Raw genomic sequence first — 56,979 nt, 5'->3', positions numbered from 1 at the left:
CCGCGTCGCCCGAGGTGTCGCCGAGGCCGAGCCGCCCGAATTGCGCGCATCGGTCGAAGCGCTGTTCATCGACAACTTGCGGCATGGCGCGCTCGGCGCGGGCCGCATCATGAGCGCGGCGGGCAGCGGTATCGCCGCGACGCTGATCAACTGCTTCGTGCAGCCGGTCGGCGATTCGATTCAGGGCGTCGACGATCAAGGGTTGCCCGGCATCTACGTCGCCCTGCTGCAGGCGGCCGAAACCATGCGCCGCGGCGGCGGCGTCGGCTACAACTTCTCCGCGATCCGGCCCAAGGGTGCGCGGGTTCATACCACCAGCTCGGCCGCCTCCGGTCCGTGCAGCTACATGGACGTGTTCGACGCGTCGTGCCGCACCGTCGAAAGCGCGGGCTCGCGACGCGGCGCGCAGATGGCGGTGCTCGACTGCAACCACCCTGACCTGCTCGAATTCATCGAGGCCAAGCATTCGAAGGGACGCTGGAACAACTTCAACGTGTCGGTCGGCGTCACCGACGAATTCATGCGCGCGGTCGAAAACGACGAGCCGTGGCAGTTGGTCCATCGCGCGGAGCCGTCGCCGGCGCTGCGCGCGGCCGGCGACGTCCGGCAGCGCGACGATGGCCTATGGGTCTATAGCGAACACCCGGCCCGCGCGATCTGGGAGCGCATCATGCGCTCGACGTACGACGTCGCCGAGCCCGGCATCGTGTTCATCTCGCGCATGAACGAGGACAACAATCTGCGCGCCGTCGAAACGATCCGCGCGACCAATCCGTGCGGCGAGCAGCCACTGCCCGCCTATGGCTGCTGCAACCTCGGGCCGCTCAATCTGACGCGCTTCGTCGTCGATCCGTTCGCGCAACTGCAAGGCCGCCAGCCGTCGTTCGACTGGGACGGCCTCGCGTGGCGCACCCGCACGCAGGTGCGTTTTCTCGACGACGTGCTCGATGTCACGCTGTGGCCCCTGCCGCAGCAATACGACGAATCGCGCGCGAAGCGGCGCATCGGCGTCGGCTTCACCGGCCTCGGCGATACGCTCGTGATGCTGGGTCTGCGCTACGACTCGCAGGCAGGCCGCGACTTTGCAGTGCGCATCGCGCGGCTGATGCGCGACGAGGCGTATCGCGCGTCAGTCGAGCTCGCGAAGGAGCGCGGCGCGTTCGAGCTCTTCGACGCCGCGCGCTATCTGGAAGCCGGCACGTTCGCGTCGCGCCTGCCCGACGACATCCAGCAGGCGATCCGCCGCGACGGCATCCGCAATAGCCATCTGCTGTCGGTCGCGCCGACCGGCACCGTCAGCCTCGCGTTCGCGGACAACGCGTCGAACGGCATCGAGCCGGCGTTCTCGTGGACCTACACGCGCATGAAGGTGATGGCCGACGGCGGCCGCGAATCGTTCGATGTCGAGGACTACGCGTACCGGCTCTATCGCGAACTCGGCGGCGACGTGACCCGGCTGCCGGACTATTTCGTCAGCGCATTGGAGATGTCGGCGCGCGACCATCTCGACATGATGGCGGCCGTGCAGCCGTACGTCGACACGTCGATCTCGAAGACCGTCAACGTGCCCGCCGACTATCCGTTCGATGCGTTCGAAAGCCTCTATTTCGATGCATGGAAAGGCGGCCTGAAGGGACTTGCCACCTATCGCCCGAACGACACGCTCGGCGCGGTGCTGAGCGTGACGCCCGCGCAGACTGAGGACGCGCTCGCCGAGATGGATCAGGACCCGCTGCGCATCGCGATCGACCATCGGCCCAAAGGCGAGTTGCCGGCGATCATCGAGAAGGTCGAGTATCTGACCCAGGCGGGCAAGAAATCGCTGTATGTCGCGGTGTCGTTCATCGAGGTGACGGGCCGCATCGGCGGCGAGGACGTGACGATCGAGCGGCCGATCGAATTCTTCATTCCGGCCGGTCAGCGCGACGAGTCGCAGCAGTGGATCACCGCGACGATGCGTTCACTATCGCTGGCCGCACGCGGCGGGTTTGTCGCGCGCAATCTGCAGGATATGCGCAAGGTGTCGTGGGATCGCGGTCAGGTGCGGCTTGGCGACGTGCAGCGTCTCGACGGTCATCGTGCGCCGCGCTGGCACGATTCGGAAGTGGCCGCGCTCGCGTTCGCGATCCAGCAGATTCTGTATCGACGCGGCTTTCTCGACGCCGAGGGCAATCAGGTGCCGTCACGAATGCTGGCGCGTCTGCCGCGTGGGCAAATGAAAACCGACGCCGCGCTGTCCGCCGATTTCGGCATTCGTCCGGATCCTGCCGACAGCACGGACACGTTGCTGCAGCCGAACGGCACGCGGGGCCTGCACACGATGCTCGGACGCAAATGCGCTTCGTGCGGCGCGAATGCGGTGATTCGCAAGGACGGGTGCGATTTCTGTACCGCGTGTGGGGAAGTGGGGGCCTGCGGGTAGGGTGAAGTGGCGGGCCGCGGGCGAAGTTCTCCGGGCTCGCCACTGAGCTTCCCGATACGTCCGAAATGCTCGACGCCGCCGCTCAGCACGACGTCGGCGCGACGTTGCAGCCTTAGACGGCGGTGACGTATCGCGGCGCCGGTTTCCGCAGGCGTGGCGGCGGCGCATCGTGAGCCACACGCATGCGTTTGACTTCATCGACGGGACTCAGGCCGAACAGCCGCTTGAACTCGCGGCTGAACTGCGACGCGCTTTCGTAACCGACGCGCGCGGCGGCCGCGCCCGCGTTCAAACCGTCCTGCACCATCAACAGACGCGCGTGATGCAGACGCGTGGTCTTCACGTACTGCATCGGCGAGGTCGCGGTGACGGCCTTGAATTGCGCGTGAAACACCGCGAGGCTCATGCCGGCTTCGGCCGCGAGCGTATCGACGTCGAGCGACGCGTGATAGTCCGCATGAATGCGCCGCAGCGCCTTCGCGATGCGGCCGAAGTGATTCTGATGCGTGAGCGCCGCGCGAATCGCGCCGCCCTGCTCGCCGGTCAACACGCGATAGCAGATCTCCCGCACGATTGCGGGTGCAAGAATGCTCGCATCGAGCGGCACCGCGAGCGTTTCCATCAGCCGCTGCACTGCGCTGCTCAGCGCGGGATCGAGCGGCGTCGAGTAGATGCCGGCCGGCTCGTGATGCGCAATGCCCTGGGTTTCGTTGAGCGCCATCAGCAGCTCGGCGACCATCGTCAGATCGACGCGCACGGAGATGCCGAGAAACGGCTCCTGCTCGCTTGCCTCGGTCTCGCATTCGAACGGCAACGGCACCGACAATACCAGGTACTGCTGCGCGTCGTACTGGAACACCTGATCGCCGAGATAGCCGCGCTTGCGTCCCTGGCAGACGATCACGATGCTCGGCTCGTACATCACCGGCATGCGCGGCATCGGGCGATTCGCGCGCAACAGGTTGACGCCTTCGAGGCTCGAGCGCGTCATGCCGGCATTCGGCGCGAGCAGATCGAACAGTTCACGCACGCGGCGTTGCGCGGGATGGTCCGTAACGGAACTGGCAGCTTGAGTGGACATGACGATATGGTGACACCCAGGAGAATAATGCTCGGAATCTAGCACCAAACAGTCTATCGCGCTGCCCTTCCAGAGTTTTAGGCAAATCTTCAAGACGATCAGGTATTCCGCGAGGGGCGTCGGACTCCTAAGATGGGAACCCTGCAGGATGCCGCACCGGCAACCGGTGTTGCGCATCACCGGCGCGTCGCATATTGCGCCGTCACCCTCTTTGCTGGAGCTACCCATGAGCACGACATATGCCTATGCAGCGACGGACGCCACGGCGCCGCTCGCCCCGTTCGAATTCCAGCGCCGCGCACCGCGCGCCCATGACGTGCAGATGGACGTGCTGTACTGCGGCGTATGCCATTCCGACTTGCATCAGGCACGCAACGAATGGAAGAACACGATGTACCCGGTCGTGCCGGGCCACGAAATCGTGGGCCGCGTGACCGCGGTCGGCGCGAGCGTGACGAAGTACAAGGTCGGCGAGCTCGTCGCGGTCGGCTGTCTGGTCGATTCGTGCCGCACTTGCGCGAGTTGCGCGGAAGGCCTCGAGCAGTATTGCGAGAATGGTTGGGTAGGCACGTACAACGGTGTCGATCGCGTCGACGGACAGGTCACGTACGGTGGCTATTCGACGCAACTGGTCGTCGACGAGGCCTTTACGCTGCGCGTGCCGGAGAATCTCGACCCTGCGGGTGTCGCGCCGCTGCTGTGCGCCGGCATTACCACGTATTCGCCGCTGCGCACGTGGGGCGTGGGACCGGGCAAGAAGGTCGGGATTGTGGGCCTCGGCGGTCTCGGCCATATGGGCGTGAAGCTGGCGCGGGCGATGGGCGCACATGTCGTGCTGTTTACGACGTCGCCGTCGAAGATCGAAGATGCGAAGCGGCTTGGTGCGCATGAAGTCGTGGTTTCGAAGAATCCGCACGAGATGGAAGCGCATGTGAATAGCTTCGATTTCATTCTCAATACCGTGGCTGCGCAGCATGATCTGAATCCGTTTTTGAATCTGCTCAAACGGGATGCGACGATGACGCTAGTTGGGGCGCCGGAGCATGATCATCCGTCGCCGCAGGTGTTCAATTTGATCTTCAAGCGGCGACGGCTGGCGGGGTCGCTGATTGGCGGTATTGCCGAGACGCAGGAGATGCTCGATTTTTGCAGTGAGCATGGAATCACTTCTGATATTGAAGTGATTCCGATGCAGAAGATTAATGAGGCTTATGAGCGAATGCTCAAGAGTGATGTCAAATATCGGTTTGTGATTGATATGGATTCGTTGAGGAAGTAATTGCGATTTTTGGCCGCGCGGCGGGTGGTTTTTTTCGCCTGCGGCGCGGGGTTCTGTTTGTTGTTGTTTTTTTTGCCTTCGCTTTTTTCTCTGTTCTTAGGGCGTTGGCCTTTCCGTTTTGTCTTGTCGGTCTATTAGCGTTGCCCCTGTGCGGGGCGGCACCTACTTTCTTTGCTGCTGCAAAGAAAGTAGGCAAAGAAGACAGCTCAAACCGCTAATTCTTAAGCGGGTTCCTCGGTTAATCGCGGGTAGTGGTGCATCTGGAATTCGTGTTCCCGCACACTCCGCGTAAGTGACAAAGCAGTCATACCTCCGGCGGCGCTGCGCGCGCCGAAACCCCGGTCATAACCATCGGTCGTTCTGGCGCGCTGCCGAGGCGGAGCCGATGGCCCGCTAACAAAAAACACACCTGGTTTCCCTTGCATACCTGTCCGCGACGCACGTAGTGCGGAGTGGGAGCGGATGACGGCTTTGTCGCTCACGCGGAATGCGCGGGAACACAGGTTCCAGATGCACCACTACCTCGTGCGGACCGAGGTGCCCGCTTATGAGCTGGCGGTTTTAGCTGTCTTCTTTGCCTACTTTCTTTGCAGCAGCAAAGAAAGTAGGTGCCGCCCCGCACAGGGGCAACGCTAATAGACCGATAAGACAAGAAGGAAAGGCCAACACCACAAGAACAACGCCCCCAACGCCGCAGGCAAAAAAGAACCATTTGGAGCAAACAAGTGATCGACAGAATAACTGCAATGCGCACATTCATCCGAATTGTGGATACCAACAGCTTCACCCGCGCAGCGGAGTCATTAAACATCCCGCGTGCAACGGCAACGACGATCGTCCAGAACCTGGAAGCCCTGCTAGGCACAGCGCTACTGATCCGCACGACCCGCCGCCTGAGCATCACCCCGGAAGGCGCAGCCTATTACGAACGCTGTGCGCAAATCCTCGCCGACATCGACGAAATGGAAGCCAGCCTCCGTAATTCGACCGACAACCTGACCGGACGCCTGCGCATAGAAATGCCAAGCGCGGTCGCCACCGCAATCGTGCTTCCGTCGCTGGACGACTTTCACACCCGCTACCCAAACCTCGATCTCGCGATCGGCGTCAGCAACCGTACCGTCGATATGGTCTCCGAAGCGATCGACTGCAGCATCCAGCTCGGTGAATTGCCCGACTCCAATCTCATCGCGCGGCAACTCGGCACGCTGGATCAGATCACCTGCGCAAGTCCTGCCTATCTGGCGCGCTACGGCTCGCCCGCCGACCTTGACGAGCTGCGCGCGCACGTCGCGGTCAACTGCGTGTCGCCGCATAGCGGCCGCGAATGCGATTTCGATTTCGAAGTAGATGGCATAGCGCGCAAGGTCAAGCTCAACGGCTTCGTGCAGGTCAGCGACGAACAGGCGTACCTGACCTGCGGGCTGCAAGGCCTGGGCATGATCCAGCCGGCGCGGATCGCCGCACAGCCTTACCTCGATTCGGGCCTGCTGCGCGAAGTGCTGCCGCAATGGAAACCCGTGCCGATGCCGGTCTCGGTCGCGTATGTGAAGAACCGCCGCGTGTCGCCGCGCGTGCGCGCGTTCGTCGATTGGCTTGCGGAGCTGTTCGAAAAGGCCGGGCACGTCGAGCAGGATCTGTCGCGCGTGCGTCAGTTGCTGCGCGGCCTGCATCCCGCGTGAAGCGGGTGCGCTCGCGCGCTCACCGGTTGGACGGCCGCACCGGCACCGGCCGTGTCAACAGATCGACGCAGAAACCAAAAAACGCCGCATTATCAAATCGCTTGGCGACCGTCATTTTCTGCAACCCCGGCGGCGGCGAACGCGTGTAGCCCTTCGCTTTGCCATCATCGGCACCGAAGCCCGTGTCGTCGCCGAGCGTGTTGTAGTCGCTGTCGATGATGACCTTCGGCGGATCGCTCCGGGCATTGAGACCACAACCCACGGCGCATGCAAAAACGGCTCGCGACGCCACTGCAACGTCACGAGCCGCGTCAATCGCGCGATCTGTCGAAAGCCCGTTACTGCGACTCCTCCGCCCACACCGCATTTTCCCGCGTCATCAACGCGGTCGATGCAGCGGGCCCGAACGTGCCAGCCGAATAGGAGCGCGGCCGCTCGCCGGACTTCGCCCAGCCGTCGAGAATCGGCTCGGCCCATGCCCATGCCGCTTCGAGTTCGTCGCGGCGCATGAAGTGCGTCAGACGTCCGCGGATCACATCGATCAGCAGCCGCTCGTAGGCTTCCGCGCGACGTTCGGTGAAGGCCTGCTGGAGGTCCAGGTTCAGGTTCACCGGCAGCATGTGCATGCCGCTGCCCGGCTCTTTCGCGAGCACCTGCAACTGGATCGACTCTTCGGGCTGCAACTGGATCACGAGACGATTGCCATAGGTGCGGCCACTGGCCGGGATGATCGAGAACGGCAGCTCGGAGAACTCGATGACGATTTCCGACAGCTTCTTCTGCATCCGCTTGCCGGTGCGCAGGAAGAACGGCACGTTGGCCCAGCGCCAATTGTTGATCCGCGCCCGCAACGCGACGAAGGTTTCGGCGCGGCTGCCCGCCGGCACGTTGTCTTCCTCGAGGTAGCCCTTGACCGCCTCGCCGTCGACGGCGCCGGCCGTGTACTGGCCGCGCACCGTGTCGCGCGCGATGTCTTCGGGTGTCATCGGCCGCAGCGAGCGCAGCACTTTCAGCTTTTCGTCGCGCACCGCGTCGGGATCGAGCGACACCGGCGGCTCCATGGCGACGATGCACAGCAGTTGCAGCAGGTGGTTCTGCACCATGTCGCGCAGCGCGCCGGTCTTGTCGTAGAACCCCGCGCGGCTGCCGACGCCGACCGTTTCCGCAACCGTGATCTGCACGCTCTTGATGTACGGCGCCTGCCACAGCGGCCCGAAAATCGGATTGCCGAAGCGCAGCACCATCAGGTTCTGGACGGTTTCCTTGCCGAGGTAATGGTCGATCCGGTAGATCTGCGCTTCGTCGAAATGCTTGCCGACCGCGATGTTGATCTCCCGTGCGGAGGCCAGATCGTGACCGAGCGGCTTTTCGAGCACGACCCGCGAGTTGGCATCGACGAGCCCGGCCGACGACAGGTTGTCGCAAATATGGGTGAACAGATCCGGCGACGTCGCCAGATAGAACACGCGGTGCACGCCCTCGCGCGACGCTTCCTTCAGGCGCTGGTAGTCCTCCGACGAATCGACATCCATGCGCACGTATTCGAACAGAGCGAGGAATTTGTCCCACGCGGACGCATCGAACGCCTTCTTGTCGATGAAGGGCTTCGCCTTCTGCTCCATGAATTCGCGAATGTATTCGTCGCGGGACCAGGGTTTGCGGCCGATCGTCAGAATACGGGTGTCGGGCGGGAGGTTGCAGTGCAGATGCGCCATGTAAAGCGCAGGCAGCAGCTTGCGGAACGACAGATCGCCGGTGCCGCCGAAGATGATCATGTCGAGCGGCTGGTCGGGGGTGGCGGAAGCTTGTTGGGTCGTCATGGCACGGTGGCAGCGTCTAGGGAGAAGGCGTCGATCAGGAATCGGCGGCCGGCGGACGGGCTACGGCTCCTGTCCGCGATGGCGCTTTTTCCGGCGAACGCCTATGGTGCAACGTTTCAGGATAGTTTGCACGGCAACATCTGCCTCAGGTTAGCGCAAAGTGCCAACCTTGCGCGACAGACGATTGTTTTTTAGGGATATTATTGTGCGATTTTTTGCGGGTTGGGCCGAAGCCGGTCAGCCCCGTTCCAGAGCGCCACGCGCGACCCGGCAAGCGGCCAGATCCCACGCCGCGCAGCCGACGCTCTTGAACACCACCGGGCCCGCCGGCACCGGCAGCGTCTGATCCAGCACCGCGGCGATCCCGCCCACGCGGGCCCAGTCGATACCCGCCTGAATGAAATCACCGGCCTCGTGCCTCGCGCCGGCCAGATCGTCGACGAATAGCGCGCTGCCGGCAAGCGTGGTCGCGCCAATCTCGGCCATCTGCGGCGTGAAAGCACCGACGCCGATCACGAGCCGCTCCGCACGCGCCGCCTCGTCATAGACCGGCTGTCTGCTCGTGGTCAATGCGATCACGACGTCGGCCGCAGCGGGAAGTGTTGCTTCTGGTTGTGCGAGCGGACGCAACTCGCGCACCTTGCCGCGTTGCGCCGCGCAGAATGCGTCGGCACGCGCGGGCGCGCTGCCCTTGATCCACACGCGCGCGTCGGGATACAGCTCGCCGATCGCCTCCAGATGATTGAGCGCCTGCGCGCCGGTGCCAATCAGGAGAAATTCGCGGGGCGCGCCATCGCAGGGCGCGCGTCGAGCGAACGTCGCGATGCCCAGCATCGACATGGCCGCGGTCCGGCGGCCCGTCACGGTCGGGCCATCGAGGACGAACAGCGTCTCGCCGGTGTCGGCATCGAAGGCCATCACCTGGCCGTGGATCGTCGGCAGATGGCGTGCGCCGTTGCTCGCGCATACGTTGACGAGCTTGTGGATCGCGAGATCAGGCGCGGTGGCAGGCATGGACAGCATGATGCCGCCGGCGTTCAGCGGTACGACGAGCCGCTCGGGGCTCACGATGCGCTGTTGCGCGTAGTCGACGCTCGCGCGCCGCAACGCGTCGACAAGCGCTGCGTAAGGCAGCAGACGCGCGGTGGCGGCGGCGTCGAAGATCTGCGTGGTTGGGCGGGTCATGGGCAAGACGGTCCAATGCTGGATGGAGTGGGCATGGTGCCACCGTAACCGAGCGCAATAAAATTGACCAGTCACGGCCCGCTAGCAGGTGCGGCGGCTCAGCGTCATCCCGCGCCCCGCATGGAAACGCGACATCGTCGCGAACGGCAGATAGACGTCGGCCTGATGCGGCGCGATACCCGACGGATTATGAAACCACACGCCGTCGCGATCCCGGCCGTGCAGCAGGATCAGATGACCGCCCCGCTGCCGGTTCGGCCGCTCGGGATAGCGGATCTCGGGACTCACGGACACGATCGCGAGCGTATCGGCGTCGAGCCGTGCCGCGATCTCCTCGAGCGACGCCTGCGGCAGCACATCGATAGCCAGGCCGAACGCGGCGCCCGCCCAGTCGGCGAACGGCCGGTAGATCAGGCCGTCGACGCCGCCATCGTCGCGCAGCCGATACACGCCGTGCCGCAACGCGTCGTCGAGCAATGCAGCGCGCGGCGCATGATCGATGCGCCAGTAGTCGAGCGCCGATTCGAGGCAGGTGAGCCCGCACAGGCGCTGAGCCCAGAAACGATAACGCTCGCGGTCGGTGAAACCGCTGCGCTGCCAGTGCGGATCGTCGCATGGGTCGCGCTGTCGTTCGACGATGTCGCGCACCCACTCGGGGCTGCCCCATTGCGTGTAGTACGGAACGTCGGCGTGGCGGACAGCGGGTTCGGTCATCAGTGGCATCGGTTGGGTTGACTGGTATTGGGCGGGATTAAAGCACGCGGGGCGTGCCGCTTCATCGTGCGGACGAAAAACGCGCTGATGGCGAAGCCAAAGCGGCATGCTCCAGCGAAACTTTTCGATTATCCGCCACACGAATAACCGTCAATTATCTGCCACACGAATATTTGACAAATATTCGTGTGGCGCATAAATTGCATTTATTCGTCTCACAGATACTCCGCCATGCTCCACCTGATCGCCACCTCCGACCAGCTTGCACAACTGCTTGCGGCCAGCCGCCGCCAGGCCGGCCTCACCCAGACCGAGGCAGCCGCGCGCATCGGCGTGAGCCAGAGCCGCATTTCCGCGCTCGAAACCGACGCGAGCGCGCTCACCCTCACCCAGTTGCTGGCGCTGTGCGGCGCCTACGGCCTGCAACTGCAGTTGCGCGACAAAAACCAGCCGAGCCCCGCGCCGGCGCCGGTCGTCGAGTGGTGAGATGGCACGGCAAACCTCGTGGAAAGCATTGTCGGTGTGGGCGAACAACGAGCGCGTCGGCGTCTGGCGCCTGAGCGCGCGCGGCCCGATGGAATTCGCCTACGACGCCGCCTGGATCGACTCGCCGGCGGGTCGTCCGCTGTCACTGTCGCTGCCGTTCACGCCCGGCAACATGACGCACAAAGGGCCGCGGGTGCTCAACTTCTTCGACAACCTGCTGCCCGACAGCGAGGTGATCCGCAAACGCATCGCGCAGCGCTATCGGACCGAAACGCTCGACGCGTTCGACCTGTTGCAGGCAATCGGACGCGACTGCGTCGGCGCGGTCCAGCTGCTTGCCGAAGACGACGTGCCGGCCGGGGTTCAGCGGATCGAAGGCACGCCGCTCTCCGACGGCGACATCGAGGCGCTGCTCGCGCAAACGGTCGGCAAACCGGCGCTCGGCGCGCCCGACGACAGCGACGACTTCCGCATCTCGCTGGCCGGTGCGCAGGAAAAGACCGCGCTGCTGTGGCACGACGGCCAATGGCAGCGGCCGCACGGCGCGACGCCGACCACGCATATCTTCAAGCTGCCGCTCGGGCTGGTCGGCAACCGGCTCGCTGATCTCAGCACGTCGGTCGAAAACGAGTGGCTGTGTCTGCGGATTCTGCGCGCGTTCGGCCTGCCGGCCGCCAACGCCGAGGTTCTCAGGTTCGGCAAGCAGCGCGTGCTCGCCGTCGAGCGCTTCGACCGGCAGATGCATTCGAGCGGCACATGGCTGCTGCGTCTGCCGCAGGAAGATTTCTGCCAGGTGTACGGCGTGCCGTCGCATCGCAAATACGAAAACGAGGGCGGGCCCGGCGTGCTCGACCTTGCGCGGATCCTGCAACAATCGGTCGACGCGCGGCAGGACATCGAGACGCTGCTGGCGAGCCAGATCCTGTTCTGGATGCTTGCGGCGCCGGACGGGCACGCAAAAAACTTCAGCATCCGTCTGCTCGCGGGCGGCCGCTACCGGCTGACGCCGCTTTACGACGTCATGTCGATCTGGCCGGTCGAAGGCAATGGCCCGAACCAGTGGTCGTGGTACAAGGCGCGGCTTGCGATGGGGCTATGGTCGCGCAGCAAGCACGATGCGTTTCGCGATGTGCAGCGGCGCCACTTCAACGCGATGGCGTTGAAGTGCTCGTACGGCGCCGACGCCGAGCCGCTGATCCAGCGATTGATCGAACAGACGCCCGGTGTGATCGAGCGGGTCTCGGCGGCGTTGCCCGAGCGCTTTCCGGGCAAGGTCGCAGAGCGGATCTTTACAGGTCTTCAAAACTCGGCGGCCCGGCTCGACACCATGCCGTCACGCTGAAGGCGCACCGCGCACGCGCGGTTGCGACCCTCCGCCGAGGGATTCGCCCTTGTGCATTGCGTCATTCGCGCATTCCCTACGGTTTCGCCATTGTTTCACCGGTAGAATGCTTTTCATGCTCGATGCATCGGAAGTCGCCGGCACGGCCGTTGCCTCGCTTGCACCGGCGACCTCGGCGAGCGGTCAGACAAAATCATAAACTGCGAATATTTTTACGGTACATTGACTGTCCCCGCGTGGCCACTCATGCGCGTTGAATGCGCAAGGTCGGCCTGCGCCTGTCGATCGCGTTCCCCTTGTACCTTTAACCCGGCGGATTTTCACGCAGCATGGCCAACGAAACACACTCACCCGACTCCATCGCGGTTGCCGAGCGCGTGCGCGAGTTGATGAGCCGGCATGGAATCGGCAAGCGGCAGCAAACCACCGAGCTGTGCCGCATCCTCGATCTGAGTTTTTCCCAGGGGCACCGCAAACTGCGCGGCAATAGTCCGTGGACCCTGTCGCAGATCAAGAAAGTCGCCGAGGTCTTCGACGAACCCGCGGCGCAACTGTTCGGCGCGCAGTCGCTCGATCCGGGCGTCGTCGGCGCGGTCGCCCAGGAGGCGGTGTTTTGCGTCGGCGCGACCGAAATCGCCTGCACCGCCTGGGTCGGTGCCGCGCTCGAACCGGGTAGCCGTCCGGAGTTCGTCGCCTATTCGCGGCTCGGTCAATGGCGCGTCGCGCGTCACGATGGCGCGCTGTATCAGAGCGCCTACGAAGTCCACAAGATCGAGATCTATCCGCGCCGCGCCGAAGCCGACAAGCCGACCATCGCGGTCGTCGACGACGATCAGGCGAGCGCCGACAACCTGCGCGACTATCTGGAACGCAGCGGCTTCACGGCGGTCGCGATCTATGGGCTCGCGGCCTTCAGCGAGCAATTGCAGACGCAGGTGTTCGACGGCGTAGTCATCGACTGGCTGTTCGGCGCGCAGACCTCGGCGGCGGCGATTCGCGCGGTGCGCGCATCGGAGAACCCGGACGCACCGATCTTCGTGCTGACCGGCGAGCTCTTGACCGGCAAGGCCAGCGAATCGGAGATCAGCCAGGTGATCCGCGACTACGACGTCGCCTGCTACGAGAAGCCCGCGCGCATGGCGATTCTCGTCGCCGATCTGTCGAAGCGGCTGAACCGGCCCTGAACCGCGCGTGCCGACGCACGTCCTGCGCGCCGCACCGCCCCTCACCCCGGATGCCGCGCCGCCAGCGCCCGCTGGAGCGCGTGCTTCAGATCCTCGTAATGCACTGGCTTTGACAACGCCTCGAAGAGCGGCGACGCGCCATACTCGCCACCGCGCACGACTTCCGGCGCATACGCGCTGACCACGATTACCGGCACGCCCGCTGACGGTCCGCCGCGCGCCGCGAAGTCCGCGAGAAACGTGTAGCCGTCGCGCTCCGGCATGTACAGATCGAGCAACACCACGTCGCAGCAATGCGTATCGAGCCATGCGAGCGCGTCGTTGGCGTTGCCGAGCGCGTGCGAGTCGTAGCCCATGTGCGCGACCATTTCGCTGAGCGACTCGCGAATCAGCCGGTTGTCATCGACGATCAGCACGCACGGGCGCGCGCCGCCCGGCTCGCTTTGCGCCGCGACGCCGGAAGGCTCGACGGTCGCCACCGGGACGACCGGAATCGTCACCGTGAAAGTGGTGCCCTCGCCGACCGTGCTCGCCACATCGACCGTGCCGCCGAACAGTTTCACGAGCCCCTGGACGATCGTGAGCCCCATGCCGGCGCCTTCGAAGCGACGCGTGCGTGACGCGTCGAGTTGCGTGAACTCCTCGAAGATCAACGGAATCTGCGCAGACGGCACGCCCGGCCCCGTATCGCTGACGACGAAAACCAGCAGCCCCGGCTGCTGCCGCAGTTCGACGCGCACGGTGCCGGTTTCGGTGTAGCGGATCGCGTTGGTGACGAGATTGTTGACGATCTGCCGGATCCGGTGCGGGTCCGACTCGACCAGCCCGCTCACGCCGCTCGCCTCGCTTTCGAGCTTGAGCCCGCGTGCCTCGGCGGACATCGTGTGTTCATCGACGATCGACGCCAGCAGCTCGCGCGGCTCGAAATGCTCATGCCGCAGTTCGAGCTTGCCGGCGCCGAGGCGCGCGTAATCGGTCAGATCCTTCATCTGCGCTTCGAGATGGCGCGCCGCGGTTTCGAGCCGCTGGATCACCTTGCGGTCGGCCTCCGAGTGATAGTTGAAGCTGAGCAGCTCGACCGACGACACGATCGCGTGCAACGGGGTGCGCAGCTCATGGCTGATCATGCCGAGAAACGCATCCTTCGCGAGGCTCGCTTCGCGCGCCGCGCGGCTCGCCTGATGCTCGGCTTCCAGCGCCGCGCGCTGCTGATGCATGAGCCGCGCACGGCGCCGCCCGTTGAGCACGAGCAGCAGCGTCGCAGCCGAAGACAGCAACAGCAGCAACAGACCGCCCGCGAACAGCATCCGGCGTTTGTCGATGAAATCGCGGTTCATCGCCTCGCGGTCGGCGACATCGGCGAAACGGCGCGATAGCGCGAGATCGTTGACCTCCTCCCAGTGCTGGCGCAGCTGCGCGTCGATTCGCGCGGCACGGGCGCGGTCGCGCGGCAGCATGTCGACCTCCGGCTGAATCTCGCCTAGCACATGCTCGAGCGCCTTGATTTCGTCGAACTGCCGTTGCAGCAGCGCGAGCTGCGCGGAGAGCCGCTGCGTCGAGCCGGCCAGCACGCGCAGCTTCGATTGCAATAGCTGGAAACGCAATAGCAAGCGCTGGTAGTCGTCGTCGGCGCCGGATTGATATAGCAGCAGCTGGTTTTCGAAGCGCGTGTAGGCGATCTGCAGTTGCGCCGCGTCCCAGTAGAAACCGTCGTAGGTGCCGGTCAGCTGCTCGGTCGCGCGCGGGTTCAGCAGGCTCGCATAGAGCAGATAGCCGATCGCGCCGGCGGGCGCCGCGAGCGCCATCAGCCAGATCAGCACGTAAAGGACGCGCCGCCACGGACGGCGCGCTACTTGACGATGAGGGCCTTGATCTGCCATACGAATTTCGAGTCGCCGGCCGCGCCCGTCAGTTCATCCGGGAAAGCGTCGCGCGGGTAGATCAGGAACAGCGGCCCGAAGTCGCTGAGTTTCAGGCGCTGACCATTCATGCTGTATGCGACGATCACGCCGTAGCGCGCGCAGTCCGCTACCGGCACGGTGTAGGTGTAGTCGTCGAACGTGTGGAACTCGATCTTGGTGCCGTACGAGCCGACGATCTTCAGGATGTCGGCGAGCCTGGGCCCCGTGAACGTCGAACGTGGTGTCCAGGTGGTCGAGGTCGTGATTGCATGCACGGGCAGCGCGAGCAACTGGGACTCGCTGAAGTGATAGGCTCGGTGCGCGGCGTCGTTGGTATTGGCGATCTTGCCTTGCACGTCGAGCGACAGCGCCGGCGACTGCTGCCCGGCCGGCTGTGCGTACGCGCAACAGACGGTCAGCCCAACGATCAGCCCGGTCAGTCCCTTCAGCCAGCGCGTCCGCCAGCGAACAGAGGTTGCGCCGGTAGCATTACGCAGCGTTGCATTCACGTTGGCCATTGCCTTTTTTATCCGTTTTGGGTTGATGCGCCGGACCGCGGGCGGCGGCACGGCCCGCCGATCTCGTTACCCGAAGTGTTACGCCGCGCCGTGCCGTCAAACGCGCGTCACCCCGACACGCAACCTTTGGCCCGCATGCATAATATCGCCAAAATTCGCCATCTCAAAAACGGGAAACCCCGGGCGTCGCGCCGGAGCGTCAGCGCACCGCGCTTGCGTCCCGCGGACCTTCGCCTTGCATCGCGCCGTGCTGCGCCTCGATAGTCATGAACAAGCCGGTCCTGCCTCTGACGTATGAACAGCTCGATCACTGGATCGAGTCGCTGCAACCCGCCTTGCTCGCCGAGCGTTTCACGATGGCGCTCGGGATTCTGCGCGGCGGCGCGCCGCTCGCGCTGATGGTGTCGCACGCGGTCGGCACGCCGGTCGCGTTCCTGCGCTACGACCGCCAGAGCCGCGCGGTCGCATGGGATTCCACGCTGCCGATCCCGCCCGCGGGCTCCAAAGTGCTGTTGTGCGAGGACATCGCCGGGCGTGGTTTTACGCTCGTCGATTGCATCGCCTTTCTGCGAGCGCACGGGCTCGAAGTGAAAACGCTGACCGGCGCGGTCGATGATCTGAGCCGCGTGCAGCCCGACTACGCGATCGATGCGCGCGGCTACTTCGCCCTCTTTCCGTGGGAGCGCCAGGCGTACACCGAGCGCTACCGCGACGACTGGGCGCGCGTCGAAGCCGGCGCCGCGCCCGCGATGGCGAACGATCACGAGTACGCGGCCTACGCGATCGACCTCGACGGCATTCTGCTGCCCGACGTGCCGCTCGCACGCTACGACGAAGACCTCGCCGCCGCGCTCGCCGAGCGTGACGCGCTGCAGCCGTTCGAGGTGCTGCCGGGCATCGACCTGCAGCACGTGCGCACGATCATCACGGGCCGCCCGGAGATGGATCGCGCGCGCACCGAAGCGTGGCTCGCGCGACACGGCTTCGCGCACATGCAACTGGTGATGCGAGCGCCCGGCATGCACGACGACAGCCCCGCAGGCGCGGCCGCGCACAAGGCGAGCGCGGCACTGCGCGCAGGCGTCACGCACTTCGTCGAAAGCGATCCGGTGCAGGCGCTGCTGATCGCGCAGCAGGCGCCGCTCCTGCGCGTGATCTGGTGGGATGCGCTGACGCGCACAGGAATGCTGGTGGCCGCAAGGGCATGGAGTTGAGCGCCATGCTCTGAGCGGGTGCGGCGTCTCGCCCGCTATTTCTCCTGCCCCTCGCGCAACTGCAAATGCCGTGCGGCCCGCTGCGACGCGACGATGATCAGCTTCATCGTCGCGCGCGTCGCTCCGACGAAGAGCTTGCGCGCGATGCGTTCGTCGAAGTCGTCGAAATCGATCTCGGTGAAGATCACGCACGGTGCCGCCTGCCCCTTGAAGCGGTAGATCGATTCGAACAGCACGTCGCCCTCGCGATACTCCGGGTTGCCGAACAGATCGTATTTGCCGGTGAAGCTGCGCAACCGATGCGGTCCGAGATGATCGAGTGCGCTCATCGCGGAGCCCTCGCGGCCGCGAAACGACAGCACCGCGATGTCCTGCTTGCGAAAGCCGAGCGATAGCGCCTGAGTGATCGCGCGCTTGGTCGCGTCGATACTGCTTCCGGCGGCCTGTGCCTCGTCGTAGACCGACACCGACACCTCGGAACCGTCGAACGGACTGCCCGACGTGAGCGCCGCGGCAAGCGGCACCGACGCGCCTGGAACGTCGCGCAGATAGTCGAGAATGTCGCGCGGACTGCGGTAATTGGTGGTTTCCTTCAGCGTGGTCCAGCCGGGCAACGCGACCGGCTCGCGCATGTACAGATTCTGCAAAGGGTCTTCGAGCCACCACCACGCGCCGCCCGGCCGCAGCAGTCGCTCGAGCGCGGCAACCCACGGCTGCTGGAAATCCTGCCCTTCGTCGACGATCAGCACGTCGAACTGCCAGCGCGGTTCGATCGGCGTGCCGGCGAATACGGCCTCCAGTTGATCGAACACCTGCGTGGACTGGAAATCGGGCACGCGGCCCGCGTCGCGCGCGATCCAGTCGCAAAGCTGGTGATAGTTCGCGACCTTCGCCTGCGGCGGCGCGACACGCGCGATGTGGTCGGCGAGCGGCCGGTTGAAGCACACATATAACGGCCGCTCACCGCGCGCGACCGCGTCCTTCATCACCTGCACCGCGAGTTGCGTCTTGCCCGAGCCCGCCGTGCCGATCACGCGTAAACGGAACGGCGCGAATTCGAGCCGCCGGGCCCATGTCGCAAGCCCGCCCGCGAGGCGCGTGACGAGCGTGCCGGCCTGCCCCACGAGCGCGCTCGTGTCGGGGCTCAACGCGAGTTCGTCGGCGAGGAAGTGGTGGATCTTGGACGCACAGGCAAGCCGCGGTTCGTCGGCCGGCAGCGCTTCGCGAATCGTCGCCGCGAGCCGCTCGCGCCGCGTCGCGTCGACGATGCGCGCGGGATTCACTCCGGCGATCGCCGCGTCCTTGACGACGTGATCGGGGCAGTACAACAGTTCCTCGATGAAATACGTGCCCGCGCCGAACGCCGCGGTAAAGCGCCTGTGCAGACTCTCGATCGTATGCGCGAGCGCGATCGCGACATTGCGCTCGGTCTGCAGATACACCTTGACGAGCCCCTTCGGCGTTTCGCGCAGAAAGCCCGTCTTCTGCTCGATGATCATCACGCGCCCCGCAGGACTGACAATCACGAAGCCGGCCTCGCCGAACACGGAGAAGTTCTGATTCAGGCGCGTCCAATGCACGCCGTGGTAGACGGTGTAGTCGGCCGGCAATGCCTTTTCGAGCAGCGCGAGCGTTTCGCGTTCGCGCGCCGCCGCGCCGGTCGCTTCGAGGCTCTTCCAGTCGTCGGGAACAATGCGGGCCATGCGATGCCTCAATGAGTGGGGATGCACGTGTTCGCCGCGCAATTTCGGGTGCGCACATTGTACGCAACGCCCATCCGGCCGGGCGGCCCGTCGCGCAAAGGCGCGCGCATCGTGTATCGTTACTGGCTGAACGCCGCGCACGGCGCGCGGCTTGCCAACTGTAAGAAAAAAGGATTTACCGGATGATTACGATCTGGGGACGCACCAATTCGGTCAATGTCCAGAAGGTTTTGTGGTGCTGCGACGAACTCGTGTTGCCGTTCGACCGCATCGACGCGGGTCTGCAATTCGGCCGCAACAACGAACCCGCCTATCTCGCGATGAACCCGACCGGCAAAATTCCAACGCTGGTCGACGACGACTTCGTGCTGTGGGAATCCAACTCGATCCTGCGCTATCTGGTGATGCAATACGGTGAGTCGAGCCTGCTGTATCCGGCCGAGCCGAAACTGCGCGCGCGTATCGACCGCTGGCTGGACTGGTCGCTGTCGACGCTGCAGCCTGTGGAGCGTCCCGTGTTCTGGGCGCTGGTGCGCACGCCCGAGGCACAGCGCGACACCGTGAAGCTCGCCGCCGACGTGCAGGCAGTCACCGTGCTATGGCGCTTGCTGGATAACCATCTGCAAGGCCGCTTCTTTCTCGAGGGCGACAAGTTCACGCTCGCCGATATCGTGATCGGCGCGTACGCGAAGCGCTGGTTCGGCGTCGACGGTTTGCAGCGGCCTTCCCTGCCGAATCTGGAGCGCTGGTATTCGCGTCTCGCCACGCGCTCGGGGTTCAAGAAGTATGTGGATTTCCCGTTGACCTGAGCACGGCGCGGGCCGGCGCGCTTCGTTTCAGGTCTTCGCGCGGCCCGCAAACTCTTCCACCTTGCTGGCAGGGCCCGACACGATCAGCAGATCCCCCGGTAAAACAATCGTATCGGGCAGCGCGTGCTGGAAGTTTTCACCCGCGCGCTTGACACCCACAACGGTGACACCGAACGCGTTCAGAACGCCGCAATCTGCCAGCGAACGGTTGTGGGTCGGCACCGGAGCATGAATCGTGGCGACGGCAAATCCTTCGTCGAATTCCATGTAATCCACGATTCGGCCTGTAATCAGGTGTGCGATCCGTTCACCCATTTCCGCTTCCGGATAAACCACATGATGCGCGCCGATGCGCTGGGCAATCTGGCCGTGCTCCGTGGTCACCGCCTTTACCCAGATGTCCTTGATCTGCAGTTCGGTCAGGGCCATCACCGTCATCAGGCTCGCCGAAAGATCGCTGCCGATGCCTACGATCGCATGGGGAAAGTCGGCAACGCCCAATTGACGCAAGGTGTTCACGTCGGTCGAATCGGCCTGGACGGTATGGGTCAAGCGTTCCGCCCATAATTGCACCCGTTGCGCGTCCCGGTCGATTCCCATGACCTCATGACCAAGCCGAACAAGCGACTGAGCGACCGCGCAGCCGAAACGCCCCAACCCGATGACGACGACACTGTCGCCTTTCGAAAAGGCGAGCGAAATCCTGAACAGGTCAGCCAACAATTGGATGCTCCTCGGGGTAGCTATATTGCGCCCGCCGCTCGATCAGCACGAGCGAGGTCGCGAAGGTAATGGTTCCAACCCGGCCGATGTACATCAGCGCGATGATCACGAGCTGTGCCGGCGCGGGAAGTTCGGCCGTGATCCCCGTCGACAGACCTACCGTGCCGAACGCCGAAATAATCTCGAAGATGACCTGATCGGTTGGCAAACGAGTGAGCGGCAGAACGACAAGTGTGCAGAGCGTGACCATGAAGGCACCCAGCGCCACGACGGTCATTGCTTGCCTCTGCGCGGACACACTGACGCGGCGTCCGAACGCTTCGACATCGCTGAGCCCGCGGATCTCCGCAATGACCAGCAAGCCCAGAATCGCGACGGTCCCGATCTTGACGCCTCCCGCCGTTCCGGCGCTGCCCCCGCCAACGAACATCAGCAAGTAATGCAGGGCCCAGCTGTCATGTGTCATTGCGCCGATGTCGACTGAGTTGAAACCAGCCGTGCGCGCCGATACCGAGGCGAACGCTGCCGAAAGGAGCTTCTCTGCGAGCGGCATCGGGCCCAGGGTCTTCGGATTGCTCCATTCGAACAGCAGCAGCGTAAGAAAACCACCGAGCAACAGCACTCCCGTAACCACCAGGGTGAGTCTGCTGTGCAATGAAAGCCGACGCGCACCGCGCAGTTTTTCGCGCAGATCATATAGAACCGGGAACCCGATTCCCCCCACGACGATCGCGACCATCAACGGCACCAGCATCGATGCGTCGGCGGCATAGCGCATCAGACTGTCCGGGTGAATTGAAAAACCCGCGTTGTTGAACGCCGAGACCGCATGAAACAAACCATTCCAGGCCGCCTCGCCCCATTGGAGGCGGTACCCGAGATGAAGCCTGACCATCAGCCAGAGTGTCGTGATCAGTTCAGTGAAGCATGTCACGACGAGCACCAGTCGCGCTACGCTGCCAATGTCCCCCAGACGCAGAGTGTGCGTCTCGACCTGGGTGATCAGTTTCGCTCGCAACGGCAACGAACGGTTGACCATGAGTCCCAGCAATGTGGCCGCTGTCATCATGCCGAAGCCGCCAATCTGAAACAGCGCGAGGATGACCCACTGTCCGAAGTTCGACCAGTAGCTCCCCGTATCAACAACGACGAGTCCAGTCACGCAGACTGCGGAAGTCGCCGTAAATAAGGCGGTGAGCCACGGCGGCGCCGCACCTTTGGCTTGCGACAAGGGCAACCTGAGCAGGAGCGTCCCTGCGGCAATCGTCAACAGGAAGGCGATGGCTACTGCCCGGGATGGGTGAAGCAGTTGTTTCATCAAGACCCCGTCGAAACGTGCCTGGAACCTGTCTGACAGAGCATAGGCATTTTTCGGGAGTAGGGACCCTATTTTTATTTGCCGGGCACTGTAAGGAAAATTGAAGGAGATATCTTTGAGCCGCACTGCGAGCGTGTCCAGGCCACCTTCCCGATATCTGGAAATCCCGCTCGTCTCGATGCTTCGACCGGCGCGGCGCCGCCCCCCGCATGCCTCTATAATCGACGCATGAAAACCGCCAAGTCCGCCGCGGCCGGTCATCCGGTCACCTCCGCGCCTGCCGCCCCCGCCGCTGCACACGATCATCACGCGCATCACGACGCGCATGAGCCGTCGCACGCGCACGGCTCGCCGCAGGAAGCGGCTCTCGCACTCGCCGAGGAATACTGCCGCGAACGCGGCGAAAAGCTCACGCCGATCCGGCGCAAGGTGCTCGAACTCCTGCTGAACTCGGGACGCGCAACGAAGGCCTATTCGCTGCTCGACGAGATGCGCCAGATCCATCCGGGCTCGGCGCCGCCGACCGTGTATCGCGCGCTGGACTTTTTACTATCGGCGGGGCTCGTGCATCGGATCGAGTCGATCAATGCGTTCACCGTCTGCCATGATTTGACCCAATGCCAGCACGGCATTCTCGTCGTATGCCAGGAATGTGGCAGCGTCACCGAATTGCACCAGCCGAAGCTGCGCCAGGCGCTCGTTGCGCAGATCGAGGACGCGGGCTATCGGCTCGCGAGCGACGAAATCGAATTGAAGGGACTGTGTTCGGCCTGCCAGGCGGCCAAAGCGGCCGGGGAGGCCGCGCCGGTGGCCGTGGCGAGATAGCGGCGCGCCTGGCGCGAGGCATCGATGGCCGTACCCGGCTTCGAGAAACCGGGTTCCCCGCTGTGCGCGGGCTTGTGCGCTCCGCCCGCTCTCACGACACGATCGCCGCGAAACGTCGATTACCCCGCCGCGCGGGCATCGATCGCGTCGTGCAGCAGGGTCACCAGAGCTTCGGGCAGGGCGGGTTTGGTCATGAAATGCTGGAAGCCTTCGCCGATACTGCGCAGGCGGTAAGCGTCGTCGGTATGTCCGGTCAGGGCTACCGCCACCGCGGGGGAATGGCCTCCGCAAATCTCGTGGTCGCGCAACCGCTGGATCAGATAGAAGCCATCCATGGCTGGCAAATCGAGGTCGCAGACGACCGCGTCGGGAAGCAAGCGCGTCGCCGCTTCGACGCCCTCTTCCGCATCGGCGACCGCGCAAACCTTCGCGCCTTCCGCCTCGAGTAGCAAGGTCAACGATTCCCGGCTGTCCGGGTCGTCCTCCACCAGCACGATCGTAGCTTGATCGAGCCTCAATGCTGCGTTCATCGTATCTTGTTGCTCTGGAAAACCGGTTAGGCCGTCGGGGACGGCCATTGTTTCACTCTGCTGATTGCCGCCGATTTGCGCGGCGGGGGTGTTGCTGTCCATGATTCCGACTCGATTTCGCACGCCGAGTTGCAGACAGGTCCGCGATTGTAAAGCATCGCTCAGCACCTTCCCGAGTACAACGCGTGCGCACGGTAACGCGCCAAAATTGCACGCCGATGAAAAAACCCCTCCCGACGCTTACCGCGACCTGCCTGCCGACCGTCCGCAGTTTTCCGCGGCTCGCCGATTGCCGACACCCAATGCTCCGTTGCGGTTCGCGCGAACCCCGTTGGCACGCCCTTGCTCCGCTCGGCATCGATATTGTTCTTCGCATCCGACCTCACTGGTAGCATGTCGCGTGCCCCGATGACACCGCATTCCAGCCGGAGTCCACCCGGTACCATGTCCGCCACATCGCCCGCACTTTCCGCCGTGACACTCGACATTCTCCGTCACGTCGGCACCGCCACGCTGACCACGCAGCTATCCAAGCGCGGTCTGCGCAACACCTTCATGTAAGCGCGGCGCTCCCCGGCCACCAGTTCAATCCTCCTTGCGGGGTCCAATCCCCTGCACCAGCAATGCCACCGCATGCCTTGCGATCGCCGCGCCGCCGATACCGCAGCGCAATGGATCGTGGTGCCACAGCTTCAACGTGGCGAGCGGCAGAATCGTCATACCGAGCAGGGTGACGAACACGAGCGCGGGCTCGATCGATGCGTTCAGGCGCCCCTCCTTCTGCCAGCGCGCAATCGCCAACAACGAGGCTTTCTGATGCGCGAAACCAAAACGCTCATGGATGCGCTGGCGCAATAGCCCGCCGTCGCTGATCACTTCGCGCACCCACAGTGATGCGAACCACGGGTTATCGCTCGCGATCTGCACGAGCCGCTCGGTGAGCTGCGTGATTGCCGCAACCGGATCGTCGGGATTCTCCTGAAACGGCAGACCGAGGCTCTCGCGCAACGGCAAGAAACACTCGTCGATCAGCACGTCGAGCAGTTGATCGCGAGTCTTGAAGTAGTAGTGCACCATGGCGGGCGTGAAGCCGGCCTCGCGGGCGATCTCGCCTAGCGAGGTCTCGACGATGCCCTGCCTTGCGAATAGCGTGAGCGCGGCGTCGAGCAAACGCGCGCGCTGCTCGGGGCCGCGCGCGGCGCCCGTCGGCCGGCCGGGCCGGCGGGCGGCCGAGACGGCGGGCGCGGTGCCTGCCGCGTTCGCGGATTGCGCATCCGTTTGAGTTGCCTTGGCCTTCGACTTCGGCTTCAGCTTCGGCTTTGACTTTGGTGCGCTGCGCTCTTTTGTGGCAATCGGCGCGAGCGGCAACCCAACTGTCGCAGCATCGTCCGCCGCGGCGTCGTCAGACGGGATACTTGCCATTGCATTGAATTTGACGTGAGAGGTGATGTCGCATATATTAATCTTTCAGTTAATTAATTTCAATGCGCTGCCGCCATGGAACAACCCGTCACGACTCTCTCCGTCGACTCCGCGCCGCAGGATCCGCGCTCGGCCTCGCCCGCCGTCGAGCACCCGCCGATCCGGCTGCTGTTTCCGGCGCTGCTGCTGGTGATGCTGCTCGCCGCGCTCGACCAGACGATCGTCTCGACCGCACTGCCGACCATCGTCGGCGAGCTCGGCGGGCTCAACAACCTGTCATGGGTCGTGACCGCCTACCTGCTCAGCTCGACGATCGTCGTGCCGCTGTACGGCAAGTTCGGCGACCTCTTCGGCCGCAAGATCGTGCTCCAGACGGCCATCGTGATCTTTCTGGTCGGCTCGGCGTTGTGCGGCATCGCGCAGAACATGACTCAGCTGATCGTGCTGCGCGCGCTGCAAGGCCTGGGCGGCGGCGGCCTGCTCGTCGTGACGATGGCCGCGATCGCCGACGTGATTCCGCCCGCCGAACGCGGTCGCTATCAGGGCGTTTTCGGCGGCATCTTCGGTCTCGCCACAGTCATCGGGCCGTTGCTCGGCGGCTTTCTGGTCGAACATCTGTCGTGGCGCTGGATTTTCTACATCAACCTGCCGCTCGGCATCGTCTCGCTCATCGTGATCGGCGCCGTGTTCAAGCCGCACGCGCGCCACGTGAAGCACACCATCGACTACATGGGCGCCGCGTTTCTCGCCGGCGCGCTGACCTGCATCATCCTGTTCACGAGCCAGGGCGGTACGGTTCTGCCGTGGACCTCGGCGCAACTGTGGTTCACACTCGGCATGGGGCTCGTCCTGATCTGGGGCTTCATTCACGAGGAACGCAGCGCGGTCGAACCGATCATGCCGCTCGGACTGTTCAGACAGCGCACGTTTCTGATCAGCAGTCTCGTGAGTTTCATCATCGGCGTGTCGCTGTTCGGCTCGGTGACGTTCATCCCGCTCTACCTACAGGTCGTGAAAGGTTCGACGCCGTCGGCAGCCGGCATGCAGATGCTGCCGATGATGGGCGGCGTGTTCATCCTGTCGATCGTGACGGGCCGCATCATCAGCAAAATCGGCAAGTACCGGAGATTCCCGATCATCGGCACGTTCCTCGTCTCGGTTGCGATGCTGCTGCTCGCGCGCCTGCAGATCGACACGCCGATTCATGTGATGTATCTCTACCTGGGCCTGCTCGGCTGCGGCCTCGGCATGGTGATGCAGGTGCTGGTGCTGGCAGTCCAGAACACTGTCGAGTTCAAGCACATGGGTGTGGCGACGTCTGGCGTGACGCTGTTTCGCTCGATCGGCGGCTCGATCGGCGTGGCCGGCTTCGGCGCCGTGTTCTCGAACAGCCTGGCCGGACGCCTCGACAGACTGATCCCGCCCGGCACCGAACTTCCCCAGGCGTTGGGTCCAGCCGCGATTCATCAGCTGCCCGAAGCGTTGCGCAACGATTATCTGCACGCGTTCGCGGGCGCGCTGCACACCGTCTATCTGACGGCCGGATGTGTCGTGGTGCTCGCCTTCGTGCTCGCATGGCTGCTAAAGGACCATCCGTTGCGCAAGCACTGATCGTTCATCGGCGCCCGACCCCGTCGCTGATGCACACGCTTACCGGCAATCGCCCCATGACACTTCGATGACGAGGCCGCGCGCAAAATGCGCCGGCCCCGTTTTGATCAAAGGGCCAGGGTTTCTTCATACCTCGGAATGAGCGTTACCGCACATAATCCAGGGGCCAACCGCGTTGACGTCCCCGGTGAAACGCCACATATTGCAAACAGCATAAACGTAGGTGCTGCCTACGTCGGGTGACACTCCGGCGCATGTGGATCGTGATTTCGCGGACCAGAGTCCTGCCTCAACGCGATCCGGAGCATGCCTTCACGGCATCGTTTTCCTAAGGTGGGACCACAGCATGTCCACCCAGACAGCAACCGGCCAAAGTTTTCCAATGCCCTGCAAACGCTGCGGCGGCGCCCTGTACCGACCAGTCGACACTTGCCCTTACTGCGGCATGGCGCACCCGTTCGATCCGGACGATCCGCACGGGCGCATCGGCATCCAGAGCAGCCGGGCAAGCACCGCGCACAAGCCCCTGCCCCGGTTCGACGACAGGCCCGGCATACCGAACGAACCCGCCATTGCGGCTGCCGCGATGGCGTCCGGGCCGCTTTTGCCGACCGAGCCGATCGGGCACACGGCGCTCGTGTCGACCAACACCGCTAGCCGCCCTTTTGAAGATCCGATGTATGCGCCACGCAACACTGCGCAGACGATCTGGATCGTGTTGTCCTTGATTGGCGCGGTTGTCGCGATCGGCCTGGCCTATGTCGCCTATGCACTATTCAGTGACGGCGGCCAGTCGGAAGAAAAAGGCGTGGAGCAAATTACTCAGGATGCCAGAACGACGACTGGCATGATCGCGCCGCTTGCCTCCGCGCCAGTGGTGTCTACAGCGCAGACCGCGCAAGCATCCGCCGCGCTCAAGCCTGCGACACCCGCCGTGGCCGAGATAGCGGCGAAGCCCACGCCCGTCGCTCCCGCTGCTCCCGCGGCACCTGCCGCGCCGCCTGCCGCGCCGACGGTGGCCACGACGCCCGTGCGGCCCGCGCCGCAATTCCGCGACGCCGGACAGGCATTGCAGGTCGCGCAGACCGCGTTCCGTGCGAACGATCTGTCCAAAGCGCAGGCCGCTCTCGCTGCCGCGCAAACGTTTCAACCGGGCAATAGCAACGCGCAGAGCCTCGCCGATCAGATGCGCCCGCTCGTCCAGCGTCGCGATGCTGCGCTACAGGCCGCGCAGGCTTGCGTCGTACAGCAGTCGTGGCCGTGCGCGCGCGAGCACGCGAACGAGGCGCTCGCGATCGACAGCGGTAACGACGCCGCGAAAGTGATTCTCGAACGCGTGATTCGCGAGACCGGCTGGGCTCCGCTCCCCGCGCCGCATGCGGCGACGAAGGGCGCTGGCACCCTGGCCAACGGCGAGCTTGTCGCGACCGCATGAGGCAAGCGTTCGAGTGAACCCCGCAGCGGCGATCGACTACACCGTTGCGCAAGGAAGATTGAGCCGCCTACCGAATCAAACGGCCGCCGTCTGTGCTGATTCGCACAGTATCGTGCGACCTCTGCGAGCAAACAGACGGACCGGCCCTCGCGGCAGCAAGAGCATGAACATGGCAGCCGGATCACTGGTGCTTTCACGCGCCACGCGTGAAGCGGGATCAACCTGACCGATAGGTAGAAAGACCATGCTGAAGAGACTTCTCGCGGGATGGCTGGGGCTGGCGGTGCTGGTCTTGTGTTCGCTGGCCGCTGCTGAACCGGCGCACTACAAGATCGTCACCGGGCCGGAGCGCGGCACCTATATCCAGATCGGTAACGACCTGTCGAAATGGGTGGCCCAGCCGGTCGGCATCGACCTGGAGGTGGTGGCGTCGAAGGGTTCTGCGGAAAACGTGCAGCGCATGCGCTACGAGCCTGGCGTCAAGCTCGCGCTCGTGCAGTCCGACGTGTACCAGGCGTTCGTCGACATGGCCAACTCGGGCAACGCCGAGGCGGGCACGACGATCCGGCCGCTGCGGCTCATCATGCCGCTCTACGACGAGGAAATTAACGTGGTCGTGCGAGCGGATTCGCCGCTGAAAACGCTCGCTGACATCAAGGACAAGACCATCAGCGTCGGACTGCTAGGCAGCGGCACGGCGCAGTCGGCGACGACGCTCTATCGCCTGATGTTCGGCCAGCCGATCCCCGAGCAGAACGTCGTGCATCTAAGCAACGAGGACGCGCTCGCCTCATTGATCGTGAAGAAGATCGACGTTGCGATCATCGTGGTCGGGCAGCCGGCGAATCTGTTCACCACCATGAAACCCGAGCTGCTGTCACAGCTGCGTCTGCTGCCCGCCGATCCAAACGCGCCCGAGACGGCCCGTGCGAAGCAGACCTACTTTCCGACGACGATCCGCCAGAGCAGTTACCCAGGCTGGCTGAAGGAAGACGTGCCGGGCCTGACCGTCAAAGCGTTTCTGGTCACTTACGATTACGGCTTGCGCGACACCGTCAGCAATCTGAATCATTTCGCCGACTCGTTGTGCGCGAACTTCGACAATCTGCAGGAGCATGGCCATCCGAAATGGAAACAGGTGAAGCTCGAATTGCCAACGCTCGTGCACGGCTGGAAGTACTACGGTCCGGTCGAGAAGCATCTGCGCGCGTGCCTCGCGAACCGCGACGCGGCCATGAGCGCGGCGGCCGCGCAACCCGCCCCGAAACCGCACATGCCTTGCTCGGAAGAAGAACGGATGCTTCTGCTGTGCAAATAACGTTGCAAGGAAGGCCCGCGATCGATCAAATGCCGCTTCCGGCCGAAACGGCGCAGCCGTCCATCGCTCGTTGCAATGCTTCGTACACCTTCGGGCGATTGCATTGCGACACGTTGAAACGCAGAAATCCAGCCGCCGTTTGCGATGCGCTGAACACGTTGCCCGGCGCGAACACGACGCCTGCCGCCAACGCATGACGCGCGATGTCGGCAGCATCGAGCGCGGCGGGCAAGCGCGCCCACACGAACAGGCCCGCGCGCGGCCGCGTCCAGATCTGGAGGCCTGCATAACCGAGACGCCTGACTGTCTCGCCCATCGCATCGGCGAGCTTCGCGCGCATCGCCTCGATATGACGCCGATACGTGCCGTCCACGAGCATCCGATGCACGACGCTCGCTGCGAGCTGACCATTGCCGAACGTGGTCGCGAGCTTCAGATCGATCAGCGGTTCGATCCACTCGGCGCGCGCGGCAATATAGCCGCAGCGCACCGCCGCCGACAGCGTCTTCGAAAAACTGCCGATCGACACCACGCGCGCGAGACCGTCGAACGCGGCAAGGCGCGGCGCGGGTTCGTCCTCGAAGTCGGCGAAGATGTCGTCCTCGACGATCAGCAGATCGTGCTCGCCGGCGAGCTTCAGCAACCGGTGCGCGACGGCCGGTGCGAGCGTCGCGCCGGTCGGATTGTGGATTGCCGAGTTCGTCACATAGAGCCGCGGACGCTGCTCGATCAGCACGCGCTCGAACGCGGCGAGATCCGGTCCTTGCGGCGTGTACGGCACGCTCGCGATCCGCACGCGATGCGCGCGCAGCAACGCCTGAAAGTTGAAGTAGCACGGATCGTCGATCAGCACCGTGTCGCCGGGTTCGAGCAGGAAGCGGCACACGAGATCGAGCGCGTGCGTGCCGCCGTCGGTCAGCACGATCTGCTCGGGCGGCGCATCGACGCCGTGCGCCGAGAGCCGCCATGCGAGTTGCTGACGCAGCGCGGGCAAGCCGGCCGGGCTCGCGTAGTCGACCAGCAATGACTGCGGGTCGCGCGCGACCGCACGCAATGCGCGGCGCACACCGTCTTCGGGCAGCCACGAAGCCGGCATCCAGCCGCAGCCCGGTTTCAGCACTTTCGAGCCCGATTCCAGCGACTGCCGCGTGAGCCACAGCGGATCGACCTCGCGATCGAGCCGCGGCCCGAGATCGGCCAGCGCGAGCGGAGGCGCATGACCCGACACGAAAAAACCGGAGCCGCGCCGCGCGACGATCGCCCCTTCGGCGACCAGCCGGTCGTACGCTTCCACCACGGTCGACTTCGACACGCCGAGCGTGTCGGTCATTGCACGAATGGATGGCACGCGCGCGCCCGGCATCAGCAAGCGGCTCGCGATACGCTCGCGCAGGTTGTCCATCACGAGGCCGACGCGGGTGCCCGGCGCCGTCTCCTTGTTCCCGTTTTCCGCCATCTGTACTGCTCCATGTTTAGTACAGTTTGTGCAAACTGTACTGATCTGTAGCTTACCGTTTTTGGCCGTGGCGCGCATCATGAGACTCTTTCAGCGCAGGGATGTTTGCCATGGACAAAACGAGCAACGGCTGGCTCAGCGGTCTCGCGGGCGTACTGATTTTCAGCGGCTCGCTGCCGGCCACGCGGCTTGCCGTGCAGGGACTCGATCCGGTGTTTCTGACCCTGGCGCGCGCGACGATCGCAGGCATCCTCGGCCTGCTGCTATTGCTGATGTTCCGCGAGACGCGGCCCGAGCGGCGCGATCTGATGCCGCTCGCGGTAGTGGCACTCGGCGTCGTGGTCGGCTTTCCGTTGCTGACCGCGCTCGCACTGCGTCATGTCAGTGCCGCGCACGCGGTCGTGTTCGTCGGCCTTCTGCCGCTCGCCACCGCGATCTTCGGCGTGCTGCGCGGCGGGGAGCGGCCGCAGCCGGCGTTCTGGCTGTTTTCCGCGCTCGGCAGCGCTGCCGTGGCCGCGTTCGCGCTTCGCCACGGGATCGATGCTTCGCCACTCGGCGACGCGCTGATGCTCGCCGCGATCGTCGCATGCGGGCTTGCTTATGCGGAAGGCGCGCGGCTGTCACGTCGCCTCGGCGGCTGGCAGGTGATTTCCTGGGCGCTCGTGCTGTCGCTGCCGTTGATGCTGCCGCTCGCCTGGTGGACGCGGCCCGCGTCGTTCGACGGTGTTGGCGCCGCCGCGCTGTGGGGACTCGCGTATGTGTCGCTGTTCAGCATGCTGATCGGCTTCGTGTTCTGGTATCGCGGGCTTGCGCTCGGCGGTATCGCGGCCGTCGGCCAGTTGCAGTTGTTGCAGCCGTTCTTCGGGCTGCTGCTCGCCGGCGCGCTGCTGCACGAGCAGGTACCGCCGTCGATGATCATCGTGACCGTGATCGTGGTCGCCTGCGTGGGCGGCGCACGGCATTTTGCGCGCGCGGCGCCGGTGCGGCCGGCAGTCTGACCCGGGTTGCCCCGCGCGGCGAGCAGCCCTTTTCGAGATCGAATTGGCAAGCCGCGGATCGATATGTCATCAGTTCGCGAATTGGCTCAACCATGGCCCCGCGCTGCGCCTGACGATGACGACCGCTTGTGCTCAAACCGTCGAAGCCCGTTTTGCCGAACTCAAGCCGGCCTCGAAACGCGTCGCCGGCTACATGCTCGCAAATCTCGACCGGCCTTCATCAAGCGGGCGCAACGCACGGCTCCTCGCCGCGTGATTCCGTGCTCGTCCAATCGCTCGAACTCGAGATCGAACTAGCACGCACGCGCCGATTTCTGATCCGCTTCAATTCCGCACCGGCGACAGGCATAGTGAAGGCTACTCTACCGCCGGACTGCACCGGCCACGACAGGACCACGCATGAGCCTCACCGACCCTCCGCTCCACGCCCCGTTGATCCGCGACGCCACCGAAGCCGACCTCCCCGCGATCCAGGCGATCTACGCGCACCACGTGCTGACCGGCGTCGCCTCGTTCGAAGAAACCCCGCCATCGGTCGACGACCTGCGCGCGCGGCTCACAGCGGTGCGCAGCCACGGCCTGCCGTACATGGTCGCGCAGATCGATGGCGAGATTGCGGGCTATTGCTACGCGACGCTGTATCGCCCGCGTGCCGCCTATCGCAACACGATCGAAGATTCGATCTACGTGAGCGATGCGCATCGCGGACGCGGCATCGGCCGCGTGCTGCTGCAGGCGCTGATAGAACGTTGTGAGACCGGACCGTGGCGTCAAATGATCGCGGTGATCGCCGATGGCGGCAGCGGCGGGTCGCTGTCGTTACACACGCAACTCGGCTTCGAGCTGATCGGCACGCTCAAGGCGGTCGGCTACAAGCACGGCCGCTGGCTCGACACGACGCTGATGCAACGCAAGCTCGGCCGCGGCGCATCGACCGGACCGGACGACGTTTCAGGCCCGGCAGGCGGCACGCGCGACTAGGCTCGCGCGGGTGGCGGTTTTTTGTCGACGCGCATCATGCGAACGGGATGAACCACGGCGCGCGGGACGGCGCAACGAGCGCGCCGGCGCCGAGCGCAACACCTAACGCGCGCGCGGCAAACGCGTGAACAATGTCGGATAGTCGATCACGAGGCCATCGCTATCCACGGTCAGATTCGCGGTAAATTCGCGAAAAATGCCTTCATAGCGGTACTCGCGATTCAATGCGATGCACGTGTACGCCTGCTCGGCGCGCGTGACCTGCAAATCCGGCGTCGAGATATACGCGACCTCGATCGGCCGACGCTCGCCTTCGGCCAATTGCAGGCGGCGGATCGGCAGCGTGTTGGTGTACGGCGTCGCGGCGATATCGATGTCGATGCAGCCTTCGATCGAACTCAGCGCGAGGCCGTGGCCGTCGTGCCAATGGCCCTCGCCATCGCCATGCAATTCCACTTCGCCACCGCCGACGATCTTCAGCCGCGCGTAGCGCGTGCGCCATTGCGCGTCGCAGCGCACTGCATAGTGCAGCCCATAGGCCTTGCCATAGCGCTGCCCGACCACGACGCTTTCGACGGCGAAGCCGTCATCGCGCGCATCGAATACCAGATGTTCGATGCCATCGCCCTCTTCCGAGGCCCATCGTAATTCACGCATTGGCGTCTCCTCGCGAAACGGCGCGGCGGGCGCGCCGGGCTTTTATCGTAGCGCGAAAGCCTGTGCAGCACGCAGCCCTGATTCAGGCGCAAGCCGCCCGCATACAGCCATTGTCAACGCGCGGCGAATGAAGTGGACAGCTCGGGAAAGTTCGTCACATAGGACGCGCCGGTGAAACAGGCCATGACGAATTGACGGGTATTGCTGGCCAGGCCAGCGCTTCAGACGCATCAAAAAATGCGCGTGAATAAAAAAAGCTGCGCACTCGACGTGCGCAGCTTGCGAGACTGACGACGCAAAAAGCTGCGTCGCTGTGGCAGCAAAACAACGCGCCGCCACGTATTCAGTAACTGTTTAGAACTTGTGGATCATACCGACGCCGACAGCCACCTGGCTGCGCGACGACGCCGGCGAACCGTTTTGACCGTCACCGATGCTTGCCGTTGCGTCGATGATGGTCTTGCCGTTGCCTGCCAGGGTCTGGCCACCAGCGCGCTGATACGCTTCCAGCGCGTACAGGCCGGTACGCTTCGACAGCGTGTAATACTGCGACAGGTTGAACTGGTTGTAGCTAGCCGTGCTCGAAATGCCGTTCGACGAGGTTGCACGGGTGTAGCTATAGCCAGCGGCCAGGTCCAGCACCGAGATCGGCTTCCAGTGCAGCACAGCGCCACCCGTATTCCAGATCTGGGTGTCGTGGAAGAACGAGCCCGTACCCGCAGCGTATTGAACGTTCGAGTATGCGAACGAAACGTCCCACGCCGAGCTGAATGCGTAGCCGCCCGTGACTGCGATGCGTTGCTGCTTAGCCGCCGTCTGGAAGCCGTTGTTAATTGCCGAGTTGGCAGGCGCCGCAATCGGGGGGGTGGTGCTGTTGATCATCGTGGAGTTCGCACCCCACAGGCCGCCGGCCGAGTTGCCGTTATCGATACGCTGGATACCTGCAGCGATACCGACCGGGCCGTTCAGGTACTGCGCTGCCACGCTCCACGTTTGGCCGGCGCTAAAGCTGCCCGGCGTGCCGCCGATCGAGTACGAACCGCTGACCGTCAGACCGGAGAAGCTCGGCGACGTGTAGACCAGCGAGTTGTTGGCGCGGTACACCGTATCCAGCGAGTCAATATCGCCCGGGTGAGCGCCGTATGCACCGGTCAGCCACGTGGTCGGGCTGTACGGCGAGAGCATAGTGTAGTACGACGTGTACTGGCGGCCAGCCGTCAGCGTACCGAACTGCGCGTTCGTCATACCGACCCATGCCTGACGGTTGAACAACAGCCCGGACACGCTTTGCGCGCCCGTTGCGCTGTTAAAGCCTGCTTCCAACTGGAAAATGGCCTTCGTGCCGCCACCCAGGTCTTCCGAACCCTTCAGGCCGAAACGGCTACCAGCCCAAATGCCGTTGATCATCTTGACGACCGAGCGACCACCCGGCGACGGCTTCGACGATGCGGCGCCAGACGTCGGGCTCAGCGTCGTCGAACTGTTCTGCCAACCCAACCCCGTATCGACAATACCGTAAAGCGTCACGCTGCTTTGCGCATTTGCGCCCAGGGCGACCAACCCCAGGGCCGAAGCTACGAGAGTCTTTTTCATTTTTACTCCTCTGTTAAAAACCTTTTTGACGCGGCCTATCCAAGCACCGCAGAGTGTGGACAAAACGTTTTGATTTGATCAGAACACCGGGTGACCGTTGATGATGCTCGGCAACCAGGTCGAGAACCACGGGACATAGGTGACTACATTGATCGCCGAGAAGATAGCGAGGTAATACGGCCACGCCACCTTAGTAGTTTCCCCTATCGACACATTGCCAATTGCGCAACCAATGAACTGCACCGAGCCGATCGGCGGATGCACGAGACCCAATGCGCAGTTCAGCAGGATCATGATGCCGAACTGGACCGGGCCCACCCCGTTGTGCATTGCCATCGGCAGAAACAGCGGGGTCGTGATCAGGATGTGCGCCGCCATGTCGACGAACGTACCGAGGAACACCTGAATGACGTTGATGTACAACAGCATCAGCCAGGGCAGCGAGGTCGCGCCGTCGAGCATGCGTTCGATAGCGTCCGGAATCTCCAGATAGGCCATCTGGAAGCGCAGCATGTTCGACACGCCGATCAGCAGCAGCACCACACCGGTCGTTTTCGCGGCCTTGCCGAGCGCATGACCGAGCTTCGCCAACGACAAGGACCGGTACACGACGATGGTCAGCACCAGCGAATAACCCACGGCAATCGCGGCCGCCTCTGTTGCAGTGGCAATACCGCGCGCAACACAGAACAGAATGATCGCGATGACCATCAGACCCGGCACCGCACCGATGAACGTGCGCAGCACCGCCATCCAGCCCGGGAAACGCTGCAGTTCGGTCGAACCGTCGGGACGGCGCGGATAGCCGAACTTGACGGCCTGCCAGTAAGCGGCGATCAGCACGAAGCCCATCACCCACAGCACCGGCAACAGACCCGAGAACAGCAGATCGCCGATCGACACTCCGCTCATCTGCTTGCCGTTCAGCACGCCGCTCACGCCTTGTGCCGCGAACGCATAGATGATCATGTTGGTCGACGTCGGCATCAGCGCGCCGGCGAGCGACGAGTGCGTGGTCACGTTGACCGCGTAGGCGGCGCTATAACCTTCGCGCTTCATCAGCGGGATCACCACGCCGCCCATCGCCGACGTATCGGCGGTCGGCGACCCCGACACGCCGCCGAACAGCGTGCAGGCGACCACGTTGGCCATCCCGAGGCCACCGCGGAAGTGGCCGACCGTGGCCTGCGCGAAGCGCAGGATGCGGTCGGCGATGCCGCCGTGAAGCATCAGCTCGCCCGAGAAGATGAAGAACGGGACCGCGAGGAACGAGAAGCCGTTCATGCCCGAGATCATCGACTGCATCGCGGTCGCGGTCGGCAGGCCTTCGAACAGATACGTCAGAACGCAGGACAGGCCCAACGCGAATGAAACCGGAACCCCGAGGAAGAGGAAAACTAGAAAACTGGCGGTAAGAAGGGCAAGTTCCATGATGGTTCTACTTTTATTCCGTGGCGGAGAGTTCGAGCGCCGGCTCTTCGCGTTTCCCGGCGAAGAGCTCGAGCAGATGCTCGAACGAGAACAAAGCGATGCACACACTCGCGAAGATGGGGATGCAGTAGCGCACCCCTTCCGGCACGCCGATGATCGGAATGCGGTCGTGCATCGTGGTTTCCGCCATCTCGAAGCAACCGATGAAAATCGCCACCGCAAAAGCGATCAGGCAAATGTGCTGAATCCCTTTCGCAATCAACTGGCCCTTCTCGGGCAAATTCTTGACGAGCGAGTCGAGTCCGATGTGACCGCCTTCGCGAACCTTGAGCGCGGCGCCGAACATCGCGATCAGGATCACCAGCAACAAAGCGATAGGCTCGACGTAATCGGGTGCGTCGCTGAACACGTAGCGCATCACCACGCTATACATCACGAGCAGACAAAGCGCGGCGAGGCTAAACGACGCCACGACCAGCAACACGCGGAAAAGAAAATCATTTGGGCGTTTCAGGAAACTCATGACCCTGTCCTTGCTTACGACCGGCTAATGCTTGAAATTCAGCCATCCCGACGAGACGCCTTCTGCACGCGCGCACGCCAGCGCGCGGCGGACACGCTCGCGAGTTTCCTCGCGGGACCTGTCACGCCGCTGCTGCGATAAACGTTGCCGATGCTGATTGCGTCCGGGACGCGAGACTTACTTGATTGCTTCGATCTCGTCGACGATCTGCTTCATCTGCGGGGTCTTTTCGTACTTTGCCCACACAGGCTGCATGACCTTCACGAAAGCCGCACGGTCGATCTGCGAAGCCGTCACAATCGTTGCGCCCCCCTTCGTGACGGCTTTCTGCGCGTCGGCTTCGCGCGCGGTCCACAGCTTCTGGTAGTACGGCACCGAGTCAGCCGCGGCCTTCTTGATGATCTGCTGCTCTTGCGGCGACAGCGTGTCCCACACCTTCTTCGAGAACACCAGCACTTCCGGGGTCATCGAATGCTGCGTTTCCGAGTAGACCTGTGCGACTTCGAAGTGCTTGGTCTCGTCGTACGACGGCAGGTTGTTTTCGGCGCCGTCGACGAGGCCCGTCTTCAGGCCCGTATAGACTTCCGAGAACGGCATCGGGGTCGGCGTGCCGCCCATTGCCTTGATTTCGTCGACCATCAGGTCGGACGGCTGCACGCGGACCTTGAGGCCCTTCATGTCAGCCGGCGACTTGATCGCCTTCTTTGCGTACATCGAGCGTGCGCCGCTCTCGTAAAACGTCAGCGCGATCATGCCCTTCGCGGTGAAGGCGTCGAGGATCTTCTGGCCTTCCGGACCGTACATGACCTTGCGGAAATGGTCGACGTCGCGGAACAGGAACGGCAGCGACGGGATCATCGATTCCGGCACGATTTCGTTGAATGCGGCACCGTTGCAACGCGCCATGTCGAGCGCGCCGATACGGACTTGGTCGATCGTGTCGTTTTCCGAACCTAGCGCGCTGTTGCCGAACACCTTCACGGAGTCTTTGCCGTCGGTCGCCTTGCTGATCTGCTCGCCCATGTACTTCACGGCCATGTTGGTCGGGAAGTTGTCGCCGTGCACATCGGCAACGCGGAACACGCGCGCTTCAGCCGACATCGTGCTGAACGCCAACGCCGCGGCCGCGACGATCATCGAAACACGGGAAGAGGCAAACTTCTTGTTCATCGTGACATTCCTTGAAAAATGGACCATCCCAGCAACAGCGGATGTGACATGGTTTTGATGCGTCTCCGGCTTCACGCTCGCCCCGCGCAGGTGCGGGCGCTTGCCGTACTGGCTGTGCGAATTCCCCGGCACAGATAGCCCAGCACTCCAGTCGACCACTCGACTACCTACTTCAATCGCGCCGGCCGGCTTCCGGCATGCATGCGGCATCGACCACGACCGCAGTGCCGTCCTGAAACCTGCCGCATTGCGCTTCCGAACAAACATAGAAAGCCATTTGTTTGGGCTCATATGTTGTACGACGACATATGAAGTCTATTGAAGGGGTTTTAACTTGTACAGACGGTATTTACCCGCATCAAGAAAAGCGCCGGCACCTATGACCGACGTGGCACGCCACCACGCCGCGCGCCGTCCGGCAGTGAATGGGGACGGAATCCGCGCGGGCTGGCGAGGTGTTGTATTTTTGCTGAAGAAATATGAGGACCGCCGTACTCCACGCGAATGTTGTACGACGAGTGACGATTGAAAGGCTACCGATGCACGCCCAATAATTGAGAACGCCGGGAGAAAAATTTCATCCCGGCGCATGCCTGTCGTAAGGCTGATTACAGTTGACCTGCGTATTCAGGCTCAGGCAGCCCGCTCACGCCAGGACGCAGCGCGAAGACGTGACCGTCGTGCTCGCTCGCGCCGCTGGCCGGGCGAATCGACGTCACGAACAGCGTATCGAGATGGCGGCCGCCGAACGCGCACATGGCAGGCTTGATGGCCGGCACCGGAATCTGCCGGTCCAGCTTGCCCTGCGGCGTGAAGCGCAGCAGCAGACCGGCGTCGTTCGCGCAGATCCAGTAGCAGCCGTCGGCGTCCACTGCCGCGCCGTCCGGGCGGCCCGAGTAGTGATGCAGATCGGCGAACACGCGACGGTTGCGCGGCTCGCCGGTCTCGACGTCGTAGTCGAACACCCAGATCAACCGGCGCAGCGGATGCGAGTCGGACAGATACATCGTCGTGCCGTCCGGCGACCAGCCGAGGCCATTCTGCGTGATCAGCGAATCGACGACGGGCGCGGACAGCACGCCTTTCCCGTCGAAGCGGTACAGCGCACCGGCCGGAATCGCCGCGGCCATGTCCATGACCATCGTGCCGGCCCAGAAGCGTCCTTGCCGGTCGCAGCGGCCATCGTTGAAACGCATGCCGCTGTGCGGGAATTCAGGTGCCGCGAGCTTGCGCAGAGACGCAGTAAGCGGCTCGCCGCTCGCTGCGTTCGACGCATCCGCGAGCGTCACCGCGAACAACCCCGTCTCGCAGCCGGCGAGCACCGTGCCGGCTCGATCGAACGAGATGCAGGCGACCTGTTCCGGCAGCAGCCATTCGGTGCGCTGGCCCGTCGCGACCGACCCACGCACGATCTTCTTCGCCGGAATGTCGACCCAGTACAGCGCCTGCTCGGCCGCGCGCCAAACGGGGCTCTCCCCCGTGGCCGCCGGCAGCGGACCCGCCGCCTCGAACCGCTCTACCTGCGGATTCGCGCTCGTCATTTGGGCTCCCGCTTCGGCTCCATCGGACCGGCAAGCACGAACGGGCCGCCCTGGTACAACTGGGTCGGATCGTCGAAGCGCGTGTCGGGGGCGCTCGGCGGGAACAGGTGCTCGAACTGCGCCGAGCTGTCCTGCGGGCGGTAGCCGAGGAACGCGGCGTTCGTGTTGTCGACCCACGAGATGCGGTTGTTCGACACGCCGTACACGATCGCGTGACCGACGCGGTTCGTGAACAGCGAGCAACGCACGAGCTCGATGAAATCGCGGTAGCTCAGATACGTGACCAGCATGCGCGCGGTCTTCGGCTGCTCGAACGACGAGCCGATCCGCAGGCACACGGTTTCGAGACCGAAGCGGTCGAAGTAGTAGCGCGACAGCGACTCGCCGAAGCACTTCGTGACGCCGTACATGCCGTCCGGGCGCAGCGGCACGTTGGTATCGAGAACCGACGTCACCGGGTGAAAACCGACCGCGTGGTTCGAGCTCGCGTAGATGACGCGCTTCACGCCATGCTTCTGCGCGGCCGAGTAAAGGTTGTAGAGGCCGCGAATGTTCGCTTCGAGCAGGTCTTCGAACGGCGCTTCGATGGAAATGCCGCCGAGATGCACCACCGCGTCTACGCCTTCGAGCAGCGCGTGCATGGCCGCTTCATCGGCGAGATCGACGACGTGCGCTTCCTCGTGCGCGGCGACTTCGCCGAGCGAAGCGATATCCGACACGCGCACGATGTCGGCCCATTGCGCGAGTGCGGGACGCAGTTGCTTGCCGAGGTTGCCTGCGGCACCGGTGAGCAGCAGACGGCGGAAGGGTTTCTTTGCTGTGGAGCGGTCAACGTTCAAATCGGTCATGTCTCTTGGCTTTTGTGATGGCGATTGAATCTACTGGATACAAAAGCGAGCGCCGGCTGGACCGGCGCTCGCGTGAGGCGTGATGGCGCAGGAAGCCCGATCAGGTCACCGGTGCCGGATTGAACAGCGTCAACGCATTGTGCAGTCCGAGCTTCTCCCCGCAGGTCTGCTTGCGGCCGCTTGCAACGTCGAGCATCAGGCGGAACAGCTCCCAGCCCACTTCCTCGATGCTGGACTGGCCGGTCGCGATCGTGCCGGCGTTGATGTCCATCAGATCATGCCAACGGCGCGCGAGGTCCGAACGCGTCGCGACCTTGATGACCGGCACTTCGGCGAGGCTGTACGGCGTGCCGCGTCCCGTCGTGAACACGTGCAGCGTGATGCCCGAGGCGACCTGCAGCGTGCCGCAGATGAAGTCGCTCGCGGGCGTCGCCGCGTAGATCAGGCCCTTCTGACGCACCTTCTCGCCCGGCGAGAGCACGCCCGAGATCGCCGAGTTGCCCGACTTGATGATCGAGCCCATCGCCTTTTCGACGATGTTCGACAGGCCGCCCTTCTTGTTGCCGGGTGTCGTGTTCGCGCTGCGGTCCGCGCCGCCGCGCTTCAGGTAAACGTCGTACCACTGCATCTCGCGGATGATCGCCGCAGCGACGTCCGCGTTGGCTGCGCGCGCGGTCAGCTGGTCGACGCCGTCGCGCACTTCGGTGACTTCCGAGAACATCACGGTCGCGCCGGCGCGCACCAGCAGATCGGTCGCGAAGCCGACGGCCGGGTTCGCGGTCAGGCCCGAGAACGCGTCGCTGCCGCCGCACTGCACGCCGATCACCAGATCCGACGCCGGGCAGGTTTCGCGGCGGCGGTTGTTCAGGCGCTTCAGGTGCCCCTCGGCCATCTTCATGATCGACGTGATCATCGACTGGAAGCCGACGTGCGATTCGTCCTGCAGCACCACGACGTCGCCGTTCCGATCCAGCGCCATGTCGCCGATATCGGCGACGTCGTCGACCACCGCGGCCGCCGCGATCGGAATCGTGCCCGGCGGCATCAGACGCTCGGGCTGCAGCTTCTCGCAGCCGAGGCTCACCATCATCACTTCGCCGCCGAAGTTCGGATTCAGCGCGAGGTTGCGCACGGTGCGGATCGGCACCATCGCGTCGGGCGCGTCGATCGCGACGCCGCAGCCGTACGTGTGGCCGAGGCTGACGACATCGTCGACGTTCGGATATTTCGGCAGCAGCTCGGCCTTGATGCGCGTGACGGCGTGTTGCACGACGTCGGCCACGCACTGCACGGTAGTCGTGATCGCGAGAATGTTGCGGGTGCCGACCGAGCCGTCCGAGTTGCGGTAGCCCTCAAACGTGTAGCCTTCGAGCGGCGGCATGTCCGGCGCCCTGGTGGTGGCGATCGGCAGGTCTTCGAGCCCCGGCGGGCTCGGCATGCGGATCACGTGCTCGTTGATCCAGCTGCCCTTCGGCAGCGGCTTCAGCGCATAGCCGATCACCACGTTGTAGCGGACGACCTCGTCGCCCTCGGCGAGATCGGCCAGCGCGACCTTATGGCCCTGCGGCACACGCTCGCGCAGCTCGAGGCCATCGGGAAACACCGCGCCCTCTCCCAGACCGCCGTCGTTGACGACGATCGCGACATTGTCATTGGGATGAACGCGTATGTAGAGCGGAGTTTGTTCCATTGATCGATCCTTGAGGCGTAATCAGCCTGCTTCGCCAGCAATCATACGTCATCCTACAACAGCAAATCTTGCTGGGATGTTCCGTATTTACCCTATGGGGTGCATTATGCCGCGAAAACCCCGTTGAGTTGTCCGATTTCTTGTTGTACGATGACGTATAAGAAATCTGGTTTCCAACGAATTTCTACCGGTACGACGTCCGTTGTACCGGTTGGATCCGACTAACAACGTAATCCGACGCATCAATACTCAACATGACGACACCGCAGGAACTCAAGCAGATCGTTTCGGAAGGCCTTCTCTCCTTTCCCGTCACCGACTTCGACGCTAAAGGCGACTTCCGCGCCGACACTTACGCCGAGCGCCTCGAATGGCTCGCTCCGTACGGCGCTTCGGCGCTGTTCGTCGCCGGCGGCACGGGCGAATTCTTCTCGCTGACACAAGACGACTACACGCAGGTCGTGCGCACCGCGGTCGAAGTCTGCAAGGGCAAGGTACCGATCCTCGCCGGCGCGGGCGGCCCGACCCGCGTGGCGATCGCCTATGCGAAGGAAGCTCAGCGCCTCGGCGCGCACGGCATCCTGTTGATGCCGCACTACCTGACCGAAGCGAGCCAGGAAGGCATTGCGGAGCACGCCGAACAGGTCTGCAAGGCCGTGCCGAACATGGGCGTGATCATCTACAACCGCGCGAACTCCAAGCTCAACGCAGACATGCTCGAGCGCCTCGCCGACCGTTGCCCGAACCTGATCGGCTTCAAGGACGGCGTCGGCGAGATCGAAAACATGGTGACGATCCGCCGCCGCCTCGGCGACCGCTTCTCCTACCTCGGCGGCCTGCCGACCGCGGAAGTCTACGCGGCGGCCTACAAGGCGCTCGGCGTGCCGGTGTACTCGTCGGCGGTGTTCAACTTCATTCCGAAGACCGCGATGGACTTCTACCGCGCGCTCGCCGCTGACGACCACGCCACGGTCGGCAAGCTGATCGACGAATTCTTCCTGCCGTACCTGAAGATCCGCAACCGCCGCGCAGGCTACGCGGTGAGCATCGTCAAGGCCGGCGCGAAGCTGGTCGGCCACGACGCGGGTCCGGTGCGCGCACCGCTGACCGATCTGACTCCGGAAGAACTGGAGCAGCTCGACGCGCTGATCAAGAAGCTCGGACCGCAGTAAGGCACCGCCGTGACGGCTTCGAGCCAGGCAGCTCGCGCCTCATCAGGGAGGGCCGCATAGACGGCCCCGTTGCGCACGCCCGGCACGGCAACGTTGCCGGGCGTTTGTGCATTTGCACGGACAGGCAGGCGGCCTGCGGACCGCCCCGCGCGAAGGCTACACCTCCCCCGACAATCCAGGAGACGACCCATGGACTTGAGCCGCCCGGCCAGTTCCACCCATGCCGCCGCTAGCGCGGCACGCACCAAGGTTCGCTACGGCATCCTGCTGCTGATCTTTGTGATCACGACGCTCAACTATGCCGACCGCGCGACGCTGTCCGTCACCGGTTCCGCGATGCGCACCGCGTTCAGCCTGGACGCGATCCGCATGGGCTACATCTTTTCCGCATTCAGCTGGGCCTACGTGTTGTCGCAACTGCCGGCCGGCTGGCTGCTCGACCGCTTTGGCCCACGCCGCGTGTACGCGGCGAGCATCTTCTCGTGGTCGCTGTTCACGCTGCTGCAAAGCTCGGTCGGCCTGCTCGGCAGCGCCGGAGCGGCGATCACCGCACTATTCGCGCTGCGCTTCGTCATGGGCGCGGCCGAGGCGCCGGCATTCCCGGCGAATGCCAAGGTCGTCGCGAGCTGGTTCCCGACCAGCGAGCGCGGCACCGCGTCAGCGATCTTCAACGCCGCGCAATACTTCGCCGCGGTCGTGTTCACGCCGCTGATGGCGTGGCTCACGCACGCGTTCGGCTGGCAGACGGTCTACCTCGTGATGGGGGTGGCCGGCCTGCTGCTCGCGCTGACGTGGCTCAAGGTGATGAAGAATCCCGCCGACCACCCGCGCGTGTCGCGCGCCGAACTCGAGTACATCGAGCAAGGCGGCGGCCTCGTCAACGGTGCGCGCAAGACGCGCCCGGACGACGTATCGAAGGCCGGCGGCTGGTCGCTGGTGCGCCAGCTACTGGGCAACCGCATGCTGCTCGGCGTGTATCTCGCGCAGTACTGCATCAACGTGCTGACCTATTTCTTCCTGACCTGGTTTCCGATCTACCTCGTGCAGGCGCGCGGCATGACGATTCTGCAGGCGGGGTTCGTGGCCTCGCTGCCGGCGATCTGCGGTTTTCTCGGCGGGGTGCTCGGCGGCGTGCTGTCGGACGGGCTGATCCGCCGCGGCTGTTCGCTGACCGTCGCGCGCAAGGTGCCGATCGTCGGCGGCATGCTGCTGTCGACCTGCATCATCGGCTGCAATTACGTGACGACCGACTGGATCGTCGTCGCGCTGATGTCGCTCGCGTTTTTCGGCAAGGGCATCGGCGCGCTCGGCTGGGCGGTGGTCGCCGATACGTCGCCGAAGGAAGCGCTCGGCCTGTCCGGCGCGATCTTCAACATGTTCGGCAACATCGCCGGCATCGTGACGCCGATCGTGATCGGTTACCTCGTCGCGCGATCGGGCTCGTTCAACGGCGCACTGATATTTGTCGGCGCGAATGCGCTGCTGACGGTGATCAGCTATCTCGTGATCGTCAAGGACATTCGGCGGGTCGAGTTGCGCGCGGCGTGAGCCAGTTATAGGCTTGGTTATCGTCTCAGTTATCGTACTTCCGGGCTGCTTGGGGCCGGCACCTCGCGCGTTTTTTGCGGACCGAGGTACTAAACGCCGGGCATCCGCCGATCGATGGCGTATTGGCGTCGAAAATGATTCGGCGCTAATATAATCAGTCGTCAGACGACGATATAATAAAAATGCAGGATTTCCAGCAATCTTCGAGACAAGGAGCGTTTTCGATGGCTACACCACTAGCATCCGCGGCACCGCCACGACGCGCTCGCAATCTTGCCGAGTTCGTCGTCAACTACGTCACCGAGCAGATCGCAGCCAACGTGCTGAAGCCGGGCGACAAACTCCCGACCGAATCGCAGCTCATGAACACGCTCAGCGTGAGCCGCACGGTGATTCGCGAGGCGATTTCGCGCCTGCAGGCAGGCAAGATCATCGAGACACGGCACGGCATCGGCAGCTTCGTGCTCGAGCCGCAGCGCGAAAAGCTCGGCATCGACATGGTGCCCGCCACTACGCTGCGCGACGTGCTGTCCATCCTGGAGCTGCGCATCAGCCTCGAAACCGAATGCGCAGGTCTTGCCGCGCAACGCGCGAAACCGGACGACCTCGCCCGCATGCGCAGCGCGCTCGACGCGATCGAGGCGACGCGTCATAACGGGCTCGACAGCGTGGAAGCCGATCTGCAGTTCCACATTTCGGTCGCGCGCGCCACGGGCAACCGCTATTTCGTCGACATCCTGTCGCAGATGGGCAGCGCGCTGATTCCGCGCAATCGGCTCGACTCGGCCGGCATCGCGCACGCCGATCCCGATGCGTACCTGTCACTCGTGAATCTGGAGCATGAGAGCATTCTCGAGGCGATCTCGCGGCGCGACGCGGAAGGCGCACGCGCGGCGATGCGGATGCATCTGTCCAACAGCCGCGAGCGGCTGCGCCGCGCGAATGAAGTGAACGAAGCGAATAGCTGATTCTCGCGAAGCGCGCGGGCGAAAAAAATGGCCGGAAATCTTCCGGCCATTTTTTATCCTGCGCGGGCCTTCGCCCTTCCCTTCGAGGCACGCCCGGGCCGGTCAGCCCGGGCGCGTATCCGTTCAGCACAGCGTCACGCCATTAACCGCGCGTGAGTTCGCCGTCGCGACGACGCCACAGTTCCAGCGGATTGCCGTCGGCGAGCGTTTCCGGCAGCAGTTCCGCCGGAAAGTCCTGGTAGCACACCGGGCGCAGAAAGCGGTCGATCGAGGTCGTGCCGACCGAGGTCGCGCGGCTGTCCGAGGTTGCCGGGAACGGGCCGCCGTGGACCATCGCGTGACACACTTCGACGCCGGTCGGGAAGCCGTTGACCAGAATCCGGCCGGCCTTGCGCTCGAGAATCGGCACCAGCTTCTTCGCGGCCGCCACGTCGGCGCTGTCCATCTGCAGCGTCGCGGTCAGCTGGCCGGCGAAGTGCTCGGCAACCTTCAGCATTTCCTGCTCGTCCTTGCAGCGGATGATCGTCGACACCGGGCCGAACACTTCGTCTTCGAGCGCCGGGTTTGCGAGGAACGTCTGCGCGTCGGTCACGAACAGCGCTGCGCACGCCTGGGTCGGTCCGGTCGCCGCCACGCCGCGCGCCACGACTTCGACGCCTTTGGTCGCGGCCAGCTTGCTTTCGCCATCTTCATACGCGGCGTGGATGCCCGAAGTCAGCATGGTTTGCGCCGGCTTGGCGGCGAGCGCTTCCGATGCCGTGGCGACGAAGCCCTTCAGCGCGTCGCTGTCGATCGCGATGGCGAGGCCCGGGTTCGTGCAGAACTGACCCGCGCCAAGCACGAGCGAGTCGACGAAACCGCGCGCGATGCTGTCGCCGCGCGCCGACAGAGCGTTCGGCAGCAGGAACACCGGGTTGATGCTGCTCATTTCCGCGTAAACCGGAATCGGCTCGGGACGCGCAGCCGCGACACGCATCAGCGAGGTGCCGCCCGCGCGCGAACCGGTGAAACCGACCGCCTTGATGGCCGGGTGCGCGACCAGCGCCTCGCCGACCGAGTTGCCCGCGCCGACGATCATCGAGAACACGCCTTCGGGCAGATCCATTTCCTGCGCGACGCGCTGAATCACGCGACCGACCAGCTCCGAGGTGCCGAGGTGTGCGCGGTGCGCCTTCACGACGACCGGGCAGCCGGCCGCAAGCGCCGCGGCGGTGTCGCCGCCCGCCACCGAGAACGCGAGCGGAAAGTTGCTCGCGCCGAACACGGCGACCGGGCCGAGCGCGATCTTCTGCATACGCAGATCCGAGCGCGGCAGCGGCTTGCGCTCCGGCAGCGGCGAGTCGAGCGTCGCGTTGAGCCACTGACCCGCGCGCACGGTCCGCGCGAACAGCTTCAGCTGGCCCGTGGTGCGGCCGCGCTCGCCTTCCAGCCGCGCCTTCGGCAGGCCCGATTCAGCCTGGGCGCGCTCGATCAGCTCGTCGCCGAGCGCGGTGATGCCGTCCGCGATTCGATCCAGAAACTCGGCGCGCACTGCGAGCGGCAGTTGACGATAGGCGTCGAACGCCTGTTGCGCGAGCGAGCACGCCTGCTCGACGTTTTCGACGGTGCCGCTGCCGAACACCGGCTCGGCAATCTCGGAACCCGTGGCAGGATTGAACGCGCGCAGCGGTTTTTCCTGGCCGCGCACCGCTTTGCGACCAATCAGCATTTCACCGGTAATAGGCATTTCTCGCTTTCCTTTAAACGTAGCTAAAGATATAGGTCATCCTACAACATAGCGGGGGCCCCATGCAACCCGAAACGCTTGTCTGACAGGGGCATAGGGGTATACTCGCCCGTTACAACCGAGCCGTGCGGTGCTAATCTACGGCTAGTCATACGACGACTTATAACCCCCAATTCGCGGTTCAGCATTGTCGCAGTTTTCCCGATCCATCGCAGTTCGAGGAGACACCGCATGCCCGCCGTCACGCCTTACGAATCCCTGCCCAACCGCTTCCGGCGCGCGGTGCGTGAAGGAAAAGTCCAGATCGGCTGCTGGGCGTCGCTCGCGAGTCCGATCGCCACCGAACTGCTGGGCACGGTCGGCTTCGACTGGATGCTGCTCGACGCCGAACACGCGCCCAACGACGTGCTCACGTTGATCCCGCAACTGATGGCGCTCAAGGACAGCGGCAGCGCGCCGGTTGTCCGACCACCGGCCAACGACAGCGTCGTGATCAAGCGTTTTCTCGACAGCGGCTTCTCGAACTTCCTCGTGCCCTTCGTCGACAGCGCCGACGACGCCGCCCGCGCGGTCGCGTCGACACGCTACCCGCCGCAGGGCATCCGCGGCGTGTCGGTCGGCCATCGCGGCAACCGCTATGGCACCGTACCCGACTATTTCTCGATGGCCAACGACAACGTCTGTGTGATCCCACAGATCGAAAGCCGCAAGGCAGTTGAGACGATCGACAGCATCCTCGCAGTGGACGGCGTCGACGCGGTCTTCATCGGCCCGTCGGACCTCGCGGCCTCGTTTGGTCACCTCGGCAATGCGAACCATCCGGACGTGCAACAGGCGATCGCGCATGTGTTCGAGCGCGCGCAGGCGGCCGGCAAGTCGAGCGGCATTCTCGCGCCGGTGCAGGCGGACGCGGAACGTTATCTGTCGATGGGCGCGCGCGTCGTCGCGGTCTGCGCGGATCTCGGGCTGCTCAAAGGCGCCGCGCAAGCGGTGCAGAAACACTTCATGCAGAAACAGGCGGGCGAGGCTTGAACGTCACCGCCACGACATCTTCGGAGCATTCCATGCAAAAAGCAGGCTTTATCGGACTGGGCATCATGGGCAAGCCCATGGCCGCCAACCTTTTGAAAAACGGCGTCTCGCTCGCCGCCTTCACGCGCAGCGGCGTGCCCGCCGAGCTTACGCAGGCAGGCGCCGTCGCATGCGAGAACCCCGCCGCGGTCGCCGAGCACGCGGACGTGATCTTCATCATGGTGCCGGATACGCCGGACGTCGAACGCGTGCTGTTCGGCGAGAACGGTCTCGCGAGCGCGCTGCGCGCGGGCCAGACCGTCGTCGACATGAGCTCGATCTCGCCGATGGCGACCCGCGACTTCGCGGCGCGCGTGCGCGAAACCGGCGCCGGTTATCTCGACGCGCCCGTGTCGGGCGGCGAAGTCGGCGCGAAGGCCGGCTCGCTGACCATCATGGTCGGCGGCGAGCAGGCCACCTTCGACAGCGTGAAGCCCCTCTTCGACATGATGGGCAAGAACATCACGCTGATCGGCGCGGTCGGCGCGGGCCAGGTGTGCAAGGTCGCCAACCAGGTGATCGTCGCGGCGACCATCGAAGCGGTTGGCGAAGCGCTGCTGCTCGCCTCGAAGGCCGGGGTCGATGCGGCGCGCGTGCGTGAGGCGCTGATGGGGGGCTTCGCATCGTCGCGCATTCTCGAAGTGCACGGCGAGCGCATGACCCGGCGCACGTTCGATCCGGGCTTCCGCATCGAACTGCACCAGAAGGACCTGAACCTCGCGCTGTCGACCGCGCGGGCGCTCGGCGTGTCGCTGCCGAACACCGCCACTTGCCAGGCGCTGTTCAACGCGTGCGTCGCGCACGGCGGCAAGGCTTGGGATCACTCGGCGATGGTGCGCGCGCTCGAAGTGCTCGCGAATCACGAGATCGGTCAGACGACCGCGTAAGCGCGCTGTTGTCGGGAGCGGTGCTTGCACCGCTACACCTTCAGGCAGTCGGCCGCCTCGGAACCCGCCACACAGAAAAATCGGCGCCCAGTTACGGGCGCCGCTTCCTTCATTGAATCGGCCCACCAGAGCCAACTGTTATTCGCATCTTTTCGCCGTCGCCACGCTGCCGCTCCTCGCGTGATGCAACGCCCGTCAAACCGACCGGGGCTCAACCCTTACGCGAATAGTCGATGCCGACGAAACTGCCGCCCTGAAAGCGTTGGCCCAGTTCATCGAGCGGATTCGGGCGCGACAGAATCTCTTCGGCGTAGTCCTCGGCATTCTGCTTCGGCTCGTAGCCGAGACGCGCCGCGCCGCTGTTGTCCCACCAGCTGCGCGTATTGGCCGACACGCCCCAGATGGTCAGGAAGCCGACGTCCTCCGCTTCGATGCAGCGATCGAGAAAATGAAACAGGTCCTTGTGGCCGAACCAGGTGCTCAGGTGGCGCGGCTCGGTCGGGCGCTCGAGGCAGCTGCCGATGCGCACGCACACGCTTTCGATGCCGTGCTTGTCCCAGTACATGCGCGCGAGCGCTTCGCCCCACACTTTCGACAGCCCGTAGAACCCATCCGGGCGCAGTTCGCAGTCGAGGCTCAGATGCTCGGTGACCGGATACATGCCGATCGCGTGGTTCGAGCTCGCGAACACGATGCGCTTCACGCCGTTGCGGCGCGCGCCTTCGTAGACTTCGACGAGGCCGCGCAGATTGTTTTCGATGATTTCAGGCAGCGGACGCTCGACGCTCGTGCCCGCGAAATGAATCAGCACGTCCACCCCGTTGAGCAGACGGTCGACGATCGCCGGATCGCGCAGATCGCCATTCATCACGTCTTCGCCGTCGACGAGCGGCGTCAGCACTTTCGAGCCGGCAGCCGAGCGCAACGGCACACCGCGCGCGACGAATTCAGCACGTACCACGGAGCCGAGCTGGCCGCCGGCGCCACTCAGGGCAATTTTCTTCATAAGGGGTTCCTTTTACTGCGCCGCGCGCGAGGTCGACAGGGGACCGGCACAGGGTTGAGCGGGCCGCGAACCGCGCTCCGGTTGTACGACAACGTACTATCGACGATGGCCCCATGGATTTCAACTCCGCATTTACCCTTAAATGGATTGCGCGAAGTCCCGCATACCATTAAAAATCAATGAGATGCGATCGAAGCTTTTGTGTGACATCGTATATCTAAAGCCGCATTTTGGAACGAACGATTGACGCAAGCGGCGACCATCCGCCGCCCGCGTCGTCACCTCAGCCCACCATGACGTTGCCGAGCGCTCAGGAGCCGATGAATTCGAGCAGGTCAGCATTCACCTTGTCAGCCTCGACCGTGCACATGCCGTGCTGGCCGCCCGGGTAGACCTTCAGCGTCGCGTTCTTGACGATCTTCGCGGTCTGCCGGCCCGCTGCGTCGATGGGCACGATCTGGTCGTCGTCGCCGTGCAGCACCAGTGTCGGCACGTCGATCTTCTTCAGGTCTTCGGTGTAGTCGACTTCGGAGAACTGCTTGATGCAGTCGTACAACCCCTTGATCGAGCCGGCCATGCCTTGCCGCCAGAACGAATCGATCACGCCCTGCGACACCTTCGCGCCCTCCCGGTTGTAGCCGTAGAACGGCACGGCCAGATCCTTGAAGAACTGCGAGCGATCGTCGACGACGCTCTTGCGAAGGCCGTCGAACACGTCGATCGGCAGACCGAGCGGATTATCCGCGGTCTTCAGCATCAAGGGCGGCACCGCGCCGATCAGCACGGCCTTCGCGACGCGCGCCGTGCCATGCCGGCCGATGTAATGCGCGACTTCGCCGCCGCCCGTCGAATGGCCGACCAGCGTCGCGTCCCGCAGGTCGAGATGTTCGATCAGCGCGGCGAGATCGTCGGCGTAGGTGTCCATCTCGTTGCCGTCCCACGGCTGTTCGGAACGGCCGTGACCGCGCCGGTCGTGCGCGATCACGCGAAAGCCCTTGCTGCCGAGAAACAGCATCTGCGCATCCCACGCGTCCGCGGTGAGAGGCCAGCCGTGAGAAAACACGACCGGGCGGCCCTTGCCCCAGTCCTTGTAGAAAATCGAGGTACCGTCTTTCGTCCTGATCGTGCTCATCTGCTGACTCCTTATCGGTGAAGTCTGCCGTCGCCGGCAGGTGGATAAAGCGAAAGCCGTTCACGAAGCATGCGCGCGATGCATGACAGAACGTCGCGCGGATACGTCAATGAATAAGGGAAACGACACAAGCATAAAAGTAAAATAAATCGCTTGATTCCCATGCGGACCGAGGAAGTCGGTTCCGATGGATCGATTGTCGGTTGACGACGGTGACGGCCGGCGACCGAAGCTGGGCAAGTCAGAGAGCCGCGCGACGAAGCGCATTGCTGCAGCGCGGTCGATTGACGCAGCTCGCGCTGCAACGCGCGCACGGCAACGCCACAGCCGATAAAAGAAACGTGAGACTCATCAACGGCTTATGCCGTCAATAAGCTCGTTTCGAATAAAACAAGGCGGTTTTTTGACGCACAACGCATCGCAACACATTTTGTTTCGATCCCCTACTCTTGCGCCATCCGTCCAGCGCAGTGCGTATCGACACCGGTCGACGCGCGTAATTCCACTCGAGCGGCCATCGCGCACAACACGATCATGACCTCCGCAATATCGGCATTCGATCTCGCCCGCATTCAGTTCGCATTCACCGTTTCTTTTCACATCGTTTTCCCCGCGCTTAGCATCGGTCTCGCGAGTTTCATCGCCGTACTCGAATGGCGCTGGCTGCAAACCGGCAAGGCGTACTACAAAGATCTTTGTCTGTTCTGGTCAAAGATCTTCGCAGTGGCCTTCGGCATGGGCGTCGTCTCCGGCGTCGTGATGGCGTATCAGTTCGGCACCAACTGGTCGGGCTTTTCGAGTTTCGCCGGGCCCATCACCGGCCCGTTGCTGATGTACGAGGTGATGACCGCGTTCTTTCTCGAAGCGGGCTTCCTCGGCATCATGCTGTTCGGCTGGCAGCGCGTGAGTCCGCGCGCGCACTTCGGCGCGACGCTGATGGTCGCGATCGGCACGCTGATCTCGACCTTCTGGATTCTCGCGTCCAATAGCTGGATGCAGACGCCGCGGGGTTTCGAAGTCGTCGACGGCCATGTCGTGCCGCTCGACTGGTTCAAGATCATCTTCAATCCTTCCTTCCCGTACCGGCTCGCGCACATGGCGCTCGCGGCGTTCATCGTCGCGGGGCTGGTGGTCGCGGCGGTCGGCGCCTGGCATCTGCTGCGCGGCCGGCGCGATCCCGCCGTCAAGAAGATGTTCTCGATGGCGCTGTGGCTGCTGTTGATCCTCACGCCGATTCAGGCATTCGTCGGCGATCAGCACGGCCTGAATACGCGCGAGTATCAGCCGGCGAAGATCGCGGCCATCGAAGGTCTTTGGGATACCGAAAAGGGCGGCACCGCGCTGAACCTGTTCGGCATTCCCGACATGAAGGCGGAGACCACACGCTATGCGGTGTCGGTGCCTCACCTCGGCAGCCTGATCCTCACGCATAGCTGGGACGGAGAAATCCGCGGCCTGAAGGAATTTCCGCCGCAGGACCGGCCGGATTCGACCGTCGTGTTCTGGAGCTTCCGCATCATGGCCGGCCTCGGCGTGCTGATGATCGCGATGTCGATCGCGGCCTGGGTACTACGGCGCCGCGGGCATCTGTTCGAAGCGAAGTGGTTCCAGCGGCTGTGCGTCGCGATGGGGCCGAGCGGCTTCGTCACGCTGCTGGCCGGCTGGGTCACGACGGAAGCGGGCCGCCAGCCGTGGGTCGTCTACGGCGTGATGCGCACGTCGCAGGCGGTATCGCCGCTGACCACGCAGCAGGTCGGCCTGTCGCTGATGACGTTCGTGGTCGTCTACTTCCTCGTGTTCGGCACCGGCATCTACTACATGCTCAAGCTGATGCGCTCGGGTCCCGCCCTGCCTGGCGGCAAGTCGCACGACAGGCCCCATGGTCTGCCGCAGCCGACGCCCGCGCAGAGCGCGCGCCGGCCGCTGTCCGCCGCCGATCAGATGATCGACGCCGTCTAACCCACGACTCAAGAGAAAGAACATGGACGTAACCGTCGTATGGGCCGCAATCATCGCGCTGGGCCTTTTCATGTACGTGGTGCTCGATGGCTTCGATCTTGGCATCGGCATCGTCTTTCCGTTCTTCCCCGACGAAAAGGAACGCGACCTGATGATGAACACGGTCGCGCCGGTGTGGGACGGCAACGAAACCTGGCTCGTGCTCGGCGGCGCCGCGCTGTTCGCGGTGTTCCCGGTCGTCTACTCGACCGTGCTGTCGGCGCTCTATCTGCCGCTCGTGTTCATGCTCGTATGCCTGATCTTTCGCGGCGTGTCGTTCGAAATTCGCGCGAAGGCACGTCGCACGAAGCATCTGTGGGACCTCGCGTTCATCGGCGGCTCGGCAGGCGCGGCGTTCTTCCAGGGCATCGCGCTCGGCGCGTTCCTGCAAGGCATTCCGGTCGCCGAGGGCGCGTATGCCGGCGCTGCGTTCGGCTGGCTCACGCCGTTCAGCCTGCTGACGGGCCTCGGGCTCGTCGCCACTTATGCGCTGCTCGGCTGCTGCTGGCTGATCGCGAAGACCGAGGGCGATCTGCAGCGGCGCCTGCATCGCGTCGTCTGGCCGCTGACCCTGGTGCTGCTCGGCTTCATCGTGGCGGTCAGTCTGTGGACGCCGCTGATGGACGCGGGCATCGCGCAACGCTGGTTCCACGATGGGATCTTCTACCGTCTGCTGCCGGTACCGTTCCTCGTTGCGATCTGCGCATTCTTCATGCATCGCGCGGTGCACGCGCGCCATCACAACACCCCATTCGTGCTCGCGCTGGCGCTCGTGCTGCTCGGCTATCTCGGGCTGCTCGTGAGCCTGTGGCCGTATGCGATCCCGTCGACCATCACGCTATGGGATGCCGCCGCGCCGCGCACGAGCCAGACCTTCACGCTGGCCGGCGCAGCGGTGATCCTGCCGATCATCGTCGCGTACACGACGATGGGTTACTGGGTCTTTCGAGGCAAGGTGCGTCATGACGACCAACATCACTACCACTGAAAGCCAAGGCGCTCCCGCAGCGGCCGCCGGATCGCCCGGCCGCAAACTGCCGGGCTGGCTCTGGTTCATCGCGCTATGGTGCTTCGGCGTGGCCGCGGCGATGTCGCTCGGTTTCGCGTTCAAGCTTCTGATGAACGCCACGTTGTTTGCGGTCACATAGCGACGTGCGAACCTGCATCGATCCGCCGGTCATGACGTGCCGGATCGTGCGCGCAAGCGCTTAAAAAACGGGCCGCGCGGCTCGTCTACGTAGCAAGCCGGAACCTATGCGCGGGAGACCTGCCTTAACATCACGAAGCGCATCGAACGAGGCCGGCGGCCCACAACGGACAGGCTCGACTCGCGGAGACATCATGAAGTTTCTTGTAGCCGACGACCATGAACTGATCCGGCAAGGCGTCAAAGGCATGCTGCGCGGCTTCGACCCCGATGCCCAGTTCGACGAAGCCGATAGTTGGGAAACCCTTGCGACCGCCGCGCGGCCCGACGCGAATCACGATCTGGCGATCGTCGATCTGCATATGCCGGGTATGAGCGGCGCGACATCGCTCGAAACACTGCTGAAGGCGAATCCGGCGCTCCCGGTCGTGGTGCTGTCCGCGGAGGAATCGCCCGACGAGATGCGCGCAGTGCTCGCGGCCGGCGCGCTCGGCTTCGTACCGAAGCGCCAGCCCGCCAGCGTGATGTTGAAGGCGATCGAGCTGGTGCTGTCCGGCGGCGCTTACGTGCCGATGGAGGCGTTGAGTCTGCTCGGCTCGCGCGAGGCCCAGGCGACAGGACGCGCGGCAGCCGATGCGAGCGGTTCAACTGCTGTGCCACCTCCGGGCGCCACCGTGCAAGCGGCCTGCGCGCCGGGCGAGAGCACAGCCGCGCAGACCACACCGGTCACGCAGTTGCCGTCGCTGCAGCCGCATCAGCAACATCTGCTCGAGAACCTCTCGCCGCGGCAGCAGGACATCATGCGGCTCGTGCATCGCGGCTGGACCAACAAGATGATCGCGCGCGACCTCGGCGTGGCCGAAGGCACGGTCAAAGTGCATTTGTCGGTGATCTTTCGGGCGCTCGGCGTGCATAACCGGTCGACGGCGATCGCGGTAATCAACGGATGGCTGGAGGGTGGGAAGACGTTGTAGCCGGTTGCGCCGCAGAGCCCGCTTCAGTTGGCTGAAAGCCGGCCGCGGCGGGCGAATGCACGGGGTCAGCCTCTGCCGCCCCCTCCCCCGATACCGCCACGCCCGCCGCTCGCCCCTTGTCGAGTTCCGCCTGCTGCCACAGCATTTCCAGCGTGCGCCGCAAGCGCGCCGGCGTCACCGGCTTGTGCAGCACCGGAATCCCCTGCAACGCGAGCGCCTCCAGTTCCGGCGATGCCATATCGCCGGTGATCAGCAGCGTCACCACATGGCCATGTCCTGCGCGCCCGAGCGCGCCGCGCATCGCGCTGAGCGCCTCCGCGCCGGTGCGGTGATGCGCGAGCTGGTAATCACATAGCACCGCGTCGGGCACGAAACCGTCCGCGAGCGCGGCGAGCGCCTCGGCTTCGTCGCGCGCGCCGCGCACGCTGCAGCCCCAACGCGCGAGCAGACTCGTGAGGCCTTCGAGTATCGACGGCTCGTCGTCGATGCACAGCACTCGGCGCCCCTGCGCGGCTGCGCCACCCGCGACCGAGTCGTTCAGACTCGCGACGATGCTGCCCGCATCGCCCGCCTGCACCGCAAAGCGGAACACGGAGCCGCGCCCCGGCGCGGAGCGCAACTGCAACTCGCTGCCGAGCAGGCCGACGAGCCGCTTGACGGTCGGCAGCCCGAGCCCATGCCCCTGACGCGCGTCGCGCTGCGGATTCTCCACCTGATAGAACTCCTCGAAAATACGTTCGTGCTCTTCCGGCGCAATGCCGATGCCCGAATCGCGCACCTCGATAAAGCCGCCGTTCGGCCGCCCCGCGCGTCGGAAGCCGAGCCAGATCGCGCCTCGCTCGGTATAACGCACCGCGTTCGACAGCAGATTGCTCAGCACGCGTTCGAGCAGCACGGGATCGTCGTAGACGATCATCGAAGTCGGCGCGATGCGCAGCGCGAGCCCCTTTGCCGCCGCCTGCGGACGATACTGGCTGCCGACCCGCTCGAACAGTTCGGCGAGCCGGAAGTGCAACCGGATCACCTGGGTCACGCCGCTCTCCAGCCGCGCAAGATCGAGCACCTGGTTGAAGAGCTGATTGAGCGCCTCGACGTTGTAGATGATGTGCCCGGCGGTCTTCGCCTGCTGCGCGGGCGTCGCGGCCGGATCGTTCAGCGACGCCGCGAGCAGGCCGATTGCATGGAGCGGTTGACGCAGATCGTGGCTGGCCGCTGCGAAAAAGCGCGTCTTCGCGAGGCTTGCCTCTTCGGCGACGCGCTTTTGCGCCGCCAGCGACTCCGCCAGGTACTGCTGATCGATACGCGCCTGCACGACCTGGCGAAACAGCTTGCGATAACTCATCGCGTAGACGTTGATCGCGCAGAAGAAGAACGCGAGCACGATCGCAAGGATCGTGCGATCGAACGTGTGCGAGCCGAAATGCAGCACGATCGATGGCAGCAGCAGGAACGGAATCGACGTCGAAAAATTGAGAAGATCGAAACCATTCGACATGAACACGCCGGCCGCGAGCGTCACCAGCATCACGGTATGCAGTAGCGGCAGATCGGTTTGCGGACTTTGGAACGCGAACCATACCGCAAAGCCCGGTCCGCTATACAGGAGCACGCCGCGCAGCGCATGCAGATAAATCCAGTCGCGCGGCGAGACCAGGTGCGGAAAGCGGCGATTGCAGATCCACAGCGCGAGCCCCGCGCAATTGGCGAGGGCATAAAAAACGAAGCACGCGATAAATAGCGACGGGTACGGCACATGCGGCCAGTAGATCGCCACGAGCACCGCGATCGAAAACCAGTGCGAAAAGAACGCGATCGGGTCCTGCGCATAGAGCACCCGCACGAGGTCTTCGTCGATGGCACGCTGGATCGGGTCGGCCCGCATGGGGCGGTCTCCTCGGGGGCATGCAACTTCGTCGAGACGAAGCGCTGACCAGGCGCCG

General features: G+C 64.1%; 48 protein-coding genes and 3 pseudogenes (1 of these 51 only partly in view). 26 read left to right on the top strand and 25 right to left on the bottom strand.

Translation table 11 applies throughout. From position 1 onward, the window contains the following. On the top strand, positions 1-2,422 hold the 3' portion of the coding sequence (locus LJ655_RS21545) for an adenosylcobalamin-dependent ribonucleoside-diphosphate reductase (RefSeq protein ID WP_230563243.1). It extends 164 nt beyond the left edge of the window; the window shows 2,422 of its 2,586 coding nt (coding positions 165-2,586); the start codon falls outside the window, past its left edge; the stop codon is at positions 2,420-2,422. Positions 2,423-2,534: 112 nt separating this feature from the next. Here LJ655_RS21545 and LJ655_RS21540 read toward each other — a convergent pair whose 3' ends face one another. Continuing rightward, complete coding sequence (locus LJ655_RS21540; protein ID WP_230563242.1) at positions 2,535-3,503, bottom strand: AraC family transcriptional regulator; 969 nt, start codon at positions 3,501-3,503, stop codon at positions 2,535-2,537. Between the two features lie 226 nt (positions 3,504-3,729). On the opposite strand from LJ655_RS21540, the gene LJ655_RS21535 reads away from it, so the two are divergent. Next, positions 3,730-4,782 carry an NAD(P)-dependent alcohol dehydrogenase gene (locus LJ655_RS21535; RefSeq protein ID WP_230563241.1) on the top strand — a complete coding sequence of 351 codons (1,053 nt, stop codon included), beginning with the start codon at positions 3,730-3,732 and terminating at the stop codon, positions 4,780-4,782. 725 nt (positions 4,783-5,507) lie between these two features. Next, on the top strand, positions 5,508-6,464 hold the full coding sequence (locus LJ655_RS21530; protein ID WP_230563240.1) for a LysR family transcriptional regulator: 957 nt from the start codon (positions 5,508-5,510) through the stop codon (positions 6,462-6,464). A 19-nt stretch (positions 6,465-6,483) separates the two neighbouring features. Here LJ655_RS21530 and LJ655_RS21525 read toward each other — a convergent pair. The 4 genes and pseudogenes from LJ655_RS21525 to LJ655_RS21510 form a co-directional block, all read right to left on the bottom strand. Continuing rightward, a pseudogene (locus tag LJ655_RS21525) lies at positions 6,484-6,651 on the bottom strand (nucleoside hydrolase); the annotation flags it as partial. Positions 6,652-6,802: 151 nt separating this feature from the next. After that, positions 6,803-8,284 carry a glucose-6-phosphate dehydrogenase gene (gene zwf / locus LJ655_RS21520; protein WP_230563239.1) on the bottom strand — a complete coding sequence of 494 codons (1,482 nt, stop codon included), beginning with the start codon at positions 8,282-8,284 and terminating at the stop codon, positions 6,803-6,805. Positions 8,285-8,521: 237 nt separating this feature from the next. Further along, positions 8,522-9,469: a bifunctional Delta(1)-pyrroline-2-carboxylate/Delta(1)-piperideine-2-carboxylate reductase gene (lhpI, locus tag LJ655_RS21515; RefSeq protein WP_230563238.1), complete on the bottom strand. Its 948-nt coding sequence runs from the start codon at positions 9,467-9,469 to the stop codon at positions 8,522-8,524. 81 nt (positions 9,470-9,550) lie between these two features. After that, complete coding sequence (locus LJ655_RS21510; protein ID WP_230563237.1) at positions 9,551-10,183, bottom strand: C39 family peptidase; 633 nt, start codon at positions 10,181-10,183, stop codon at positions 9,551-9,553. A 231-nt stretch (positions 10,184-10,414) separates the two neighbouring features. Between LJ655_RS21510 and LJ655_RS21505 the strand changes: the two genes are divergently transcribed. From LJ655_RS21505 to LJ655_RS21495, 3 genes are all read left to right on the top strand, one after another. Beyond that, positions 10,415-10,669, top strand: a complete 255-nt coding sequence (locus LJ655_RS21505; protein ID WP_230563236.1) for a helix-turn-helix domain-containing protein — start codon at positions 10,415-10,417, stop codon at positions 10,667-10,669. 1 nt (position 10,670) lies between these two features. Beyond that, a complete protein-coding gene (locus tag LJ655_RS21500) occupies positions 10,671-12,011 on the top strand; it encodes a type II toxin-antitoxin system HipA family toxin (protein ID WP_230563235.1) in 1,341 nt (446 codons plus the stop codon). 329 nt (positions 12,012-12,340) lie between these two features. Next, a complete protein-coding gene (locus tag LJ655_RS21495; RefSeq protein WP_230563234.1) occupies positions 12,341-13,195 on the top strand; it encodes a helix-turn-helix domain-containing protein in 855 nt (284 codons plus the stop codon). 41 nt (positions 13,196-13,236) lie between these two features. On the opposite strand, the gene LJ655_RS21490 is transcribed toward LJ655_RS21495, so the two are convergent. Then, positions 13,237-15,075, bottom strand: a complete 1,839-nt coding sequence (locus tag LJ655_RS21490) for an ATP-binding response regulator (RefSeq protein WP_230563233.1) — start codon at positions 15,073-15,075, stop codon at positions 13,237-13,239. Further along, positions 15,045-15,614: a putative pterin-binding protein gene (locus LJ655_RS21485; RefSeq protein ID WP_230563232.1), complete on the bottom strand. Its 570-nt coding sequence runs from the start codon at positions 15,612-15,614 to the stop codon at positions 15,045-15,047. Before LJ655_RS21485 ends, LJ655_RS21490 begins: the two co-directional genes overlap by 31 nt. Before the next feature lie 266 nt (positions 15,615-15,880). On the opposite strand from LJ655_RS21485, the gene LJ655_RS21480 reads away from it, so the two are divergent. Further along, positions 15,881-16,828: a phosphoribosyltransferase gene (locus LJ655_RS21480; RefSeq protein ID WP_230563231.1), complete on the top strand. Its 948-nt coding sequence runs from the start codon at positions 15,881-15,883 to the stop codon at positions 16,826-16,828. Positions 16,829-16,863: 35 nt separating this feature from the next. On the opposite strand, the gene LJ655_RS21475 is transcribed toward LJ655_RS21480, so the two are convergent. Then, entirely contained in the window at positions 16,864-18,531 is a 1,668-nt protein-coding gene (locus LJ655_RS21475) for an ATP-binding domain-containing protein (protein WP_230563230.1), read from the bottom strand. Positions 18,532-18,552: 21 nt separating this feature from the next. On the opposite strand from LJ655_RS21475, the gene LJ655_RS21470 reads away from it, so the two are divergent. Both LJ655_RS21470 and LJ655_RS21465 read left to right on the top strand, forming a co-directional pair. Beyond that, positions 18,553-18,717 (top strand): hypothetical protein, encoded by a 165-nt coding sequence (locus tag LJ655_RS21470; protein WP_230563229.1) that lies wholly within the window; start codon positions 18,553-18,555, stop codon positions 18,715-18,717. Next, positions 18,714-19,340, top strand: coding sequence for a glutathione S-transferase family protein (locus LJ655_RS21465; protein WP_230563228.1), 627 nt, complete (start codon positions 18,714-18,716; stop codon positions 19,338-19,340). Before LJ655_RS21470 ends, LJ655_RS21465 begins: the two co-directional genes overlap by 4 nt. 27 nt (positions 19,341-19,367) lie before the next feature. On the opposite strand, the gene LJ655_RS21460 is transcribed toward LJ655_RS21465, so the two are convergent. After that, a complete protein-coding gene (locus LJ655_RS21460) occupies positions 19,368-20,060 on the bottom strand; it encodes a potassium channel family protein (RefSeq protein ID WP_329959719.1) in 693 nt (230 codons plus the stop codon). After that, positions 20,053-21,381, bottom strand: coding sequence for a TrkH family potassium uptake protein (locus LJ655_RS21455; RefSeq protein ID WP_230563227.1), 1,329 nt, complete (start codon positions 21,379-21,381; stop codon positions 20,053-20,055). Before LJ655_RS21455 ends, LJ655_RS21460 begins: the two co-directional genes overlap by 8 nt. 228 nt (positions 21,382-21,609) lie before the next feature. On the opposite strand from LJ655_RS21455, the gene LJ655_RS21450 reads away from it, so the two are divergent. Next, positions 21,610-22,206, top strand: a complete 597-nt coding sequence (locus tag LJ655_RS21450; protein WP_230563226.1) for a Fur family transcriptional regulator — start codon at positions 21,610-21,612, stop codon at positions 22,204-22,206. 119 nt (positions 22,207-22,325) lie between these two features. Here the strand turns inward: LJ655_RS21450 and LJ655_RS21445 are convergent, their stop codons facing one another. Further along, entirely contained in the window at positions 22,326-22,838 is a 513-nt protein-coding gene (locus tag LJ655_RS21445; RefSeq protein WP_230563225.1) for a response regulator, read from the bottom strand. Positions 22,839-23,180: 342 nt separating this feature from the next. On the opposite strand from LJ655_RS21445, the pseudogene LJ655_RS21440 reads away from it, so the two are divergent. Then, positions 23,181-23,294, top strand: a pseudogene (locus LJ655_RS21440) (ribonuclease activity regulator RraA); the annotation flags it as partial. 27 nt (positions 23,295-23,321) lie between these two features. Here the strand turns inward: LJ655_RS21440 and LJ655_RS21435 are convergent. Next, positions 23,322-24,158, bottom strand: a complete 837-nt coding sequence (locus LJ655_RS21435; RefSeq protein ID WP_230563224.1) for a TetR/AcrR family transcriptional regulator — start codon at positions 24,156-24,158, stop codon at positions 23,322-23,324. Positions 24,159-24,233: 75 nt separating this feature from the next. Here LJ655_RS21435 and LJ655_RS21430 point away from each other — a divergent pair, with 75 nt between their 5' ends. The 3 genes from LJ655_RS21430 (at position 24,234) to LJ655_RS21420 (ending at position 28,522) form a co-directional block, all read left to right on the top strand. Further along, positions 24,234-25,769 (top strand): MDR family MFS transporter, encoded by a 1,536-nt coding sequence (locus LJ655_RS21430; protein WP_230563223.1) that lies wholly within the window; start codon positions 24,234-24,236, stop codon positions 25,767-25,769. A 445-nt stretch (positions 25,770-26,214) separates the two neighbouring features. Then, positions 26,215-27,204 carry a hypothetical protein gene (locus LJ655_RS21425; protein WP_230563222.1) on the top strand — a complete coding sequence of 330 codons (990 nt, stop codon included), beginning with the start codon at positions 26,215-26,217 and terminating at the stop codon, positions 27,202-27,204. A 244-nt stretch (positions 27,205-27,448) separates the two neighbouring features. Further along, a complete protein-coding gene (locus tag LJ655_RS21420; protein WP_230563221.1) occupies positions 27,449-28,522 on the top strand; it encodes a TAXI family TRAP transporter solute-binding subunit in 1,074 nt (357 codons plus the stop codon). A gap of 25 nt (positions 28,523-28,547) precedes the next feature. Here the strand turns inward: LJ655_RS21420 and LJ655_RS21415 are convergent, their stop codons facing one another. Further along, positions 28,548-29,978 carry an aminotransferase-like domain-containing protein gene (locus tag LJ655_RS21415; protein ID WP_230563220.1) on the bottom strand — a complete coding sequence of 477 codons (1,431 nt, stop codon included), beginning with the start codon at positions 29,976-29,978 and terminating at the stop codon, positions 28,548-28,550. 110 nt (positions 29,979-30,088) lie between these two features. Between LJ655_RS21415 and LJ655_RS21410 the strand changes: the two genes are divergently transcribed. The 3 genes and pseudogenes from LJ655_RS21410 (at position 30,089) to LJ655_RS21400 (ending at position 31,957) form a co-directional block, all read left to right on the top strand. Next, complete coding sequence (locus LJ655_RS21410) at positions 30,089-30,976, top strand: DMT family transporter (protein ID WP_230563219.1); 888 nt, start codon at positions 30,089-30,091, stop codon at positions 30,974-30,976. 115 nt (positions 30,977-31,091) lie between these two features. Further along, a pseudogene (locus LJ655_RS21405) lies at positions 31,092-31,190 on the top strand (MurR/RpiR family transcriptional regulator); the annotation flags it as partial. A 185-nt stretch (positions 31,191-31,375) separates the two neighbouring features. Next, entirely contained in the window at positions 31,376-31,957 is a 582-nt protein-coding gene (locus LJ655_RS21400; protein WP_230563218.1) for a GNAT family N-acetyltransferase, read from the top strand. A 102-nt stretch (positions 31,958-32,059) separates the two neighbouring features. Here LJ655_RS21400 and LJ655_RS21395 read toward each other — a convergent pair whose 3' ends face one another. From LJ655_RS21395 to garD, 8 genes are all read right to left on the bottom strand, one after another. Further along, positions 32,060-32,614, bottom strand: a complete 555-nt coding sequence (locus tag LJ655_RS21395) for a putative glycolipid-binding domain-containing protein (RefSeq protein ID WP_230563217.1) — start codon at positions 32,612-32,614, stop codon at positions 32,060-32,062. Positions 32,615-32,968: 354 nt separating this feature from the next. Further along, positions 32,969-34,207: a porin gene (locus LJ655_RS21390; protein ID WP_230563216.1), complete on the bottom strand. Its 1,239-nt coding sequence runs from the start codon at positions 34,205-34,207 to the stop codon at positions 32,969-32,971. Between the two features lie 78 nt (positions 34,208-34,285). After that, a complete protein-coding gene (locus tag LJ655_RS21385) occupies positions 34,286-35,638 on the bottom strand; it encodes a TRAP transporter large permease (protein WP_230563215.1) in 1,353 nt (450 codons plus the stop codon). A 13-nt stretch (positions 35,639-35,651) separates the two neighbouring features. Continuing rightward, positions 35,652-36,161: a TRAP transporter small permease gene (locus LJ655_RS21380; RefSeq protein ID WP_230563214.1), complete on the bottom strand. Its 510-nt coding sequence runs from the start codon at positions 36,159-36,161 to the stop codon at positions 35,652-35,654. Positions 36,162-36,338: 177 nt separating this feature from the next. Beyond that, entirely contained in the window at positions 36,339-37,331 is a 993-nt protein-coding gene (locus tag LJ655_RS21375; RefSeq protein WP_230563213.1) for a TRAP transporter substrate-binding protein, read from the bottom strand. A gap of 608 nt (positions 37,332-37,939) precedes the next feature. Beyond that, a complete protein-coding gene (locus LJ655_RS21370) occupies positions 37,940-38,872 on the bottom strand; it encodes an SMP-30/gluconolactonase/LRE family protein (RefSeq protein ID WP_230563212.1) in 933 nt (310 codons plus the stop codon). Continuing rightward, the gene (locus LJ655_RS21365; protein WP_230563211.1) at positions 38,869-39,720 is read right to left on the bottom strand and encodes an NAD-dependent epimerase/dehydratase family protein; all 852 of its coding nucleotides are present in this window, start codon (positions 39,718-39,720) and stop codon (positions 38,869-38,871) included. The genes LJ655_RS21370 and LJ655_RS21365 overlap by 4 nt, the downstream gene beginning before the upstream one ends. A 100-nt stretch (positions 39,721-39,820) precedes the next feature. Continuing rightward, positions 39,821-41,410: a galactarate dehydratase gene (gene garD, locus LJ655_RS21360; protein ID WP_230563210.1), complete on the bottom strand. Its 1,590-nt coding sequence runs from the start codon at positions 41,408-41,410 to the stop codon at positions 39,821-39,823. Positions 41,411-41,664: 254 nt separating this feature from the next. On the opposite strand from garD, the gene kdgD reads away from it, so the two are divergent. From kdgD to LJ655_RS21345, 3 genes are all read left to right on the top strand, one after another. Beyond that, a complete protein-coding gene (gene kdgD / locus LJ655_RS21355) occupies positions 41,665-42,582 on the top strand; it encodes a 5-dehydro-4-deoxyglucarate dehydratase (protein ID WP_230563209.1) in 918 nt (305 codons plus the stop codon). A 189-nt stretch (positions 42,583-42,771) separates the two neighbouring features. Beyond that, positions 42,772-44,130, top strand: a complete 1,359-nt coding sequence (locus LJ655_RS21350; RefSeq protein WP_230563208.1) for an MFS transporter — start codon at positions 42,772-42,774, stop codon at positions 44,128-44,130. Positions 44,131-44,354: 224 nt separating this feature from the next. Then, complete coding sequence (locus tag LJ655_RS21345) at positions 44,355-45,098, top strand: FadR/GntR family transcriptional regulator (RefSeq protein ID WP_230563207.1); 744 nt, start codon at positions 44,355-44,357, stop codon at positions 45,096-45,098. Positions 45,099-45,240: 142 nt separating this feature from the next. Here the strand turns inward: LJ655_RS21345 and LJ655_RS21340 are convergent, their stop codons facing one another. Then, positions 45,241-46,824 carry an aldehyde dehydrogenase (NADP(+)) gene (locus LJ655_RS21340; protein ID WP_230563206.1) on the bottom strand — a complete coding sequence of 528 codons (1,584 nt, stop codon included), beginning with the start codon at positions 46,822-46,824 and terminating at the stop codon, positions 45,241-45,243. A 231-nt stretch (positions 46,825-47,055) separates the two neighbouring features. Here LJ655_RS21340 and garL point away from each other — a divergent pair, with 231 nt between their 5' ends. Both garL and LJ655_RS21330 read left to right on the top strand, forming a co-directional pair. Further along, the gene (garL, locus tag LJ655_RS21335) at positions 47,056-47,856 is read left to right on the top strand and encodes a 2-dehydro-3-deoxyglucarate aldolase (RefSeq protein ID WP_230563205.1); all 801 of its coding nucleotides are present in this window, start codon (positions 47,056-47,058) and stop codon (positions 47,854-47,856) included. Continuing rightward, on the top strand, positions 47,853-48,782 hold the full coding sequence (locus LJ655_RS21330) for a 2-hydroxy-3-oxopropionate reductase (RefSeq protein WP_268991624.1): 930 nt from the start codon (positions 47,853-47,855) through the stop codon (positions 48,780-48,782). The genes garL and LJ655_RS21330 overlap by 4 nt, the downstream gene beginning before the upstream one ends. Positions 48,783-48,993: 211 nt before the next feature. Here the strand turns inward: LJ655_RS21330 and LJ655_RS21325 are convergent, their stop codons facing one another. Both LJ655_RS21325 and LJ655_RS21320 read right to left on the bottom strand, forming a co-directional pair. After that, a complete protein-coding gene (locus LJ655_RS21325) occupies positions 48,994-49,788 on the bottom strand; it encodes an NAD-dependent epimerase/dehydratase family protein (RefSeq protein WP_230563203.1) in 795 nt (264 codons plus the stop codon). Positions 49,789-50,098: 310 nt separating this feature from the next. Next, positions 50,099-50,920 carry an alpha/beta fold hydrolase gene (locus LJ655_RS21320; protein WP_230563202.1) on the bottom strand — a complete coding sequence of 274 codons (822 nt, stop codon included), beginning with the start codon at positions 50,918-50,920 and terminating at the stop codon, positions 50,099-50,101. 534 nt (positions 50,921-51,454) lie between these two features. On the opposite strand from LJ655_RS21320, the gene LJ655_RS21315 reads away from it, so the two are divergent. From LJ655_RS21315 to LJ655_RS21300, 4 genes are all read left to right on the top strand, one after another. Further along, the gene (locus LJ655_RS21315) at positions 51,455-52,879 is read left to right on the top strand and encodes a cytochrome ubiquinol oxidase subunit I (RefSeq protein WP_230563201.1); all 1,425 of its coding nucleotides are present in this window, start codon (positions 51,455-51,457) and stop codon (positions 52,877-52,879) included. 22 nt (positions 52,880-52,901) lie between these two features. Further along, positions 52,902-53,906, top strand: a complete 1,005-nt coding sequence (gene cydB, locus LJ655_RS21310) for a cytochrome d ubiquinol oxidase subunit II (protein ID WP_230563200.1) — start codon at positions 52,902-52,904, stop codon at positions 53,904-53,906. Then, positions 53,881-54,066, top strand: a complete 186-nt coding sequence (locus tag LJ655_RS21305; protein WP_230563199.1) for a hypothetical protein — start codon at positions 53,881-53,883, stop codon at positions 54,064-54,066. The genes cydB and LJ655_RS21305 overlap by 26 nt, the downstream gene beginning before the upstream one ends. A 193-nt stretch (positions 54,067-54,259) precedes the next feature. Next, positions 54,260-55,039 carry a response regulator transcription factor gene (locus LJ655_RS21300; protein WP_230563198.1) on the top strand — a complete coding sequence of 260 codons (780 nt, stop codon included), beginning with the start codon at positions 54,260-54,262 and terminating at the stop codon, positions 55,037-55,039. On the opposite strand, the gene LJ655_RS21295 is transcribed toward LJ655_RS21300, so the two are convergent. Then, complete coding sequence (locus LJ655_RS21295; RefSeq protein ID WP_230563197.1) at positions 55,005-56,921, bottom strand: ATP-binding response regulator; 1,917 nt, start codon at positions 56,919-56,921, stop codon at positions 55,005-55,007. The genes LJ655_RS21300 and LJ655_RS21295 overlap by 35 nt on opposite strands. Positions 56,922-56,979: the final 58 nt, after the last annotated feature.

Origin of the sequence: Paraburkholderia translucens (assembly GCF_020881035.1) — a bacterium.
Taxonomy (GTDB): domain Bacteria; phylum Pseudomonadota; class Gammaproteobacteria; order Burkholderiales; family Burkholderiaceae; genus Paraburkholderia; species Paraburkholderia translucens.
This window is presented reverse-complemented; position numbering and strand designations above follow the sequence as displayed.

Bases quoted from the DNA above. Each gene is read 5' to 3' on its own strand.
- LJ655_RS21540 (WP_230563242.1), bottom strand. From the start codon at position 3,503: ATGTCCACTCAAGCTGCCAGTTCCGTTACGGACCATCCCGCGCAACGC.
- LJ655_RS21535 (WP_230563241.1), top strand. From the start codon at position 3,730: ATGAGCACGACATATGCCTATGCAGCGACGGACGCCACGGCGCCGCTC.
- zwf (WP_230563239.1), bottom strand. From the start codon at position 8,284: ATGACGACCCAACAAGCTTCCGCCACCCCCGACCAGCCGCTCGACATG.
- lhpI (WP_230563238.1), bottom strand. From the start codon at position 9,469: ATGACCCGCCCAACCACGCAGATCTTCGACGCCGCCGCCACCGCGCGT.
- LJ655_RS21510 (WP_230563237.1), bottom strand. From the start codon at position 10,183: ATGACCGAACCCGCTGTCCGCCACGCCGACGTTCCGTACTACACGCAA.
- LJ655_RS21505 (WP_230563236.1), top strand. From the start codon at position 10,415: ATGCTCCACCTGATCGCCACCTCCGACCAGCTTGCACAACTGCTTGCG.
- LJ655_RS21500 (WP_230563235.1), top strand. From the start codon at position 10,671: ATGGCACGGCAAACCTCGTGGAAAGCATTGTCGGTGTGGGCGAACAAC.
- LJ655_RS21495 (WP_230563234.1), top strand. From the start codon at position 12,341: ATGGCCAACGAAACACACTCACCCGACTCCATCGCGGTTGCCGAGCGC.
- LJ655_RS21490 (WP_230563233.1), bottom strand. From the start codon at position 15,075: ATGGCAGATCAAGGCCCTCATCGTCAAGTAGCGCGCCGTCCGTGGCGG.
- LJ655_RS21485 (WP_230563232.1), bottom strand. From the start codon at position 15,614: ATGGCCAACGTGAATGCAACGCTGCGTAATGCTACCGGCGCAACCTCT.
- LJ655_RS21480 (WP_230563231.1), top strand. From the start codon at position 15,881: ATGAACAAGCCGGTCCTGCCTCTGACGTATGAACAGCTCGATCACTGG.
- LJ655_RS21475 (WP_230563230.1), bottom strand. From the start codon at position 18,531: ATGGCCCGCATTGTTCCCGACGACTGGAAGAGCCTCGAAGCGACCGGC.
- LJ655_RS21470 (WP_230563229.1), top strand. From the start codon at position 18,553: ATGCACGTGTTCGCCGCGCAATTTCGGGTGCGCACATTGTACGCAACG.
- LJ655_RS21465 (WP_230563228.1), top strand. From the start codon at position 18,714: ATGATTACGATCTGGGGACGCACCAATTCGGTCAATGTCCAGAAGGTT.
- LJ655_RS21455 (WP_230563227.1), bottom strand. From the start codon at position 21,381: ATGAAACAACTGCTTCACCCATCCCGGGCAGTAGCCATCGCCTTCCTG.
- LJ655_RS21450 (WP_230563226.1), top strand. From the start codon at position 21,610: ATGAAAACCGCCAAGTCCGCCGCGGCCGGTCATCCGGTCACCTCCGCG.
- LJ655_RS21445 (WP_230563225.1), bottom strand. From the start codon at position 22,838: ATGGACAGCAACACCCCCGCCGCGCAAATCGGCGGCAATCAGCAGAGT.
- LJ655_RS21435 (WP_230563224.1), bottom strand. From the start codon at position 24,158: ATGGCAAGTATCCCGTCTGACGACGCCGCGGCGGACGATGCTGCGACA.
- LJ655_RS21430 (WP_230563223.1), top strand. From the start codon at position 24,234: ATGGAACAACCCGTCACGACTCTCTCCGTCGACTCCGCGCCGCAGGAT.
- LJ655_RS21425 (WP_230563222.1), top strand. From the start codon at position 26,215: ATGGCGCACCCGTTCGATCCGGACGATCCGCACGGGCGCATCGGCATC.
- LJ655_RS21420 (WP_230563221.1), top strand. From the start codon at position 27,449: ATGCTGAAGAGACTTCTCGCGGGATGGCTGGGGCTGGCGGTGCTGGTC.
- LJ655_RS21415 (WP_230563220.1), bottom strand. From the start codon at position 29,978: ATGGCGGAAAACGGGAACAAGGAGACGGCGCCGGGCACCCGCGTCGGC.
- LJ655_RS21410 (WP_230563219.1), top strand. From the start codon at position 30,089: ATGGACAAAACGAGCAACGGCTGGCTCAGCGGTCTCGCGGGCGTACTG.
- LJ655_RS21400 (WP_230563218.1), top strand. From the start codon at position 31,376: ATGAGCCTCACCGACCCTCCGCTCCACGCCCCGTTGATCCGCGACGCC.
- LJ655_RS21395 (WP_230563217.1), bottom strand. From the start codon at position 32,614: ATGCGTGAATTACGATGGGCCTCGGAAGAGGGCGATGGCATCGAACAT.
- LJ655_RS21390 (WP_230563216.1), bottom strand. From the start codon at position 34,207: ATGAAAAAGACTCTCGTAGCTTCGGCCCTGGGGTTGGTCGCCCTGGGC.
- LJ655_RS21385 (WP_230563215.1), bottom strand. From the start codon at position 35,638: ATGGAACTTGCCCTTCTTACCGCCAGTTTTCTAGTTTTCCTCTTCCTC.
- LJ655_RS21380 (WP_230563214.1), bottom strand. From the start codon at position 36,161: ATGAGTTTCCTGAAACGCCCAAATGATTTTCTTTTCCGCGTGTTGCTG.
- LJ655_RS21375 (WP_230563213.1), bottom strand. From the start codon at position 37,331: ATGAACAAGAAGTTTGCCTCTTCCCGTGTTTCGATGATCGTCGCGGCC.
- LJ655_RS21370 (WP_230563212.1), bottom strand. From the start codon at position 38,872: ATGACGAGCGCGAATCCGCAGGTAGAGCGGTTCGAGGCGGCGGGTCCG.
- LJ655_RS21365 (WP_230563211.1), bottom strand. From the start codon at position 39,720: ATGACCGATTTGAACGTTGACCGCTCCACAGCAAAGAAACCCTTCCGC.
- garD (WP_230563210.1), bottom strand. From the start codon at position 41,410: ATGGAACAAACTCCGCTCTACATACGCGTTCATCCCAATGACAATGTC.
- kdgD (WP_230563209.1), top strand. From the start codon at position 41,665: ATGACGACACCGCAGGAACTCAAGCAGATCGTTTCGGAAGGCCTTCTC.
- LJ655_RS21350 (WP_230563208.1), top strand. From the start codon at position 42,772: ATGGACTTGAGCCGCCCGGCCAGTTCCACCCATGCCGCCGCTAGCGCG.
- LJ655_RS21345 (WP_230563207.1), top strand. From the start codon at position 44,355: ATGGCTACACCACTAGCATCCGCGGCACCGCCACGACGCGCTCGCAAT.
- LJ655_RS21340 (WP_230563206.1), bottom strand. From the start codon at position 46,824: ATGCCTATTACCGGTGAAATGCTGATTGGTCGCAAAGCGGTGCGCGGC.
- garL (WP_230563205.1), top strand. From the start codon at position 47,056: ATGCCCGCCGTCACGCCTTACGAATCCCTGCCCAACCGCTTCCGGCGC.
- LJ655_RS21325 (WP_230563203.1), bottom strand. From the start codon at position 49,788: ATGAAGAAAATTGCCCTGAGTGGCGCCGGCGGCCAGCTCGGCTCCGTG.
- LJ655_RS21320 (WP_230563202.1), bottom strand. From the start codon at position 50,920: ATGAGCACGATCAGGACGAAAGACGGTACCTCGATTTTCTACAAGGAC.
- LJ655_RS21315 (WP_230563201.1), top strand. From the start codon at position 51,455: ATGACCTCCGCAATATCGGCATTCGATCTCGCCCGCATTCAGTTCGCA.
- cydB (WP_230563200.1), top strand. From the start codon at position 52,902: ATGGACGTAACCGTCGTATGGGCCGCAATCATCGCGCTGGGCCTTTTC.
- LJ655_RS21305 (WP_230563199.1), top strand. From the start codon at position 53,881: ATGACGACCAACATCACTACCACTGAAAGCCAAGGCGCTCCCGCAGCG.
- LJ655_RS21300 (WP_230563198.1), top strand. From the start codon at position 54,260: ATGAAGTTTCTTGTAGCCGACGACCATGAACTGATCCGGCAAGGCGTC.
- LJ655_RS21295 (WP_230563197.1), bottom strand. From the start codon at position 56,921: ATGCGGGCCGACCCGATCCAGCGTGCCATCGACGAAGACCTCGTGCGG.